37 protein-coding genes, 2 pseudogenes and 1 riboswitch (1 of these 40 cut by a window edge) are annotated in these 44,023 nt (G+C 75.3%); of the genes and pseudogenes, 19 read left to right on the top strand and 20 right to left on the bottom strand.

Annotated features, from left to right (window positions below; all coding sequences use genetic code 11):
* Positions 1-198, top strand: the end of a protein-coding gene (gene msrB / locus GCU56_RS13340; RefSeq protein ID WP_163482217.1) for a peptide-methionine (R)-S-oxide reductase MsrB. 219 nt of this gene lie to the left of the window's left edge; only the last 198 of its 417 coding nucleotides appear in the window; its start codon lies beyond the left edge, outside the window; the stop codon is at positions 196-198.
* Between the two features lie 107 nt (positions 199-305).
* On the opposite strand, the gene hemQ is transcribed toward msrB, so the two are convergent.
* The 3 genes from hemQ to GCU56_RS25215 form a co-directional block, all read right to left on the bottom strand.
* Positions 306-1,022, bottom strand: a complete 717-nt coding sequence (hemQ, locus tag GCU56_RS13345) for a hydrogen peroxide-dependent heme synthase (protein ID WP_163482218.1) — start codon at positions 1,020-1,022, stop codon at positions 306-308.
* A gap of 308 nt (positions 1,023-1,330) precedes the next feature.
* Entirely contained in the window at positions 1,331-1,861 is a 531-nt protein-coding gene (locus GCU56_RS25210; protein ID WP_163482219.1) for a YceI family protein, read from the bottom strand.
* Positions 1,858-2,409 carry a hypothetical protein gene (locus GCU56_RS25215; protein ID WP_163482030.1) on the bottom strand — a complete coding sequence of 184 codons (552 nt, stop codon included), beginning with the start codon at positions 2,407-2,409 and terminating at the stop codon, positions 1,858-1,860. Before GCU56_RS25215 ends, GCU56_RS25210 begins: the two co-directional genes overlap by 4 nt.
* Before the next feature lie 149 nt (positions 2,410-2,558).
* On the opposite strand from GCU56_RS25215, the gene GCU56_RS13360 reads away from it, so the two are divergent.
* The gene (locus GCU56_RS13360; RefSeq protein ID WP_163482220.1) at positions 2,559-5,393 is read left to right on the top strand and encodes an AAA family ATPase; all 2,835 of its coding nucleotides are present in this window, start codon (positions 2,559-2,561) and stop codon (positions 5,391-5,393) included.
* A gap of 12 nt (positions 5,394-5,405) precedes the next feature.
* On the opposite strand, the gene hemG is transcribed toward GCU56_RS13360, so the two are convergent.
* The gene (gene hemG / locus GCU56_RS13365; protein ID WP_163482221.1) at positions 5,406-6,791 is read right to left on the bottom strand and encodes a protoporphyrinogen oxidase; all 1,386 of its coding nucleotides are present in this window, start codon (positions 6,789-6,791) and stop codon (positions 5,406-5,408) included.
* Entirely contained in the window at positions 6,788-7,873 is a 1,086-nt protein-coding gene (gene hemE, locus GCU56_RS13370) for a uroporphyrinogen decarboxylase (RefSeq protein WP_345771821.1), read from the bottom strand. The genes hemG and hemE overlap by 4 nt, the downstream gene beginning before the upstream one ends.
* Before the next feature lie 71 nt (positions 7,874-7,944).
* On the opposite strand from hemE, the gene GCU56_RS13375 reads away from it, so the two are divergent.
* The 6 genes from GCU56_RS13375 to GCU56_RS13400 all read left to right on the top strand — a co-directional run bounded on the left by GCU56_RS13375 (position 7,945) and on the right by GCU56_RS13400 (position 16,338).
* Complete coding sequence (locus GCU56_RS13375) at positions 7,945-8,565, top strand: DUF3000 family protein (protein WP_163482222.1); 621 nt, start codon at positions 7,945-7,947, stop codon at positions 8,563-8,565.
* A gap of 144 nt (positions 8,566-8,709) precedes the next feature.
* Positions 8,710-9,936 carry an HRDC domain-containing protein gene (locus GCU56_RS13380; RefSeq protein WP_440588745.1) on the top strand — a complete coding sequence of 409 codons (1,227 nt, stop codon included), beginning with the start codon at positions 8,710-8,712 and terminating at the stop codon, positions 9,934-9,936.
* Between the two features lie 103 nt (positions 9,937-10,039).
* On the top strand, positions 10,040-11,392 hold the full coding sequence (locus GCU56_RS13385) for a hypothetical protein (protein WP_163482223.1): 1,353 nt from the start codon (positions 10,040-10,042) through the stop codon (positions 11,390-11,392).
* Positions 11,393-11,538: 146 nt separating this feature from the next.
* The gene (locus GCU56_RS13390; RefSeq protein ID WP_163482224.1) at positions 11,539-12,939 is read left to right on the top strand and encodes a hypothetical protein; all 1,401 of its coding nucleotides are present in this window, start codon (positions 11,539-11,541) and stop codon (positions 12,937-12,939) included.
* Between the two features lie 91 nt (positions 12,940-13,030).
* Positions 13,031-14,254, top strand: a complete 1,224-nt coding sequence (locus GCU56_RS13395; RefSeq protein WP_163482225.1) for an acetyl-CoA C-acyltransferase — start codon at positions 13,031-13,033, stop codon at positions 14,252-14,254.
* On the top strand, positions 14,251-16,338 hold the full coding sequence (locus GCU56_RS13400; protein ID WP_163482226.1) for a 3-hydroxyacyl-CoA dehydrogenase NAD-binding domain-containing protein: 2,088 nt from the start codon (positions 14,251-14,253) through the stop codon (positions 16,336-16,338). The genes GCU56_RS13395 and GCU56_RS13400 overlap by 4 nt, the downstream gene beginning before the upstream one ends.
* 170 nt (positions 16,339-16,508) lie before the next feature.
* On the opposite strand, the gene GCU56_RS24000 is transcribed toward GCU56_RS13400, so the two are convergent.
* The 5 genes and pseudogenes from GCU56_RS24000 to GCU56_RS13425 all read right to left on the bottom strand — a co-directional run bounded on the left by GCU56_RS24000 (position 16,509) and on the right by GCU56_RS13425 (position 20,323).
* Complete coding sequence (locus GCU56_RS24000; protein WP_163482227.1) at positions 16,509-17,051, bottom strand: SRPBCC domain-containing protein; 543 nt, start codon at positions 17,049-17,051, stop codon at positions 16,509-16,511.
* Positions 17,052-17,249: 198 nt separating this feature from the next.
* A pseudogene (locus tag GCU56_RS25505) lies at positions 17,250-17,366 on the bottom strand (hypothetical protein); the annotation flags it as partial.
* A 218-nt stretch (positions 17,367-17,584) separates the two neighbouring features.
* The gene (gene dxs, locus GCU56_RS13415; RefSeq protein WP_163482228.1) at positions 17,585-19,501 is read right to left on the bottom strand and encodes a 1-deoxy-D-xylulose-5-phosphate synthase; all 1,917 of its coding nucleotides are present in this window, start codon (positions 19,499-19,501) and stop codon (positions 17,585-17,587) included.
* A gap of 163 nt (positions 19,502-19,664) precedes the next feature.
* A complete protein-coding gene (locus GCU56_RS13420; protein WP_163482229.1) occupies positions 19,665-20,033 on the bottom strand; it encodes a hypothetical protein in 369 nt (122 codons plus the stop codon).
* A gap of 59 nt (positions 20,034-20,092) precedes the next feature.
* Positions 20,093-20,323: a DUF4177 domain-containing protein gene (locus tag GCU56_RS13425; RefSeq protein ID WP_163482230.1), complete on the bottom strand. Its 231-nt coding sequence runs from the start codon at positions 20,321-20,323 to the stop codon at positions 20,093-20,095.
* A 243-nt stretch (positions 20,324-20,566) separates the two neighbouring features.
* Between GCU56_RS13425 and GCU56_RS23470 the strand changes: the two genes are divergently transcribed.
* Positions 20,567-21,487, top strand: a complete 921-nt coding sequence (locus GCU56_RS23470; RefSeq protein WP_204332024.1) for a hypothetical protein — start codon at positions 20,567-20,569, stop codon at positions 21,485-21,487.
* Between the two features lie 19 nt (positions 21,488-21,506).
* Here the strand turns inward: GCU56_RS23470 and GCU56_RS13440 are convergent, their stop codons facing one another.
* Together GCU56_RS13440 and GCU56_RS13445 are read right to left on the bottom strand one after the other, a co-directional pair.
* Complete coding sequence (locus tag GCU56_RS13440) at positions 21,507-22,814, bottom strand: class I SAM-dependent RNA methyltransferase (RefSeq protein ID WP_163482231.1); 1,308 nt, start codon at positions 22,812-22,814, stop codon at positions 21,507-21,509.
* Positions 22,807-24,840, bottom strand: a complete 2,034-nt coding sequence (locus tag GCU56_RS13445; protein ID WP_163482232.1) for an amino acid permease — start codon at positions 24,838-24,840, stop codon at positions 22,807-22,809. The genes GCU56_RS13440 and GCU56_RS13445 overlap by 8 nt, the downstream gene beginning before the upstream one ends.
* Positions 24,841-24,893: 53 nt before the next feature.
* Here GCU56_RS13445 and GCU56_RS13450 point away from each other — a divergent pair, with 53 nt between their 5' ends.
* Entirely contained in the window at positions 24,894-25,670 is a 777-nt protein-coding gene (locus GCU56_RS13450) for a potassium channel family protein (protein WP_345771822.1), read from the top strand.
* Positions 25,670-26,338 carry a potassium channel family protein gene (locus GCU56_RS13455; protein ID WP_163482234.1) on the top strand — a complete coding sequence of 223 codons (669 nt, stop codon included), beginning with the start codon at positions 25,670-25,672 and terminating at the stop codon, positions 26,336-26,338. Before GCU56_RS13450 ends, GCU56_RS13455 begins: the two co-directional genes overlap by 1 nt.
* Positions 26,339-26,351: 13 nt before the next feature.
* On the opposite strand, the gene GCU56_RS13460 is transcribed toward GCU56_RS13455, so the two are convergent.
* The 7 genes from GCU56_RS13460 to GCU56_RS13490 form a co-directional block, all read right to left on the bottom strand.
* Positions 26,352-27,140, bottom strand: a complete 789-nt coding sequence (locus tag GCU56_RS13460) for a DUF3159 domain-containing protein (RefSeq protein WP_345771823.1) — start codon at positions 27,138-27,140, stop codon at positions 26,352-26,354.
* A 71-nt stretch (positions 27,141-27,211) separates the two neighbouring features.
* On the bottom strand, positions 27,212-27,589 hold the full coding sequence (locus GCU56_RS13465; protein WP_163482235.1) for an OB-fold nucleic acid binding domain-containing protein: 378 nt from the start codon (positions 27,587-27,589) through the stop codon (positions 27,212-27,214).
* A complete protein-coding gene (locus GCU56_RS13470) occupies positions 27,586-28,470 on the bottom strand; it encodes an alpha/beta fold hydrolase (protein ID WP_163482236.1) in 885 nt (294 codons plus the stop codon). The genes GCU56_RS13465 and GCU56_RS13470 overlap by 4 nt, the downstream gene beginning before the upstream one ends.
* Positions 28,467-29,189 carry a DUF3710 domain-containing protein gene (locus tag GCU56_RS13475; RefSeq protein ID WP_163482237.1) on the bottom strand — a complete coding sequence of 241 codons (723 nt, stop codon included), beginning with the start codon at positions 29,187-29,189 and terminating at the stop codon, positions 28,467-28,469. The genes GCU56_RS13470 and GCU56_RS13475 overlap by 4 nt, the downstream gene beginning before the upstream one ends.
* A gap of 1 nt (position 29,190) precedes the next feature.
* Entirely contained in the window at positions 29,191-29,691 is a 501-nt protein-coding gene (gene dut, locus GCU56_RS13480) for a dUTP diphosphatase (protein WP_345771824.1), read from the bottom strand.
* A 35-nt stretch (positions 29,692-29,726) separates the two neighbouring features.
* Complete coding sequence (locus GCU56_RS13485; protein WP_345771825.1) at positions 29,727-30,581, bottom strand: hypothetical protein; 855 nt, start codon at positions 30,579-30,581, stop codon at positions 29,727-29,729.
* A 139-nt stretch (positions 30,582-30,720) separates the two neighbouring features.
* Entirely contained in the window at positions 30,721-31,020 is a 300-nt protein-coding gene (locus GCU56_RS13490; RefSeq protein WP_163482239.1) for a DUF4193 domain-containing protein, read from the bottom strand.
* Positions 31,021-31,338: 318 nt separating this feature from the next.
* Here GCU56_RS13490 and GCU56_RS13495 point away from each other — a divergent pair, with 318 nt between their 5' ends.
* Positions 31,339-32,385: a phosphotransferase family protein gene (locus tag GCU56_RS13495; RefSeq protein WP_163482240.1), complete on the top strand. Its 1,047-nt coding sequence runs from the start codon at positions 31,339-31,341 to the stop codon at positions 32,383-32,385.
* A 79-nt stretch (positions 32,386-32,464) separates the two neighbouring features.
* Positions 32,465-33,037, top strand: coding sequence for a LytR C-terminal domain-containing protein (locus tag GCU56_RS13500; protein ID WP_163482241.1), 573 nt, complete (start codon positions 32,465-32,467; stop codon positions 33,035-33,037).
* A gap of 88 nt (positions 33,038-33,125) precedes the next feature.
* Here the strand turns inward: GCU56_RS13500 and GCU56_RS13505 are convergent, their stop codons facing one another.
* Positions 33,126-33,938 (bottom strand): inositol monophosphatase family protein, encoded by an 813-nt coding sequence (locus GCU56_RS13505; RefSeq protein ID WP_163482242.1) that lies wholly within the window; start codon positions 33,936-33,938, stop codon positions 33,126-33,128.
* 106 nt (positions 33,939-34,044) lie between these two features.
* On the opposite strand from GCU56_RS13505, the gene ppgK reads away from it, so the two are divergent.
* The 6 genes and pseudogenes from ppgK to GCU56_RS24010 all read left to right on the top strand — a co-directional run bounded on the left by ppgK (position 34,045) and on the right by GCU56_RS24010 (position 42,993).
* A complete protein-coding gene (ppgK, locus tag GCU56_RS13510; protein WP_163482243.1) occupies positions 34,045-34,788 on the top strand; it encodes a polyphosphate--glucose phosphotransferase in 744 nt (247 codons plus the stop codon).
* Positions 34,789-35,099: 311 nt separating this feature from the next.
* Positions 35,100-36,461 carry an RNA polymerase sigma factor gene (locus GCU56_RS13515; RefSeq protein WP_163482244.1) on the top strand — a complete coding sequence of 454 codons (1,362 nt, stop codon included), beginning with the start codon at positions 35,100-35,102 and terminating at the stop codon, positions 36,459-36,461.
* A gap of 140 nt (positions 36,462-36,601) precedes the next feature.
* Positions 36,602-37,467 (top strand): annotated as a pseudogene (locus GCU56_RS13520) (tyrosine-type recombinase/integrase).
* Positions 37,468-38,250: 783 nt separating this feature from the next.
* Positions 38,251-38,360: riboswitch (SAM riboswitch) on the top strand.
* A 203-nt stretch (positions 38,361-38,563) separates the two neighbouring features.
* Positions 38,564-39,454, top strand: a complete 891-nt coding sequence (gene metF, locus GCU56_RS13525) for a methylenetetrahydrofolate reductase [NAD(P)H] (RefSeq protein ID WP_239522187.1) — start codon at positions 38,564-38,566, stop codon at positions 39,452-39,454.
* The gene (locus GCU56_RS24005; RefSeq protein ID WP_239522188.1) at positions 39,451-41,328 is read left to right on the top strand and encodes a homocysteine S-methyltransferase family protein; all 1,878 of its coding nucleotides are present in this window, start codon (positions 39,451-39,453) and stop codon (positions 41,326-41,328) included. Before metF ends, GCU56_RS24005 begins: the two co-directional genes overlap by 4 nt.
* A 24-nt stretch (positions 41,329-41,352) precedes the next feature.
* Positions 41,353-42,993, top strand: a complete 1,641-nt coding sequence (locus tag GCU56_RS24010) for a vitamin B12 dependent-methionine synthase activation domain-containing protein (protein ID WP_239522189.1) — start codon at positions 41,353-41,355, stop codon at positions 42,991-42,993.
* The last annotated feature ends 1,030 nt before the right edge of the window (positions 42,994-44,023 follow it).

Below are 44,023 nucleotides of genomic sequence, written 5' to 3' on the forward strand. Positions count from 1 at the left end.
TGGCCGTCGTTCTACGAGCCGACGTCCGCCGACAACGTGGTGCTCCGCCAGGACCGCAGCCACGGCATGGTCCGCACCGAGGTGCTCTGCGGCAACTGCCACAGCCACCTGGGGCACCTGTTCGCCGACGCCCCGCAGACCCCCACCGGCGACCGGTACTGCATCAACTCGGTCTCGATCAGGCTGCTCCCCTCGTGACCCCCCGGGTCACAGCGCGGCCAGGTGCCGTACCCGCGCTGGGCTGAGCCGGTCCGCGGTCGGCGTCGGGAGGCCTCCGGCCCCCGCGACGCCGATCGCCGGGCTCCCTAGGCCAGGTCGGCGACCAGCTCGGCGACGGGCTTGCGGACGCCGGTGTAGAACGGGATCTCCTCGCGGACGTGCCGCCGGGCCCGGCTGGCCCGCAGGTCCCGCATCAGGTCGACGATGCGGTGCAGCTCGTCGGCCTCGAAGGCCAGCATCCACTCGTAGTCGCCCAGGCCGAACGAGGCGACGGTGTTGGCGCGCACGTCGGGGTAGGGCCGGGCCTGCATGCCGTGCTCCTTGAGCATGTCCCGGCGCTCCTCGTCCGGCAGCAGGTACCACTCGTAGGACCGGACGAACGGGTACACGCAGACGTAGCGGCGTGGCTCCTCGTCGGCGAGGAACGCCGGGATGTGGCTGCGGTTGAACTCCGCCGGACGGTGCAGCGCCATCTGCGACCAGACGGGGTCGAGGTGCCGGCCCAGTCCGGTGCGGCGGAACCGGGTGTAGGCCTCCTGCAGCGCGTCGGCGGTCTCCGCGTGCCACCACACCATGACGTCGGCGTCGGCCCGCAGGCCCGCGACGTCGTAGGTCCCGCGGATGACGACGTCCTTGCCGGCGAGCTCCGTGAACAGCTCGTCGACCTCGTCGGCGACGCGGTGCCGGCCCTCGGCCTCGAGCGGGCGGGCCAGCCGGAACACCGACCACATCGTGTAGCGGATGGTCGCGTTGAGCTCGTTCGCCCGCTTGCCGATGCTGCGTTCCCCGGTCTGCTCGCTCATGGGGTCATTGTCCCCCGCGTCCCGGCGGTTCCCGCCGTGCGGGTCGCCGAGGGACCGCGACCGGTCAGCGCGCGCGGAGCGGCTCGCGCTCTCGCTCGCGCTCGATCCGCGCGGTGCGTTCGTCGCGGCAGTCGGCACAGGCGGCCATCGACACGTGGTGGCGCAGGCAGCGGACGGGACGGGGGGACCGGACAGGGACGGGATCTGGATGGTGCAGGGAACTCACGTCGCATCCAACAACCGCCGGGTCCGCGGGATGCCCGGGCGTGGCCGGGGACACGGGACGGGCATCCCGGGACGGCGTCGGCTCAGCCGGGACGGCGCCGACTCAACCAGGCGTCGACGGCGATCTCGACCGTGCGGCCGACGAGGAATCCGGGAGCCCGGATCCCGACCGCCGTCCGGTCCAGGACGGCCACCGCGCCGACCCGCAACCACGTGCCGTCCGGACCGGCCACCGGCGCCGCGCTGACCGCGAGCGGTGCCGAGGTGCCGCGGACGCGCAGCACCCCGTGGGCGGTCCAGCCGACACCGTCGGCACCGGTGAACCGGTCGGCCGACCAGGTCATGGCCGGGTGGCGGTCGATGTCCAGGAACCGCGGCTTGCGCAGGTCCGAGTCGCGCCGGGCGATGCCGGTGGCGAGGCTCTCCAGGTCCAGCTCCGCCGCCACCCGCACGGGCGTGCCCTGGTCGTCGACCTCGACCTCGCCCCAGCTGCAGGCCACCGAGCCGTGCACCGGGCGGCCCAGGTTGGACACGGTGAAGGTGATCCGGGTCCGGCTGTCGGAGACCGCCCACGTGCCGGCGGTCACCCGCTGGGTCCGCACCCCGGCGGTCACGACCGCACCTCGGCGGGGACGTCGGCGCGCAGGACCCGCCCCAGCTCCACGCGGTCCGCGCCCGGCAGCAGGGCCGGGTCCTCGCCGGGCAGCAGCGACGTGTGCCTGATCCGGTCCTGCACCTCGGTGAGCGTCTCCAGGCCGGTCGCCAGCCCGACGACGACGATGGCGTCGTCCGCCGACCGGAACACCAGCACACCGATCAGGCCGTCGACGTCCCGGACCGCCGGGTGGATCCGCTCGCGACCGCCCCGCTCCGCGGCCTGCGCGACCGCCGGGTCGCCGGCTCCGTTGACCCAGGTCAGCTGGGCGAACAGCGGGGTCCGGCCGGCGGCGATGCCGTCCATGCGGTCGACCAGCCGGTAGGCACGGCTGCCGGGGACGGCCGGGGGCTCGCCGGACCAGAGCGTGACGACGGTGCCCTCGTCCCCGTCCTGGTGCTCGACGACGATCGCGCCGGCCGGGTCCGCGCCCGCGGCGAGCACGCGTGCGAGGGGATCGGTGTCGGCGCCGGTCGGACGCCGGTAGGGGTGGACGGTGGCGTACACGGGGTGCTCCTCGGGTCGGGGACCGGCTGGTCGGTCCCGGCGCCGAGAACGATCCGGCGGCGGCGCGGCCGGGACATCCGTGGAAGCACGGGATCTCGGCACTGAGAAGCCGGTACGCACGCAGGCCACCCGCGGGGATACTGCCCGCCGTGGGGACCGCCACCCGATCCGCCGGCGACCCCGCGTTCGTCGGCCGCACCGCCGAGCTGGCGCAGCTGACGGCGGGCATCGCCGCGGCCGCGGCCGGCCGGGGCGGTCTGTTCCTGCTCTCCGGGCCGGCGGGCATCGGCAAGACGCGCACCGTCGAGGAGGCGGTGGCCGACGCGCCCGCCGTCGCCTGGGGGCGGTGCGTGGACGACCCCGGCGCCCCGCCGCTGTGGCCGTGGCGCCGGGTGGCCCGGGCGCTGCCGGGGGTGCGGGCGGCCGTCGCCGAGGCCCTGTCGGGCATCGACCTGGCCCGCGAGGGGTCCGCCGACCCGGAGGCCGCGCGCTTCGCGCTGGTCACGACCGCCACCGAGGCGCTGCTGGACGCGGCCGAGCCGGACGGCGTGGTCGTCGTCCTGGAGGACCTGCACTGGGCGGACGAGACCTCGCTGCGGCTGCTCCGCCACCTGGCCGGCGAGCTGCAGCGCTCCCGGCTGCTCGTCGTCGGCACCTACCGCGACCCGGCGGGCGGGGCGGAGGGCCGACCGCTGGACCGGACGCTGCCCGACCTGCTCCGCTGGCCCACCACGCGTGCGCTGGCACTGGCCCCGCTCACCGAGGAGGACGTCCGGGCCTACCTGCCCGATGCGCCGCTGGAGGCGGTCCGCGTCGCCCACCGGCGCAGCGGCGGCAACCCGCTCTACCTGCGGGCGGTCGCCCGGACGCCCGCGTCCGGCGACGGTGACGGCGGCACCGAGCTGCGCCACCTGGTCCGGACGACGCTGACGGCGCTGTCCCCCGCGGTCCTCGACCTGCTCGACACCGCCGCGGTCCTGGGCGAGGAGGTGGACGCCGGCCGGCTGGCCCTGGTGACCGGGCGGCCGCCGGACGAGGTGCGCGACGGGCTGGACGCCGCGGTCCGGGCGGGCGTCCTGACCGCCGTCCCGGACACCCCCGGCAGACGGCGGTTCGCGCACGCGGTGGTGCGCGACGCGATCTACGGCGACCTCTCCCCCAGCACGCGCGAGGAACTGCACCGCCGCAGCGCCGAGGCGCTGGAGCAGGTCGCCGACGACGACGACACCGCGGCCGGGCTGGTCGCCGGGCACTGGCTCCGGGCGGCCACGGAGCGGGCCACGCTGCGGCGGGCGGCGTCCTGGGCTCGCCGCGCGGCGGACGCGGCGACCGGGTCGCTCGCCTTCGACGAGGCGGCCCGGTTCCTCGCGATGGCGCTGGCCGCCACCGACCGCGCCGGCCCCGCCCTCGGGGACCGGGCCGAGCTGCTGCTGGAGCTCGCGACGGCGGAGTTCCGCGCCGGGCGGTTCGGCGAGAGCCTGGAGCACGCCACCGCCGCCTCCGACGCCGCGGCCGAGTGCGGACGCACCGACCTGCTGGCCCCCGCCGCGCTGACCGTCCAGGACGTGGCGGCACCCGGGTTCCCGCCGGCGGTCCTCCGCATGTGCGAGCGGGCGCTGGCGGACCCGTCCGTGGCGGGGCGGCCGGCGCTGCGGGCCCGGCTGCTCGCCCAGGCGGCCTCGGTGCTGGCCGACGCGGGACGGGGAACCGCCTCGACGGTGCACTCGACGCAGGCCCTGACCCTGGCGGAGGAGAGCGGCGACCCGCAGGCCGTCATCGACGCCGTCCGCGCCCGGATGAAGGCGCACCCCACCGCGCTGCCGCGGGCCGAACGGCTCCGCCTGGGCCGGCTGGCGATCGACCACGCGGCGGCGACCGGTCAGCCGCTGGCCGAGCTGTGGGGCGCCAAGTGGCGGATCGACGCGGCGCTCGAGGGCGGCGACACGGCCACCGTCGAGGACGAACTGGCCCGCGTCACCGCGCTGGCGCGGCGCACCCGCCTGCCGCTGGTCCGGTGGCACGACCTGCGGCTGCGGGCGTCGGTCGCCGCGCTGTACGGGCGGTTCGAGGAGGCGCTCGCGCTCAACGAGGAGGCCCGGGTCGTGGGCGCGACCGAGCTGACCCAGGACCTGTCCGCGGCGGGCATGTCGGGCGCGTTCCTGTACCAGTACTCGCTGGTCACGGGGATCGCGCACGACCTGGAGGGCGAGGCGGTCAGCCTCATGGACCTCGCCGACGACGTGCCGATCGTGCAGGCGAGCCGGACGGTCGTCGCCCTGGTCAACGGGCGCCGGGACGAGGCCGCGGCCCGGTACGCGCAGCTGCGCCCCCGGATGGCCGAGCCGGACTTCGTGGAGTCGGCGGGTGTGGCGGAGACGCTGGTGCCGCTGGTCGAGGAGTTCGGCGACGCAGCGGCGGCGGAGGCGCTCGGCGCGATCATCGGCGCGATGCCCATGGACGCCGGGGGCGCGGGCGTCTACTGCTGCGGCTCCCTGGAGGTCCTGCTCGGCCGGCTCGCCGCGGTGCGGGGCCGGTGGGACGAGGCGGTCGGGCACTTCGACGCGGCGCTGGCGGTGGACTCCCGCACCGGCGCCCGCCCGGCCGCCGTCAACGACCGGCTGGGGCTGGCGGGGGCACTCCTCGAGCGGGGCCGGGCCGCCGACCTGCCCCGGGCGCACGAGCTGGCGCGGACGGCGCTGGCCGAGGCCCGGCGCCTCGGCATGCCGGGGCCGGCGGGCCGGGCCGCCGCCCTCGTCGAGCGGGCCGGCCGGGCGGCGCGCGCCGCGGACCCGCTCACCGGCCGGGAGCGGGAGATCGCCACGCTCGTCGCCGCGGCCCTCACCAACCGCCAGATCGCCGACCGGCTGGTGCTCTCGGAGCGGACCATCGAGAGCCACGTGCGCAACATCCTGGCCAAGCTCGGCCTCGCCAACCGCACCGAGATCGCGACCGTGACGGCCGCGCACGGCCGGGCCCGCTCCTGAGCCGGCGCCCGGTCAGTACGGCTGGAGCAGCGCGTCGACGGCGTGGAGGGCGTCGCGGATGCAGGCGGGGACGCCGACCCCGCGGAAGGCGGCTCCGGCGATCGCCAGCCCGGGCACCTCGCTCACCGCGGCCCGGACGGCGTCGACCCGCTCCTGGTGACCCACCAGGTACTGGGGCAGCCCACCACCCCAGCGGACCACCCGGGTCTCCACCGGCTCGGGACGGTCGAGCTCGAGCAGCTCCGCGACGTCGGCGACCACCGCGGCCGCCAGGTCGTCGTCGGGCCGCTGCAGCTGGGACTCGTCCCGGAAGCGGCCCACCGACGAGCGGACCAGCAGGTGCGGTCCGGCGGGCCCGGCGGAGAGGTGCGGCCACTTCGACGACGAGACGGTCACGCCCTTGACCAGCCGGCCGGTCACCGGCGGCACGAGCAGTCCCGAGCCGGCCGGCACGGCCTGCGCGGGGAAGGCCATGGCGACCACCGCCATCGACGCGTAGGGGATGCCCTGCAGCGGGTGCACCGCGCCGGGCGCCACCGCGCCGAGCAACCGGGCGGCCTTGGGCGCGGGCGCGGCCACGAGCACCGCGTCGGCGGACAGGACCTGCGGCGCGGCGGCCGGCCCGATCGACAGCTCGAAGCCGCCGGGCACCCGCCGCAGTCCGTGCGCCGGCGTGCGGAGCCGGACGTCGGCGCCCGACGCCGCCACCAGCGCGGCAGGCAGCGAGCCGATGCCGTCGGCCACGGTCACGAACACCGGCGCGCCGACGTCGAACCGGCTGCCCGCCCCGGCGTCCCGCGCCGCGGCCGCCGCGCCGAGGACCGAGCCGGCGCCGGTCAGCTGCGCGGCCAGCTGAGGCATGGTCGCGCGGAGGGACAGCTCGTCGGCCCGCCCGGCGTAGACCCCGCCGAGCAGCGGCTCGACGAGGCGGTCGACCACCTCGTCGCCGAGCCGGTCGCGCAGCAGGGTGCCGACGGCGACGTCCCCGTCGACGGTCAGCGGCGGCAGACCGGCCTCGGCGGCGACCCGGGCGACACCGGCCGGGGTGAGGAGCCCGTCCAGTCCCTCGGCCGAGGCGGGGACGCCGAGCACCGTCCCCGCCGGCAGCGGGTGCCGGCCGTCGGGCAGCACGACCGCCGCCTGCGTGGTGGCCGGGGCGACCAGCCGGTCGGCCAGCCCGAGCCGCTCGACCAGCTGCACCGCCTCGGGCACGCGGGCGAGCATCGCCTCGGGCCCGGTGTCGTACCAGTGGCCGGCCAGCCGTACCCGGTCCAGCTTGCCGCCCACGCGGTCGCCGGCCTCGAGGACGACGATCTCGTCCTCCGGGCGGCGCCGGCGCCACTCGAACGCCGCGGCCAGACCGGTGATCCCGGCACCGACGACGACCAGCCGGCTCATGGCATCGGGGCGGTGGGGCGGGCCGGGGACGTGGTGAGCTCGTGGACCAGCTCGGCGACGTGGGTCAGCACACCGGGGTCGGTGTCGGGCAGCACGCCGTGGCCCAGGTTGAACACGTGCCCGCGGGCCGCCCGGCCCTGCTCGACCACCCGGCGCACCTCGCGGTCGACGGTCGCCCGGTCGGCCAGCAGGACGGCGGGGTCGAGGTTGCCCTGCAGGGACCGTTGGGGCCCGACCCGGCGGGCCGCCTCGTCCAGCGGCAGCCGCCAGTCCACGCCCACGACGTCGGCCCCGGCGTCCCCGATCAGCGGCAGCAGTTCGCCGGTGCCGACGCCGAAGTGGATGCGCGGGACGTTCCGGTCCCCTAGACCGTCGAAGACCGCGCGGGAGTGCGGCAGCACCCGCTCGGCGTAGTCGGCGGCGGACAGCACGCCGGCCCAGGAGTCGAACAGCTGGACGGCGGAGGCACCGGCGTCCACCTGGGCCCGCAGGAACACCGCCGCGGAGATCGCCAGGCGGTCCAGCAGCCGTCCCCACGCCTCCGGTTCGGCGTACATGAAGGCCTTGGTGCGGGCGTGCTCCTTGGACGGGCCACCCTCGATCAGGTAGGTCGCGAGGGTGAACGGGGCCCCGGCGAACCCGATCAGCGGCGTGGGGCCGAGCTCGGCGACCAGCCGGCGCACCGCCGTCTCCAGGAACGCGAGGCGCTCGGGCTCCAGCGGCGGCAGTGCGTCGACGTCGGCGACCGACCGCACCGGCTCGGCCACCACCGGGCCCACGCCGGGCTTGATCTCGATGTCGACACCGGCCACGACCAGCGGCAGCACGATGTCGGAGAAGAGGATCGCGGCGTCCACCCCGTGCCGGCGCACCGGCTGCAGGGTGATCTCGGTGACCAGGTCGGGGTCCTGGCAGGCGGCCAGCATCGCCGTCCCGGCGCGCAGGGCGCGGTACTCCGGCAGCGAGCGGCCGGCCTGGCGCATGAACCACACCGGCGTCCGGCTGACCGGCAGGCCGCGGGCGGCGCGCACCAGGTCCGAGTCGGCGGGAGAGGGTCCGGGCGTGCCGGCGGCGGAGGTCACGACCGCCGATCCTCCCAGAACGGTGCGGCGCGTCGGCCGCGCGGGGCGGCATCGCGACCTACCCTGCGAGCGTGGAGCCTTCCAGCCTGGCCGGCGCCGGGCGCGGTGCCGGCGACGAACCCCCGGAGGAGTTCCGCGCTGCCCTCGAGGCCCTGGCCGGTGTCCGGGTCCGGCCCGAGATGCTCCTGGAGCACATCCCCGCCCCGCAGCGGCTGGCGCCCTACGCGCACGCGGTGGGCGTCCTGGTCACCGAGCCCGACGGCGACGAGGACGTCGAGATCGCCACCGGGCGGTTCATCGTCCTGCACGACCCGGCCGGGCACGAGGCGTGGGCCGGCACCACCCGGTGCGTCGGCTACCTGTCGGCGGCCACCGACGAGCACATGGTCGACGACGCGATGTTCTCCGAGGTCGCGTGGAGCTGGCTCACCGACGCGCTCAGCGAGTCCGGCGCCACCCACCACGCCGTGGGAGGCACGGTCACCCGCACCGCGTCGACGCGCTTCGGGGACCTGGCCGGACCCGAGCACTCGGTCGACGTGGAGATCCGCGCCTCGTGGACGGCCGAGGACAGCCGGCTCGACCGGCACCTCGACGCCTGGCTGGAGGTGCTCGGCAACGCGGCGGGTCTGCCACCGCCCGGCGTCCGGCTGCTGGGTCCCTCCGGCACCGCCGGAGACGGAACTCTCTAACATCGGTGTCCCGGGGGCCGGAACGCCCCCGCGCCGGCGGCCCCTCCCCGGCTCCACGCGGCCCGTGCCGCGGAGCTGTGCGCTGCCGGAGGCACCTGCTGACGAGACGGGCGAGAAGGTGGACGGCAACTGAGCACCGAGCCCATCCCGGCGCCGGACGAGGAGCAGACCGCTCCCCCGGCGACCCCGCTGCTGGCCCCGCGCGACGGCCTGCCACCGGTCATCGAGACCTCCACCGCGCTCGTCGAGTACGCCGAGGCGCTCCGGTCCGGGACGGGTCCGGTGGCCGTGGACGCCGAGCGGGCGTCGGGCTACCGGTACGGCCAGCGCGCGTACCTGGTCCAGCTGCGCCGGGAGGGGGCGGGCACCGGCCTGGTGGACCCGATCCCGTTGCCGGACCTGTCCGTGCTCCAGGAGGCGATCGCCGACGCCGAGTGGGTGCTGCACGCGGCCAACCAGGACCTCCCGTGCCTCGCGGAGATCGGCCTGGTCCCGGCCCGCGTCTTCGACACCGAGCTGGCCGCGCGGCTGGCCGGCCTCCCGCGGGTGGGCCTCGGCGCGGTCGTCGAGTCACTGCTCGGGTTCTCGCTGCAGAAGGGCCACTCCGCCGCCGACTGGAGCACCCGGCCCCTGCCCGAGGAGTGGCTGGTCTACGCCGCCCTGGACGTCGAGGTGCTGGTCGACCTGCGGGACGCACTGGCGGCCATCCTCGAGGAGCAGGGCAAGACGGAGTGGGCGCGCCAGGAGTTCGAGGCGATCCTCGCCGCGGGCCCACCCGCACCCAAGGCGGACCCGTGGCGGCGCACCTCCGGCGTGCACGGGCTGCGCAACCGCCGGCAGCTGGGCATGCTGCGCGCCCTGTGGCAGGCCCGCGACGACCTGGCCCGCCGCCGGGACGTCGCCCCCGGACGGGTGCTGCCCGACACCGCCATGGTCTCGGCGGTGCAGGCCGACCCCCGGACCGAGGGCGCCCTCCTGGAGCTGCCGGTGTTCCGCGGCCGGGCCAACCGCAAGCTGGTCGCCACCTGGTTCGGCGCGCTGGCCCGGGGCCGCGAGCTGCCGGAGGCCGAGCTCCCCCCGCACAGCAAGCCGAGCGACGGCCCGCCGCCGGTCAACCGCTGGGCCGACCGCGACGCGGCCGCCGCCACCCGGCTGGCGACCGCCCGCGCGGGGCTGGCGGCGCTGGCCGCGGCGCACGCCCTCCCGGTGGAGAACCTGCTCTCCCCCGACCTGGTCCGCCGGCTGATGTGGACCCCGCCCGAGCCGCGGGACGCCGCGACCGTGGCAGCCGCCCTGCGGGACGGGGGCGCACGGGAGTGGCAGGTCGAGCTCACCCGCGACGTCCTCACCGACGCGATCAGCCGCGCCTGACCGGACGGCCGCTGTCCCGTGCAGCGGACCGACCACCGCGCCGCCCCGCGTGCGACGCTCGCCTCCACGTGTCGTCGAGGACGCCGGGCGAGGAGCAGGTGGCATGGGCGAGGACCGCGACCAGGCGCCGGCCCGCTCCGCGGCGACCCGGCCCGGCCCGCGACTGTGCCTGGCCGCCGCCTGCGCGGTCCTCGCGGTGGCCGCCACGCTGGTCCTCCGGTCGGGCCGCGACCCCGTCCCCGCCCCCGCGGCGGCGCCCTCGGCCTCCGTGCCCGCGCCGGTCGACGTCCTGGGGCTGCCGACGCGCGGGTCGCTCGCCGGCGATCCCGCCTTCCTCGACGGCGTCCGGCGGCTGCCCTGGACCGTGCGCGAGTCGACCGTGGGGCCCGGCCTGCCGGACGCCCCGGTCGACTCCCGCCGGGTGGTCTTCGCCGGCGACGTCCCCGGGGGCCGGTGGGCGCTCGTCGTCGGCGCGCACACGCTGGCCGCGGGGGTGCCGGCCGACCCACCCGGCCCGCCGGACGGCGACCTCGCGGCGGCCTGGTTCGCCGGACCTCCGGGGGCACGCCCGGACCAGATGCGGCTGCGCACCGTCCCCCGCCGCGCCCCGCCCGGGCAGCCGGTCGCCATGGTCGATCCGGCGACCGGCGCGCTGGCCGTCGTCGCCGCACCCGGCGACGTCGTCGAGGTGTCCGACCACCCGGACATCTCCGCCGACGGCGACGCCGCCCGCAGCTACCGGCGGGTTCCGGTCGAGGCGGGCGTGGCCGTCGTCGCCCTGCCCCCCAACGACCTCTTGCTCACGGCCGTGGCCTACCGCGTGGTGCGCGACTGGACCCAGGTCGTGCGCACCAAGCCCGACCCCTTCCCGGCCCCGCCGTCCCGGCCGGCCCCCGTCCTGCTCCGCCGAGAGCTGCCGTCCGCCGCGGCCGAGCGGCTGGTCCAGCGGGCGGCGACCGCGGTCCTCGAGCGACTGGGGCTGCCCCCGGCCGACGTGCAGGTGGCCGCCGAGTGGGCCGGGGACGTGCCGGTCCCGCGCGGGGGGACGGGCACCGCCGCGGTCGTCACCGTGACCGTCCCGAGCGGTGCCGTGGTGGTGAACACCGAGTGGGCCGTCCCCGGCCCCGGCGGCGCGGTGTCGCACACCCGGTGCTCGCTGGCGATCGAGCCGGCCGGGATCCCGACCGACCGCCGGGTCCACGCCATGGCGTGCGGGGCGCGGACCGGCGGGCGCACGGCGTCGTGGACCAGCCTCGTCGTGGTCGGGCCACCGATGGTCGCCGTGGTCCGCGCCCACGACGCACGGGGCGCCTTCCTGGCCGAGCACCGGGCGACCGACGGCGTGGTCGTCGCTCCGTTCCCGCGCGGGACCGCGACGGTGGAGGCGGTGACCGACGGCGGGGTCAGCCTGGGCCGGGTGCGGCTGCTCGGCCAGGCCGCCGACTTCGGCAGCTGACCGGGGCCGCGACGATCCGACCCCACGGCGCCGTCCGGTGGCGGGCGGCCGACGGCCCACGGAGCCACCGGCCGTGCCACCATCGTCCTGACGACGCGTCGTCGAGGCAGCAGGCCGTCGGCGCGCCGGGCGGAGGAGCACGCGGCATGACCGGCGAGCGGGACCAGGTGCCACCGGCTCCGGGCGCGGACGGGCGCGGTGCGTCGCGCCGGCTCCTCGCCTGGGCCACCGTGGGCTGCGTGGTCCTCGCGGTCCTCGTCCCGCTCGTCGTCCGTGCGGACCGGGCGCCCGCTCCCGCGCCGGCCGCGACGCCACCCCCGACGGCGGCGTCCACGGCGAGGGGCGTCGGCGTCCCGGCGGCCGCGGACGTGCTGGGGCTGCCGACGCGCGGGTCGCTGGCCGGCGATCCCGCCTTCGTGGCGGGCGTCCGGCAGCTGCCCTGGAACGACGCGGGCGCGCCGCCGGACCGCCTCCAACCCGATCCGGGGACCCGCAGGGTCGTCTTCGCCGGCGACGTCCCCGGCGGCAGGTGGGCGCTCGTGGCCGGCCGCAACCCGCTGCTCGCGGCGGAGTCCCCGGGCGCACCACCGGCACCGGGCGGTCGCGGGCTCGTCGCGGCCTGGTTCGCCGGACCGCCCGGTGCGACGGCTGAGCAGATGCGGCTGCGCGGCGTCCCCCGGGGCGTGGCGGGCGACCGGCCCGCCGCCCTCCTGGACCCGCTCGCGGGCGCCCTCGTCGTGCTGGGCGCCCCCGGCGACGTGGTCGAGGTGTCCGACCACCCGGTCGTCTCCGCCGACGGGAGGGTCTCGCGCAGCTACCGGCCCGTGGCCGCGCCGGACGGGGTGGCCGTGGTCGCGCTCCCACCCGCCGAGCTGCCGTCGGTGTCCGCCGTGGCGTACCAGGTGGTGCGCGACGGGGCGCTGCTGATCCGCACCGAGCCCGACCCGTTCCCGGACCCGGCCGCTCCGCCGCCGCCTCCGGTGCCCATCGACTACCGGCGCGGCCTCCCGTCGGCCACCGGTGCGCAGGTGGCGCAGCGGGTGGCCGCGGGGATCGTCGCCCAGGTCGGGCTGCCACGGACGGCCGTGCAGGTGGCGGCGCCCTGGGTCGGCGACGTGCCGCAGGACGGACCGGGCGCCGGCACCGTCGCGGTCGTGACGGTGACCGTGCCCAGCGGCGCCGTCGTCGTCGGCGCCGAGTGGGCCGCCCCGGCCGATGACGGCGCTGCGGGGCGCCGGTGCGCCTTGGCGATCGCGCCGGCCGGGTTCCCGCTCGACCGGCAGGTGCACGCGCTGTCCTGCGGCGCGCCCAGCAGCACCGGGACGGCCGCTCCGCAGACCGACCTCGTGGTGGTCGCCCCGCCGTCGGTCGCGACGGTCCGCGCCCACAGCGCCGCCGGCATCTTCCTCGCCGAGTTCCCGGCCGCCGACGGCGTGGTCGTCGCCCCGTTCCCCCGGCGGACGGTGACGGTGGAGGCCATCACCGGCGGCGGGGTCAGCCTCGGCCGGGTGCGACTGCTCGGCCAGTCCGCGGACTTCGGCAGCTGACCCGGGCGGGGTTGGAGCAGCGGTTACCGGCGGGTAACTTGAAGCTGCCGCACGCTCCCGCGCGGCGGTACCGAACTGCTTCGGAGGTCCCGTGTCATCCAGAGAGCGGCAGCCGCGCCCGCTGCGGGAGGTCGTCTTCGTCGACGGCGTCCGCACCCCCTTCGGCAAGGCCGGCCCGAAGGGCCTGTACGCGGAGACCCGTGCCGACGACCTGGTCGTGCGCTGCATCCGCGAGCTGCTGCGCCGCAATCCGGCGCTGCCGGCCGACCGGATCGACGAGGTCGCCATCGCGGCCACCACGCAGATCGGCGACCAGGGCCTCACCATCGGCCGCACCGCCGCGTTGCTGGCCGGGCTGCCGAAGTCCGTCCCGGGGTACGCGATCGACCGGATGTGCGCCGGCGCGATGACGGCGGTGACCACCACCGCGTCCGGGATCGCCTTCGGCGCCTACGACGTCGCCATCGCCGGCGGCGTGGAGCACATGGGCCGCCACCCGATGGGCGAGGGCGTCGACCCCAACCCGCGGATCCTGAGCGAGAAGCTGGTCGACCCCTCCGCACTGGTCATGGGCTCCACCGCCGAGAACCTGCACGACCGCTTCCCGCACCTGACCAAGGAGCGCGCCGACGCGTTCGCCCTGGCCAGCCAGCAGAAGTACGCCAAGGCCGTGGCCAACGGCCAGATCGGCCCCGAGCTGGTCACCGTGGCCACCCGCTCGGCCGAGCACGGCTGGGGGGTCGCCACGCTCGACGAGCCCCCGCGGCCGCAGACCACCCTCGAGGGCCTGGCGTCGCTGAAGACGCCGTTCCGCCCGCACGGCCACGTCACGGCCGGCAACGCCGCAGGGCTCAACGACGGTGCCACCGGGTGCCTGCTGGCAGCCGAGGACGTCGCGCTCGAGCTCGGGCTGGGCGTCGGCATGCGGCTGGTGGGCTACGGCTTCGCCGGCGTCGAGCCCGAGGTCATGGGCGTGGGCCCGATCCCCTCCACCGAGAAGGCGCTGGCGCGGACCGGGCTGTCGATCGAGGACGTCGGCCTGTTCGAGCTGAACGAGGCCTTCGCCGTCCAGGTGCTGGCCTTCCTGGACCACTTCGGCATCGCCGACGACGACGAGCGGGTCAACCCCTGGGGCGGCGCGATCGCCGTCGGCCACCCGCTGGCCTCCTCCGGCGTGCGGCTGATGACCCAGCTGTCCCGCCAGTTCGCCGAGCGGCCCGACGTCCGGTACGGCCTGACCGCCATGTGCATCGGGCTGGGCATGGGCGGCACGGTGATCTGGGAGAACCCGACCTGGGAAGGCTTCGCCACGTGACCACAGCAGTGTTCGAGAACGAGGTCGTCACGGCGGCGAAGGTGCGCTTCCTGACCCTGCCCGGGCTCTCCGGCGAGTTCGCCCTGATCACGATCGACAACGGCCACGACCACACCCGGCCGTCGACGTTCGGGCCGGGCGGGCTGGCGTCGCTGGACGCCGCCCTGGACGAGATCGCCGCCCGCTCCCCCGCCCCCGTGGCGATCGGCGTGACCGGCAAGCCGTTCGTCTTCGCCGTCGGCGCCGACCTGTCCGGCGTCCCGGCCATCATCGACGCCGCCATGGCCCGGGAGATCGCCGAGACCGGGCACCGGGTGTTCCGCCGGCTCAAGGACGCGCCGGTCCCGACGTTCGCCTTCGTGAACGGCGTCGCGCTCGGCGGCGGCCTGGAGCTGGCGCTGCACTGCCGGTACCGGACGATCGCGTCGACGGCGACGGTCGCCTTCCCCGAGGTCTTCCTCGGCCTGGTCCCCGGCTGGGGCGGCACCCAGCTGCTGCCGAACCTGATCGGCATCGACCCGGCCGTCACGGTCGTCGTCGAGAACGCGCTGGCGCAGAACAGGATGACGCCCGCGCCGAAGGCCGCGAAGCTGGGCATCGCCGACGCCGTCCTGGAGCCGGCCGACTTCCTGGAGCGGTCGCTCGAGTGGGCCGTCGGCGTCCTCGACGGGTCCGTCACGGTCCCGCGTCCCGACGTCGATCCCGCGGCCTGGGACGAGTCGATCGAGCGGGCCCGCGCGATCGTGGCCGGCCGCACGCGCAACGCGTCGCCGGGCGCCGTCCGGGCCGTGGAACTGCTCGACCTGGCTCGCAACGGCGTCGACGGCGAGGCGTTCACGGCGGGCACCGCGGCCGAGGACGACGCACTGACCGACCTGCTGATGAGCGACCCCCTGCGGGCCTCGCTGTACTCGTTCGACCTGGTCAACAAGCGGGCCAAGCGGCCGGCGGGTGCGCCGGACCGGTCACTGGCCCGCACGGTCACCAAGGTCGGCGTCGTCGGCGCGGGTCTCATGGCCTCGCAGCTGGCGATGCTGTTCGTGCGGCAGCTGACGGTGCCGGTCGTGCTGACCGACGTCGACCAGGCGCGCGTGGACAAGGGCGTGGCCTACGTGCACGGCGAGCTGGACGAGCTGGCCCTGCGCGGCAGGCTGAACCGGGACGAGCTCAACCGGCTCAAGGGCCTGGTCACCGGCTCGCTGTCCAAGGGCGCCTTCGCCGACGCCGACCTCGTCATCGAGGCCGTCTTCGAGGAGATGTCGGTCAAGCAGCAGGTGTTCGCCGAGGTCGAAGCGGTCGTGTCCGAGACGTGCGTGCTGGCGACCAACACCTCGGCTCTGTCGGTCACCGAGATGGCGTCGAAGCTCGAGCACCCGGAGCGGGTCGTCGGCATGCACTTCTTCAACCCGGTCGCGGTCCTGCCGCTGCTCGAGGTGGTGCGCGCCGAGCGGACCGACGACGCCACGCTGGCCACCGCGTTCTCGGTCGGCAGGTCCCTGAAGAAGTCGTGCGTCCTGGTCGCGGACGCCCCCGCGTTCGTGGTCAACCGGCTGCTCACCCGCTTCCTCGGCGAGGTCACCGCCTCGGTGGAGCAGGGCACCCCGGTGGCGGTGGCCGACCGGGCGCTCGATCCGCTCGGCCTGCCGATGACGCCCTTCGAGCTGCTCACTCTCGTCGGCCCCCCGGTGGCGCTGCACGTCGCGGAGCGCATGCACGAGGCCTTCCCCGACCGCTTCTCCGTCGGCGTGGGGCTCAGGAAGATGGTCGAGCTCGGCAAGTCGTCGGTGTACAGCGAGCCGGGCGTCGTCGACCCCGAGCTCGCGGGCATCGACGCCGGCGACTCCCCGCTCACCGAGGAGCAGGTGCGCGAGCGCGCCGTCGAGGCGCTGGCGCAGGAGATCCGGCTGATGCTGGACGAGGGCGTCGTGCAGGCCGTGCAGGACATCGACCTGTGCATGCTGCTGGGCGCCGGGTGGCCGTTCTGGCTGGGCGGCATCTCCGCCCACCTGGACCGAGCAGGCGTCTCCGAGCAGGTCACCGGCGAGCGGTTCCTGCCGAAGGGCGTGGCCTCGCTGCCCGCCTGACCGAGAGCCCGACGGCCCGGCCCCCTCAGCGTCGAGGGAGCCGGGCCGTCGTCGTTCGGTCGCCGACCGATCAGCCGCCTGAGCTCGGCGAGGCGATCCGCGGCCCTCCCCGGTCGTCGAGGTGGAGTTCGGACCTCCCCCGTGGTGATCCCTCCTCGAATGCGCGCGGGTCAACCGGCGAAGCCGGAACCGGTCTCCAGCAGGGACTTGAGATCGCTGAGCACCCAGTCCCAGCCGCCGCCGCCGGGCGCGCCGAGCTCCTCGGAGCCACGGACCAGCGCGTCCAGCGCGGGCATGCCGCCGACCTCGTGGGTGACGGTGAGCCGGCAGACGCCGTCCGGGCCGGGGCCGGCGATGTCGTAGGTGAGCCGACTGAAGCCCTCGGCCGCCGTGGTGGGGTCCATGAGCATCCGCCAGGTCTGCACCAGCTCGTGCGGCGGCTCGGCCACGATCACCTCGCCGTCGACGATGACCTCCGGCGGCGGCGGGTAGCCCATCTCGGCCGATGCCTGCTTCATGCCCTCCGAGGCGAAGGAGCGGTAGGAACCGCCCGGGCTCAGGTCGTACTCAGCTGCGGCGCCGTACCCGTACCGGCCGTTCCACTCCGGGTCGATGATCGCCTGCCAGATCCGCTCCGGCTCGGCCTTGATGAAGATGCGGTGCACCTGGACCGTCGTGGCCCGCTCGGCCGGCACCGTCTCGGTGCTCGTCATGGTCGCTCCTCCAGCTCGTTCGTGAGGTCGATGAGCGCCGTGACCTGGCGCTCCGTGTACTCGTCGATCCACCGGTCGTGGACCAGGCGGATGGGCACCGGGTTCAGGAAGTGCAACCTTCTCCCGGTCGGACCTACGCGAGACGACCAGGTCGGCCGCCTCGAGCACGCGCAGGTGCTTCATCACGCCGTAGCGCGTCATCTCCACCGCCGACTCGAGCTCGGTGAGCGTCTGCCCGTCACGGGCGAACAGCCGGTCGAGCAGGAGCCGGCGGGTCGGGTCGGCGAGCGCCTTGAACACGCGGTCGTCGTCCATGCGGCGAAGACAGGTGACCAAGAAGTCACACGTCGACGGCGACCGGGCCGACGACGTGACGGACGTCCGTCACGCCGTGTGGAGGGTCGCCACCGGGGCGCGCGAACGGCTCAGCGAGGCAGGGCGACGACGCGCGGCCGCAGATCCCGCCGGTGCTCAGCCCGTGCGCGTGCCCGTTCCCACCCCGAGACCGCGGAGGTGCCGCGGACGGAGCTCCGCTACTGCTGCGCGCCGTCCACCGGCGCCGGCACCGAGGCCTCGGCACGCTCGGCCAGCCGCGCGGCCCACTCGGCGATGCGCCGGGCGACGTCCTGCTCGGTGAGACCGACGTCGGCGAGCACCTGCCCCCGGCTGCCGTGGTCGAGGAAGGCCTGCGGCAGTCCCAGCGTGCGGACCGGGACGTCGTGTCCCCCGTCCTGCAGCGCCTGGGTCAGCGTGGTGCCCACACCCCCGGCCCGGCCGCCGTCCTCCACGGTGACCACCAGACGGTGCCCGGCGGCGAGGTCGACCAGCTCGGGGGCGACCGGCAGCACCCAGCGCGGATCGACGACGGTCACCTCGATGCCGTGGTCGGCGGCCCGCTCGGCAGCGGCCAGGCACAGCGGCACCATCGACCCGACGGCGACCAGCAGCACCTCCGCGGACGCGCCGCGGCGCAGCACGTCGACCGGCCCCCGGCGCTCCAGCGCCGGGAGGTCGACCGGCGGTGCCCCCTTCGGGAAGCGCAGCACGGTCGGCCCGTCGGTGACGGCGACCGCCTCGCGCAGCGCCTCACGGAGGGTGGACTCGTCCCGGGGGGCGGCCAGCCGCAGCCCCGGGACGACCGAGAGGATCGACATGTCCCACATGCCGTTGTGCGAGGCGCCGTCGGTGCCGGTCACGCCGGCCCGGTCGAGGACGACCGTCACCGGCTGGCGGTGCAGCGCGACGTCCATGAGCAGCTGGTCGAACGCCCGGTTGAGGAAGGTCGAGTAGACCGCGACCACCGGGTGCAGGCCGCCCATGGCCAGCCCCGCGGCCGAGGTCAGCGCGTGCTGCTCGGCGATGCCGACGTCGAAGGTGCGCTCGGGGAAGCGCTCGGCGAACGGCGCCAGGCCGGTCGGGTGCAGCATCGCCGCCGTGATGGCCACGACGTCCGAGCGCTCCGTGCCGATCCGCACCAGCTCGTCGGAGAAGGCGGCCGTCCAGTCGCGGGCGGCGGCGGCACTGGCCCCGCTGTCGGGGTCGAAGACGCCGGTGGCGTGCCAGGCGTCGATCTGGTCGGTCTCCGCCGGCGGGTAGCCGAAGCCCTTGGTGGTGACGGCGTGCACGATCACCGGCCCGCCGAAGGACCGTGCCCGGCGCAGCGCGGACTCCATCACCTCGGCGTCGTGGCCGTCGACGGGTCCGACGTACTTCATGCCGAGGTCCTCGAACATGCCCTGCGGGGAGAGGACGTCCTTGAGGCCCTTCTTGATCGCGTGCAGCGCGTCGTAGAGGGCCGAGCCGAGGACCGGCGCGCGGTGCAGCGCCTGCCGCACCTGCAGCAGCGCCTGCTCGTACCCCGGCCGCAGCCGCAGCGTCGCCAGCGCGTCGGCGACCCCGCCGATCGTGGGCGAGTAGGACCGGCCGTTGTCGTTGACCACGATGACGACGGGGCGGTCCTGCGCCGCGGCGATGTTGTTCAGCGCCTCCCAGGCCATGCCGCCGGTCAGTGCGCCGTCGCCGATGACGGCGACCACCGGGCGGGAATCGCCGCGGACCGCGAAGGCCTTGGCCAGCCCGTCGGCGTAGGACAGCGAGGTGGAGGCGTGGCTGTTCTCGACCCAGTCGTGCTCGCTCTCCGCCCGGCTCGGGTACCCGGAGAGCCCGCCGCGCTGGCGCAGCCGCTCGAAGCCCTCGACCCGGCCGGTGAGCATCTTGTGCACGTAGCTCTGGTGCCCGGTGTCGAAGACGATCGGCTCGCGCGGGGAGTCGAAGACCCGGTGCAGGGCGATGGTCAGCTCCACCGCGCCGAGGTTCGGGCCCAGGTGCCCACCGGTCCTGGCGATGCTGGTGACCAGCGCGTCGCGGATCTCCGCGGCCAGCACCGGGACCTGGTCGGCGGGCAGTGCCCGGAGGTCGGCGGGGGTGCGGAGGGAGCGCAGGAGCGACACGAGGAGGTGGCGTCCTCTCTTGTCGGCGGCAGGTGCGCAGCGACCCAGGAGGCCGCCGATCAACTGTAGACGCGGTTTCCCCGGTCTTCCGGTCGAGCGGCGGACGTGGATGCAGGCTCACAGCGCCGTCGCCCGCGCCCGGCCCACCGCGGGTGGACGGCGGTCACAACCGCGGCACCCAGCGCTCGCCGCGCAGTGCGCCGGCGACGACCTCGACCCCCCGGGCAGCCGAGACCAGCCGGGTGCCCTCGCGCTCGTAGGCGTTGACCGCGGCCTCCATCGCGTCCGCGGGCAGGTCGTCGGCGAGCTCGACGCGCACGGTGCGCCACCCGGCGCGGGCGGCCTCGAGTCCGGCGGTCACGTGGTCCCGCGCGAACCGCGCCAGCAGCACGGGGTAGCGGCGCAGCACCTCGTGCGCGCGGTAGTCCGGCGGGACGAGGTCGAACAACCACGCGACGGCGGTCTGCTCCCAGTCCGGCGCCCCGGGGGGGCGCACCGCGTCGGGCCAGCCCGGCGGCAGGGTCGCGTCCACCCGACCAGTGTGCCGTACCGGTCGAACACGCGTTCGATCGACGCGCGCCCGGGTCGTCGTCAGGCCGACGACGGCCGCTTGAGCCAGAACTGCTCGAAGCCCCACGTCCCGGCGCCGCTCGAGTGGTAGCTGACCAGCTCCCACCCCTCGGCGCCCAGCCGGTTGAGCACCGAGCTGGTGTCGCCGGCCTGCCGCTCCGACGCCCCGCCGGGGAGCTTGACGCTCACCCCTGCGCGCTGCGACTCCGCGTCGTTGGCCGTGATGACCGAGGCGTACTCCCAGGTGGTCACGGGATGCACGGTAGCCGGTCCACCGCGGGCCGACGCGCCGGCCGTCACATCTCGACCCGGACCCTTCCGTCACCGGACGTCTCCGGCTACGGTGACTCCGCGCGCTGAGCCGACTCCACTCCGTGTCTGCCCTCTGGTCCCCCGGGCCGCGCCGTCTTCCCGCCCTGCCGCTTCCCGAGGGGACCCTGCATGAGCCGCGCGTCCACATCCCGCTCCCGCCGCCCGGTACGGGGTCACTCGCGGGTGGCGACCGCCGTCCTCGGGGTGCTGTCGGTGGCCGGCATGGCCGCCGGCCTGGGCGCCGTCGCGCTCGACGGCCGGTCCGCGGCCGCGTCGGCGACCGAGGTGGCGACCGCGGCCGACGAGGTGGCCGGCGCGACCCCGTCGCGGGCCGCCGGCATCGGGGACGCCTCGCGCCTCGCCGCGACCGCTGCTCCGACGCCGAGCGCGACCGCCTCGGCCACGCCGCCGCCGTCGGAGGAGCCGGCGCCCTCCCCGGCCGCACCGCCGGCGACGACCGAGGCCCCGGTGGTGGCCGCGGCTCCGCGCAGCACCACCGCGCCGCCGCCGGCCCCCGCGCCGGGGCCGGCCCCCGCACCGGCTCCCGCCCCCGCTCCCGCTCCCGCCCCGAAGCCCCCGGCGCCGGCACCGCCGCCCGCGGCGCCCGTTGCGGCGGCCGCGCCCGCGCCGTCCGCGGGCGAGCGGCAGATCCAGGCCTACCTCACCGGCTACTCCTGGTTCGACAACACCCCCGCGGGCAGCCCGGGGATCTCGCACCCGCAGGTGCACCGGCAGGCGGCGGGGACCGGTACGTACGCCGACCCCATCACCGTCGCGGTCGGGCACTCCAAGGCCGGTGGCCAGCACACCCTCGACTGGCCGGCGGGCACGCGCTTCTACGTGCCCGCGCTGAGCCGGTACCTGATCGTCGAGGACACCTGTGGCGACGGGGCCGCTCCGCAGAACGGGGCCTGCCACACCGGCTACCCCTCGTCGGCGTCCACCTGGCTGGACGTCTGGGTGGACGGCCGCGACGGCGGCGAGAGCGCGGCCGACGCCTGCATGGGCCGGCTGACCGGCGTGCGCCCGGTGCTCGTCGACCCGGGGCCCGGGCACCCGGTGACGGCCGGCCCCATCGCGTCCGGCGGGGGCTGCGCGGCCTGATCCGCGCACCCCGGCCGGGTCAGGCGGGGACCAGCAGCGCGACGCACTCCACGTGGTGGGTCATGGGGAAGGCGTCGAAGCCCCGGAGCGCCTCCAGCCGGTAGCCGGCGGACCCGAAGGCGGCGACGTCCCGGGCGAGGGACGCCGGGTCGCAGGCCACGTAGACGACGGCCCGGGGGCCCGCGCCGGCCAGGACCCGGCTGACGGCGGGCCCGGCCCCGGCCCGCGGCGGGTCGAGGACGACGACGTCGGGGGCCGCCCCCAACTCGGCCAGCAGTCCGGTCAGCCCGTCGGCGTCCACCTCGCCCTGCCAGACCTCGGCCTGGGGCAGCCCGGCCAGGTTCGCCTCGGCCGCCGCACAGGCGCCGGGGTCGGCCTCGACGCAGACCACCCGGCCGTCCGTGCCGACCGACGGCGCCAGCGCGCCACCGAAGAGCCCGGCACCGGCGTAGAGGTCGAGCACGCTCTCGCCCGGCCGTACCGCCGCGAACGCCTCGACCGCGCCGACGAGCGCGTCGGCCGCCGCCGGGTGCACCTGCCAGAACCCGGTCCCCTCGACCTCCCAGTCCCGGCCGCCGGCCCGCCGCTCGGCGCGCACCGCCGGCTCCTGCGGGACGTCGCCGCCCGGACGCAGCACCCGGGTGGACGTCGGGTGCCCGCGGCGGTCGAGCCGCGTCGTGGTGACCGCGCCGGTCGCGTCCACCGAGACGTCGACCGCCCCGGCCCCCGGCCAGCGCCGCCCGAGCACCGCGGTCGCGGCGGTCTCCAGGGTGATCGGGCAGTCGTCGAGGACCTCCAGGTCGTGCGAGCGGTGCCGGCGCAGGCCGGCCGCGCCGGACCGGTCGACGGCGAACCGCGCCCGCGACCGCCAGCGCAGCGGCCCGCCGGGCAGCTCCGCCACCTCGACGTCCACGTCGAGTCCCGCGAGCCGGGACAGCTGCTCGTGGACCACCGCGGCCTTGAGCCGGCGCTGCGCGGCCGGGTCGACGTGCTGCCAGTCGCAGCCGCCGCAGCGACCCGGCCCGCTGTACGGGCAGGGTCGCTGCACGCGATCGGGCGAGGCGTCCAGGACGCGGACGGCGTCGGCACGGCAGAATCCCGGCTGGCGGTCCTCGGTCACCCGCACGACCACCCGCTCACCGGGCAGGGCGTGCCGGACGAACACCACGCGGCCCTCGTGACGGGCGACGCAGTGCCCGCCGTGCGCGACCGGGCCGACGGTCACCTCGAACTCCGACCCGGTCCACCCACCCCCGCGGTCCGGCCGCCCGCCAGGGCCCCGCGGCGAGCCTGCGCGGCGCGGGGGGAAGGGCGGTCCGTCAGCCATACGGCGCCGCCTCCGGGTCGGTCAGGCCCCGCCGCAGGTCACCGGGGGCGGGCCCGCTGCCGCGGCCGTCCTCGTCCCGCCCGAACGAGCTCTCCAGCTGCCAGGGGACGGTGGTGATCATGACGCCGGGCTGGAACTGCAGCCGGGCGCGCAGCCGCAGCGCGCTCTGGTTGTGCAGGACGTTCTCCCACCAGTGGCCGACGACGTACTGCGGCACGAACACCACCACCAGCTCGCGGGGGCTGTCCCGGCGGACGCCCTTGACGAAGTCGACGACCGGGCGGGTGATCTCCCGGTACGGGGACTCCAGCACGGTCAGCGGCACCGGGATGTCGTAGCGCTCCCAGGCCGCCTGCAGGTCGCGGGTCTCGGCGTCGTCGACGTTGACCGTGAGCGCGGTGAGCACGTCGGGCCGGGTCGCCCGGGCGAAGGCCAGCGCCCGGAGCGTCGGCTTGTGCACCTTCGACACGAGCACGATCGCGTGCACCTTGCTGGGCAGTGTCCGCGAGTCCGTGTCGGGCACGAGCTGCCGGGAGACGTTCGAGTAGTGCCGGTTGATGGCCCGCATCAGCAGGAAGAGCACCGGCATCACCAGGATGACCAGGTACGCGCCGCGGGTGAACTTGGTGATCACGATGATCAGCAGGACGACGGTGGTCAGCGAGCCCCCGACGGCGTTGATGGCCTGCGAGCGGCGGATCCGGCGCCGGGCGGCCGCGTCGTCGGTGCCGCGCAGCTCCCGGTTCCAGTGCCGGACCATGCCCCACTGGCCGATCGAGAAGCTGGTGAAGACGCCCACGATGTACATCTGGATGAGCCGGTTGACGTCGGCGTCGAAGGCGACGATCAGCAGCGCCGCGAAGCCGGCCAGCAGCAGGATGCCGTTGCTGTAGACCAGCTTGTCGCCGCGGGTGTGCAGCTGGCGCGGCATGAACCGGTCCTGGGCCAGCACCGAGCCCAGCAGCGGGAAGCCGTTGAAGGCGGTGTTGGCGGCCAGCACGAGCACCAGCGCCGTCGCCCCCTGGATCACGAAGAACCCGGGCGAGGTGTCGCCGCCGAAGGTCGCGGCCGCGAGCTGGGCGATGACCGTCCGCTGCGGTTCGGTCTCGCAGTCGGTGAATCCCTCGAGGTCGCAGGGGTTCTCGACGTACTTCACCTCCGCGGCGAGCGCGAGTCCGGTGACCCCGGCGAACATCGTGGCGGCGATGCCACCCATGAGCGCCAGCGTGGTGGCGGCGTTGCGGCTCTTCGGCGGCCGGAACGCCGGGACGCCGTTGGCGATCGCCTCGACGCCGGTGAGCGCGGTGCAGCCGGAGGCGAAGGCCCGCAGCACGAAGAACAGCAGCGCCAGCCCGGTCAGGCTGCCGAAGCCGGCCTCCGGGGTGATCGAGTAGCCGGCGGTCTCGGCCACCACCGGTGAGTCGGTGAACAGGTCCCGCACCAGGCCGGTGACGATCATCACCAGGATCCCGCTGATGAACAGGTAGGTCGGTACCGCGAAGGTGCGGCCGGACTCCCGCAGCCCGCGCAGGTTGGCCGCGGCGAGCAGGGCGACCAGCCCGACGGCGAGGAGCACGCGGTGCTGGTCGAGCGCCGGGAACGCCGAGATGATGTTGTCGGTGCCGGCCGCGACCGACACGGCCACGGTGAGCACGTAGTCCACGAGCAGGGCACTGGCCACGGTGAGCCCGGCGAACCGGCCGTGGTTCTTGAACGCCACCTCGTAGTCTCCGCCACCGGAGGGGTAGGCGCGGACCACCTGCCGGTAGGACAGCACGACGGTCCCGAGCAGCAGGACGACGGCGATCGCCAGCCAGGGCGCCAGGTAGAGGAACGCCGTCCCGGCCAGCGTCAGGACGATGAGGATCTCCTGGGTGGCGTAGGCCACGGAGGAGAGCGGGTCGCTGGCGAAGATGGGGAGGGCGAGCCGCTTCGGCAGCAGCGACTCGCCGGCGCGGTCACTGCGGACGGGACGCCCGAGGACCAGCCGTTTCGGGAGTTGTCCGAGGTCGGACAGGCTGGGCACGGCGGCGATGGTACGGACGCGCGGACCCGCCGCGCCCCCGTCAGGAGGGTGAGTTGCGGCGCTCCGGACGCCGGGCCGCGGCGCCCACGGGTGTAGCTTCGCGGCCGGACAGCGCGGGCGGACGACGCCGGCGCGCCGGAGCCCGAACGGGGAGTCGTCCAGTGCACGTGGTCGTGATGGGCTGCGGCCGCGTGGGGTCGGCGATCGCCCGCCGGCTCGAGGAGATCGGCCACAGCGTGGCGGTCATCGACCAGGACCCGGAGGCCTTCCGCCGGCTCGGCCCGGAGTTCTCCGGGCGCCAGGTCACCGGGCTGGGCTTCGACCGGCAGACCCTGCTCGACGCGGGCGTCGACTCCGCCGGGGCCTTCGCCGCGGTCAGCAGCGGCGACAACTCGAACATCATCGCCGCGCGGGTGGCCCGGGAGACGTTCGGCGTCCAGCACGTCGTCGCCCGCATCTACGACTCCAAGCGCGCCGAGGTCTACGAGCGGATGGGCATCCCCAGCGTGGCGACCGTCCCCTGGACGGTGAACCGCCTGCTGCGCGAGCTGCTCTCGGTCAAGGTCAGCGAGCTGTGGCGCGAGCCCACCGGCCAGGTGCTGCTCATGCGGGTGACGGTGACCGAGGGCTGGGTGGGTCGCCGGCTCACCGACCTGGAGGCCGCCACCGGCGCCCGCGCCGCCTGGCTGGTCCGGTACGGGGAGGCGGTCCTGCCGACCGCCGCGACCGTGCTGCAGGACGGCGACCAGCTGATCGTGGCCGCCACCGACGCGCTCACGTCCCGCGTCCACGACGTCGTCGCGCAGGGTCCCCAGGGAGGCGAGCACTGATGCGGGTGGCCATCGTGGGAGCGGGCGCCGTCGGCCGTTCCATCGCCGGGGAGCTGCTGTCCAACGGGCACGCGGTGATGCTGATCGAGAAGGACGGCCGCAAGGTGCGGACCCGCTCCGTGCCCGGCGCCGAGTGGGTGCAGGCCGACGCCTGTGAGGTCTCCTCCCTGGAGGAGGCGCAGCTGGCCTCCTGTGACGTCGTGGTGGCCGCCACCGGCGACGACAAGGCCAACCTCGTCGTCTCGCTGCTGGCCAAGACGGAGTTCGCGGTCAACCGGGTGGTCGCCCGGGTGAAGGACCCCCGCAACGAGTGGCTCTACACCGAGGCCTGGGGTGTCGACGTCGCCGTCTCCACCCCGCGGGTCCTCGCGGCGCTGGTCGAGGAGGCGGTGACGGTCGGCGACGTCGTCCGGCTGATGAGCTTCCGGAAGGGCGCGGCCAACCTGGTCGAGATCACGCTGGCGGAGGACACCCCCTGGGTCGGCAAGGCCCTGCGCGACGTGCCGCTCCCCCGGGAGACCGTCCTCACCGCCGTCCTGCGCGGCGAGCGGGTCATCACCCCGACCCCCGACGAGCCGCTCGAGGCCGGCGACGAGCTGCTGTTCGTCACCCACGCGGACGTGGAGGAGCAGCTGCAGCAGGTGCTCTCCCCCGACCACGCGGGCTGAGGGAGGCCCCTCCTCACCCGGCCGGCCGCTGCTCCGGCCCGTCGGCGGCCGGCCCGCGGTGGCGGTGCAGTCGCGCGACCACCCACAGGGTGAGCACGATCTCCGCCGCGGTGACCGGCAGGCCCAGCACCAGGGACGCGGTGCCGAGCAGCTCGACCTCGTCGGCGCGGTAGAGCACCCACTGCACGACGACGCGGACGAGGAACGTCGCGCCCCACAGCACGGTCAGCCAGGAGTAGGCCCGCAGCATCCGCGGGTCGTCGCGCCAGTGCCGCTCCGGTTCGGGATCCGGCGGGCGGGCGCCGGTGTCGGGGTCCGGCGGCGGGCGGTGGTGCAGCTGCGCGTTCACCCGGCCGATCCGGGAGCGCAGGCCGGGCACCGAGTGCGACGCCATGGACCCGAGGTGACTGGGGGCGAGGAACTCCGCGATGACGCCGACCAGCGGCCAGCGGACGGCGATCGAGCCGAGCAGCACCACGCCGAGGGCGGCGTTGCGGATGAGGCCGGGGACGAAGAAGTCGCGGGCCTGACCGGAGGCGGCGGCGATGCCGACGGCGATGGCCACCCCGAACAGGCCGCTGAACGCCTGCTGCACGCTCTCCCGGCGCACCAGCCGCAGGGCGAAGACCAGGACGGCCGCGCCGAGCGCGGCCCAGATGCCGGTGCTCAGCCCACCGATCGAGTTGGCCACGATGAACGCCACCGTGGGCAGTGACGCGTCGACCATGCCGCGCCAGCCGCCGAGCTGCTCGAGGACCAGGTGCCGGTCGAACACGACGGTGCCGGCCGCGGGGTCCTCCACGGACGGGGGCGGGACGGCGGATCCGTCCGGTCCTCCGGGTGCGGGGCGGCCCTCCCCCTCGGGCCCAGCCGTCACCCGGCGCTCAGTTCGTACCGGGGGTTGTAGATGACCTGCCGGCCGTCGAACGAGGCGAACCGGCCGTGCGCGGTGAGCGTGCGGCCGGGCTCGATGCCGGGGATGCGCCGGCGGCCGAGCCAGACGAGGGTCACCGACCCCGAGCCGTCGAAGAGCTCGGCCTCCAGGGTCGGCACGGTCTCCCGGGGCGTGTAGACGACGGACTTCAGCCGGCCGGTGACCGTGACCACCGCCCCCTTGCGGCAGGCGCTCACCGGCTCGCAGCCGGCGCTCGCGGCTCCGGCCCGGAGCTCCTCGGCGTCGATGGTCTGGTCGTCGGCGGTCAGTCGCTGCAGGGTCCGCGAGAACCAACCGCCGGAGCGGGTCTCCGTCACGTCTCCTCCTCGCTGGCGCTCGTCCGAGCCGTGCCGGGGGCGCTCTGTCCCCGCACCACCTCGCCAGCTCGTCCACGTGCCAGCGTAGATCGGTCGGGCGGGGTGGCGGCGCGCTCCCTCAGCCAGTCGCGCACCAGCGCCCACGACGCGCCGGCCGGGTCGATGAGCCCCATGTGGTCGCCGGGCACCATGCGCACGTCGACCCGCCCGCCCACGGCCGCGGCGGCCTCGGCGTACCGGCGGCTCTGCTCCTCGGGTACCGAGTCGTCGGCGGTGCCGTGGACGCACAGGAGGTCGACCCCTGCCGGCACCAGACGCACCGGATCGGCGGCGGCGTACCGCTCCGGGACCTCCGCCGGCTCGCCGCCGAGGAGGTCGCGCACCGCGCCGTCCCCCATGCCCTGGGCGGCGGCGAGCTCGAGGTCGAGCACGCCGGCCTGCAGGACCGCGGCCGCCACCGGCACCCGCGGCCGGGCGCCGGGGGCGCCGTCGGGCAGGCGGGTGCGCCCGGCGGCCCAGGCGGCCAGCTGCCCGCCGGCGGAGTGGCCGACGACGGTGATCCCGGCCAGGTCGAGCCGCGACGCTCCGTCGCCCGCCGTCCGCGCGAGGTCGGGCAGGGCGTCGAGGGCCGCCGCGACGTCCTCGAGCGTGGTCGGCCAGCCGCCGCCCGCGCCGACCCGGCGGTACTCGACGGCGACCGCGGCGAACCCCGCCGCGGCCAGGTCGGCGGCCAGCGGGCGGGCCAGCTCGATGCCGTAGGCCGCGCGCCAGAAGCCGCCGTGCAGCACCACCACGACCGGGGTCGGGCCGGTCCCGGCCGGCAGGGTCAGCTCGAGGAACTGGTCGGGGTGCGGTCCGTAGGCGGTGGTCGCGGTGCTCACGTGCCGGTACCGGGCGGGGGTCCGGCCTGCCGGCGGGCCGCCTGCTGGGCGGCCTGCTGCGCCGCGACCTGCGCCGCCGCCTGCGGGGGCAGCGTCAGCGGCAGCTGCTCGCGGACCGGCATCGGGGCGCTGCCCCGGACGACGACGATCTGCCGGAACACCTCCTCGAGCTGCCCGGCCGCAGCCGCATCGGCCGCCGCGGGACCGCTGATCATGCCGCGGAGGAACCAGCGCGGGCCGTCGATGCCCAGGAACCGGGCCGGCCGGCGCACCGGCGCAGGCGCCGGCTGACCGGGCTGTGCCGGTGCCGCGGCGAGCACCGTGCCGGCCAGCTCCGGGCCGAAGGGGCCCTCCACCTCGGTGAGCGACCCGCCCTGGCCCGAGGCGCTGCGGGCCAGGTCGGCGCGGACGTCGTCCCAGATGCCCGTGGCGCGCGGCGCGGCGAAGGCCGACACCTGCAGCATCGAGTCGCCGGCCCGCAGGGTCGCGCCCACCACCTTCTGCTGGGCGTTGACGTCCACCCGGAGCTCCGTGCCGGCGAGGGCGGGCAGGCGCAGCGAGCCGAGGTCGATGCGGGGCAGACCGTCCTCGGGGGCGTCGGCCTCGTCCCACGGGCCGGAGGTCTCGCTGACCTCCCGCTCGCGGATCTGCGGTTCCGGGGGCACTCCGCGCTCGCGGAGGCTGCGGTCGATCCGGTTGCGTCGCCGTCCGAACGGCATGTCAGCCGACTCCCTTCGGGGATGCGCTCGCGTGCCCGCCGGTCGAGCCGTGCCCCCCGGCCCCGCGCCGGCTCTCGGGCAGCTGCTGCACCGGCACGAACCGGGCCCGCACCACCGGCTGCACGACCAGCTGGGCGACCCGGTCACCACGGCGCAGGGTGAGTGGTGTCGAGGGGTCCAGGTTCACCAGGTTGACCTTGATCTCGCCGCGGTAGCCCGCGTCGATGGTGCCCGGCGCGTTGACCAGGCTCAGCCCCAGCCGGTGAGCCAGCCCCGATCGTGGATGCACGAACCCGGCATACCCCTCCGGGATGGCCACGGCCACACCGGTGCCGACGAGCGCCCGCTGCAGGGGAGCCAGCACGACGTCCTCGGCGACGGCGAGGTCCGCGCCGGCGTCCCCGGGGAGGGCGTAGGCGGGGACGGCGTCCTCCGGCGTGGTCAGGCGCACGGGGACGTCGACCTCGGGCAGGGGCGACGCGGGGCGGGACGGGTCGGGCACGCGGCGACCCTAACCGCGTGGGCGGCTGGGTCGCGTCAGGCCCGGGAGCGGCGCAGGTCGGCGAGGACCGAGCGGGCCAGCGACTCGGTGGCCTTGCGGTTGCCGCGGCCGCCGAGGGCCGCGCCGACGAGGAACGGCGCGGCGGACGGGATGTTGCGCGCCAGGCGTCGGGTCATCCGGACACGCAGGGTCCGGAGCCCGGCGCTGCCCAGGATGACGCCGAGCCCTGCGGTGGCCGAGCCGTCCACCGCCCGCTGCGCCGACCAGCTGGACAGGTAGGCCAGTGCCCGGGCCCGGGCGTCACCGGGAGCCCGCCGGCCGTACAGCTCGTGCAGCTCGCCGAGCAGCACGACCTCGACCCCGGCGGTCAGCACCGTCTCGGCGCCGAGCTCCAGCGGCAGGGCGAGCAGCGACGGCGGGGCGAACCAGTGGGCCGCCGACAGTCCGCCGGTGGCCGCGCCGATGCCCGCGGTGAGCCGGCCCGCCCGGGCGACGAGGGCGTCGGTGACCTCCTCGTCGGTCGCCCCGGGGTACGCCGCACGCAACCGCGCGGCGTCCCGGATGGGCAGCAGCGGCGCCGCGGCGGCGAGCAGGTCGCCCAGCAGCGCGGCGGGCGCCCGGCTCCCGTCGGCGGCGGGGTCCCCGGCCGGTGGGCTGCCGGGAGTGGCGCCATCGGCGCTCCGCCCGGCGCGTGACCCGGCCGCAGCCGTGGCCACCGCGGCGACCACGTCGCGCAGCGTCGCCGCGGCCGATCGGCGTCCCTCGCCGTCGGCTCCGGCGGGCGCTGCGTCGGCCTGCCCGCCCAGCAGGCCGGACACCGCGTCGGCGAGCAGCCGGCCGGCCCGGCCGAGGGGGTTCTCCTCGGCCGGTGTGGCCCGGGGGACCGTCACCGGGCGCGGCGGCGGTACGTCCCGCGGCGCCCCGGTCCGAGGCCCGTGCTCCGTCATCCCATCCCCGTCCCCAGCTCCGGCCGGCCCCCTGCAGGGCCCCGCCGCGGGTGTGCGAGCGGCGGGGGGCAGGGGGTGTCCTTCAGGCGCAGTCCCGGCAGAACAGCTGGTCGCCGCGGGTGGACGCCAGGCGGCTGCGGTGCTGCACCAGGAAGCAGCGCGAGCAGGTGAACTCGTCCTCCTGCTTGGGCAGCACGCGGACGGTCAGCTCCTCGTTGGACAGGTCCGCGCCGGGGAGCTCGAGGTTCTCGTTGAAGTCGGTCTCGTCGACGTCGACCGACGAGGACTGGGCCTCGGCACGGCGCGCCTTGAGCTCCTCGAGCGAGTCCTCGCCGAGCTCGTCGGCCTCGTTGCGACGCGGGGCGTCGTAGTCGGTGGCCATGGATGTGCCCCTCCTCCGGGGTTGTCGCGGGCGTCGACGCCCGCATCTTCTGACGGCGGAACCGGAGTGCCGCCGTGCTGGCCGGTCGCCGGGGCGACCGGTGGTCTGGTCCGGTGGCCCGCGTCTCGGGCACCGGCCGGTGCTGTGCCTCCACGCCGTCCGACCCACCGGCGGACGGCGGGGCTGCGGCGCCGGACGCGACCGGCGGACCCCCCAACGTCGCGCGGTCCCCGTTTGTGCCCGGCGCGCGACAGCAGGAACGGTCGGCGCCGGATCGGGTCGGACGGGGCGCGGAGCGCCGAAGGTTACCCTGCGGCGATGTCGACTCCCGTGGGTGCTGATCCGGCCGTCGTCGGCCCCTATCTGGCCTCGGTGTTCGAGGACGACCGCTGGCGTTCGGTGCGGATCGAGCTGATCGCCGCCGGCATGTCGAACCTCACCTACGTGGTCACCCCGGAGGGCGGCGTGCCCGGTGACGAGGTGATCCTCCGGCGGCCGCCGACGGGCGCCGTGCTGGCCACCGCGCACGACATGGGCCGGGAGCACCGGGTCATCAGCGCCCTGGGTCCGACGCCGGTCCCGGTGCCGCGGACCCTGCACCTGTGCACCGACCCCGACGTGCTCGGCGCGCCGTTCTACGTGATGGAGCGGGTGGTCGGCCTGCACGTGGTCGACCGACTCCCCGCGGGCTATGCCGACGAGCCCGGGCAGCGGCGGCAGATCGGTGAGGGGCTGGTCGACGTCCTCGCCGACCTGCACTCGGTCGACTCCGCGGCCGTGGGCTTGGGCGACTTCGGCCGGCCCGAGGGCTTCATGGCCCGGCAGGTGCGTCGGTGGACCAAGCAGTGGGACGCCACCCGCGATCGCGACCGCCCCGGCCTGGACGCCCTCGCCGCCCGGCTGGCCGAGACCGTTCCGGTCACCCAGCGCGACGCGGTCACCCACGGCGACTACCGGCTCGACAACTGCCTGCTCGACCCCGACGCCCCCGGCCGGATCCGGGCGGTGCTCGACTGGGAGATGTCGACCCTCGGCGACCCGCTGGCCGACCTGGGCATGCTGTTCGTCTACTGGCCCGAGGCCGGCGAGGACCGCGGTGTCGCCCTCAGCCCGGTGACGACCCTGCCCGGGTTCCCCACCCGCCGGGAGCTCGCCGAGCGCTACGCCACCCGCAGCGGCCTGGACCTCGCCGACCTGCCCTGGTACGTCGGTTTCGCCTACTTCAAGTTCGCCGCGATCGTCGCCGGGATCGTGGCCCGGTCCGCGGCCGGCGCCATGGCCGGCAAGGACACCTCCGGCTACGCCGAGCGCATCGATCCCTGCGTGCGACTCGGACGCGCCGCACTGGACGACGGTGCGATCTAGCCCGGGGACGCCGCCCTAGACTCCGGCCGACCGCCACCCTCGCAGGGAGGCGGCCGACGAGTGTCGACGAGGAGAGACCGTGAGCGCGCCGCCCACCGACCGTCCCGCGGTGCGTCCCCGCAGCGGCCGGCGGCCGATCCCGCCGCTGATCTTCCTGCTCGTCCTGGCGCTGGCCGCCCTCGCCGTCTGGTGGAACGTCCTGCAGGACGAGGAGGACCGCGACGCCGCCCAGGCCGCCGCCTGCACCACCGCGTCGGCCGCCCCGCCGTCCCTGGACCCGACCACCCTGTCCGTGCGGGTCTTCAACGCGACCGACACCGGCGGCCTCGCCCAGGCGGTGGCCGCGGACCTGCAGGGGCGCGGCTTCGTCGTCGACGAGATCGCCAACGACCCCTCCGACCGTGACGTCACCGGCGTCGGCGAGATCCGGCACGGTCCCCGCGGCAACGACGCCGCCGCCTTCCTCGGCCTGGTCCTGCGCGGCGCCGGCGACTTCCTCGACACCCGCGCCACCGCCCAGATCGACCTGGTCATCGGCCCGGACTTCGCGTTCCGCGTCGAGGGCGACACCATCGTCCCCGAGAGCCTGGCCTCCCCCGAGGACGTGGCCGCCGCCCTCGGCACCGTCTCCAGCGCAGCCGCCGCCTGCTGAGGAGAGGACCCCGTCCGCCCCGCCCCTCGGGGGCTCGGGACCCTGCACGGGCCATCCGCCGCGCCCGGCCGCCGGGACGCCTCCGGTCCTATCCGGGGTGGAGGCGGTCGAGGAGGGCGATGAAGGGGTCGGCCACCGACGGGGCGACGGCGATGCCGAGGGGCTCGGCGAACGGGCGTCCCGGCAGGCCGGTGACCACCACCCCCGCCTCGGCGGCCACCAGGGCGCCGGCCGCGAAGTCCCACGGGTTGAGGTGGGCCTCGTAGTAGGCGTCCACCCGGCCGGCGGCGACCGTGCACAGGTCGAGCGCCGCCGAGCCGTGCCGGCGGATGTCGCGCACGTGCGGGAGCAGCTGGGCGACCACCGCCCCCTGGGCGAGCCGCTGCTCCCTCCGGTAGCCGAAGCCCGTGGCGACCAGCGTCTGCTCGAGGGACGCCGGACGGCTGCCGGTCAACCGGACGGGATCGGCCTCGCCCACGGTCAGGTGCGCACCGCCACCGGTCGTGGCCGACCAGAGCTCGCCGGTCGCGGCGTTGAGAACGACGCCCGCCCGCACCCGCCCCTCGACCTCGGCCGCGATGGAGACCGCGTAGGCGGGCAGCCCGTAGACGAAGTTGGTGGTGCCGTCGATCGGGTCGACGATCCAGCGGACACCGCTGGAGCCGGCCCGGTCGCTGCCCTCCTCCCCCAGCAGCCCGTCGTCGGGCCGCGCGCCCAGCAGCCGGGCCACGACCAGCTCCTCGCACGCCTTGTCCACGGCGGTGACCATGTCCACCGGGCTGGACTTGACGTCCACCTGGTCGGCGGCCGAATCCCGGCCGCGGGCGACGAGGTCGGCCGCCTCCCGGGCGGTCCCGACGGCGAGCTCGAGGAGGGCGGCGGGATCCGGGGCGCTGGTCATCCCCCGATCCTGCCCGAGGGCCGTGCTGGCACGGCCCCCGAGCCGGGACCCGCCCCGAGCCTGCGGAGGGTGGGGGGCACGGGGGTCCTTCTTCTACCCTGTCCGCGTGCTGGGCTTCGGGGTGGACATCGGTGGCAGCGGGATCAAGGGGTGCCTGGTCGACCTGGACAAGGGCGAGCTCGAGGGTGAGCGACTGCGGATCGAGACGCCGCAGCCGGCCGTCCCCGACCCGGTCTACGACGTGGTCGCCCGGATCGTCGACCACTTCGGCTGGGCGGGCCGGATCGGGGTGACGTTCCCCGGCGTCCTCAAGCAGGGGGTGGCGCACACCGCCGCGAACGTGGACAAGAGCTGGCTGGGCACCGACGTGGCCGCCGGCCTGGCCGCGCTGATCCCGGGCGGCGTGCAGACGCTCAACGACGCCGACGCCGCCGGCCTCGCCGAGATGCGCTACGGCGCGGGGCGGGACAGGAAGGGCGTGGTGCTCATGCTCACGTTCGGCACCGGCATCGGCAGCGCGCTGTTCACCGACGGCGTCCTGGTCCCCAACACCGAGTTCGGGCACATCCAGGTCGACGGCGAGGACGGCGAGCGGCGCGCGTCCGCGGCGGCCCGGGAGCGGGAGGACCTCGGCTACCCCGAGTGGGCCAAGCGGGTGGACCGCTACCTCGACGTCCTGGAGGCCGGCGTCTGGCCCGACCTGATCATCGTGGGCGGCGGGGTGAGCAAGAAGGCGCACAAGTGGGTGCCGCTGCTGTCCACCCGCACTCCCGTCGTCCCGGCCGAACTGCTCAACGACGCGGGGATCGTCGGGGCCGCGCTCGCCGCCGCGGAGCACATCGGCCAGTGACCGCCCGGACGGGGTGCCGGGGGCCGGCGCGGGTCACCACGGAGGGTGAGAAACCACCTGGATGGGGTGCCGGAGCCCCTGCGGACGGGCAGTCCCGACGCGGAGCGGTGGAATAGCCCTCCGGCGTCGTTACAATGGACGAGCCCCGCCCCGTCGCTCCCCAGCCGGAAGGCATCCCCCGTCCGCGCCCCGGCCAAACTCCGGGCCGGCCAGTCGGGACCTCCCCGCTCCGGACGCCGGCCTACGAGGCCGCTGCCCGGGGACCAGACGGCCCCTCGGGGAACGAACCCAGCATGGGAAGGAACCCCTGAGTGCCCGCCGATCAGCCAGCACCGGAAGCAGCCGCAGCGAGCACCTCGAGTCGCTCCACGACGGTCGCCGCCGGTACCCGGGCCACCCGGACCAGCGCACCGGTGGACGCCACGGCCACCCCGGCCAAGGCACCCGCCCGCAAGAAGGCGCCGGCGAAGGCAGCCGGCGCCCGCACCAAGCCGACCATCTCCCCCTCCCCGGGCGCCGGTGAGGGCACCGTCCTGACCGCCGTCGCCACCGACGACTCCGCGGTCGCCGTCATCGACGCCGGCGGTGAGGGACTCAAGCTGGACGAGACCGTCGTCGCCGGACCCGACGGCCCCGCCGTCGAGGCCGTCGCCGCCGAGGAGGAGGCCGCCACCGAGGGCGGCGACTTCGAGTGGGACGACGAGGAGGAGTCCGAGGCGCTCCGCCAGGCCCGCAAGGACGCCGAGCTCACCGCCTCGGCCGACTCCGTCCGCGCCTACCTCAAGCAGATCGGCAAGGTCGCGCTGCTCAACGCCGAGGAGGAGGTCGACCTCGCCAAGCGGATCGAGGCCGGGCTCTACGGCGCCGAGCGGCTGCGCCAGGCCGAGGAGGAGGGCCAGAAGCTCTCCCCGCAGATGCGCCGCGACCTCAACTGGATCGTCCGCGACGGCGAGCGCGCCAAGAACCACCTGCTGGAGGCCAACCTCCGCCTCGTGGTCTCCCTCGCCAAGCGCTACACCGGCCGCGGCATGGCGTTCCTGGACCTCATCCAGGAGGGCAACCTCGGCCTGATCCGCGCCGTCGAGAAGTTCGACTACACCAAGGGCTACAAGTTCTCGACCTACGCCACCTGGTGGATCCGCCAGGCCATCACCCGCGCCATGGCCGACCAGGCCCGCACCATCCGCATCCCGGTGCACATGGTCGAGGTCATCAACAAGCTCGGCCGCATCCAGCGCGAGCTGCTCCAGGACCTGGGCCGCGAGCCCACCCCGGAGGAGCTGGCCAAGGAGATGGACATCACCCCGGACAAGGTGCTGGAGATCCAGCAGTACGCCCGGGAGCCGATCAGCCTCGACCAGACCATCGGTGACGAGGGCGACAGCCAGCTCGGTGACTTCATCGAGGACTCCGAGGCGGTCGTCGCCGTCGACGCCGTGAGCTTCACGCTCATGCAGGACCAGCTCACCAGCGTGCTGCAGACGCTGTCCGAGCGGGAGGCCGGCGTCGTCCGGCTGCGGTTCGGCCTCACCGACGGGCAGCCGCGCACGCTGGACGAGATCGGGCAGGTCTACGGAGTCACCCGTGAACGGATCCGCCAGATCGAGTCCAAGACGATGTCCAAGCTGCGCCACCCCAGCCGCTCCCAGGTGCTGCGCGACTACCTGGACTGAGCAGGGACTGCCCCCTGACCTGTTCGCGCAGGTCAGGGGGCAGTATTCTGACCCGACCGGGGTGCGGACGACGAGCACAGCGCTCCTAGTCCAGATATCGGGCTAGGCTCGGCGCCGTGGCCGTGGATCTCGCCGTCCTGGTGCCGTCCTGGGAGCTGCACCTGCGCGCCGAGCGCAAGAGCCCCCAGACAGTGAAGTCCTACGGCGACGGCGTGCGCCGCTTCCTCGCCTGGGCGGCCACCCAAGGCCGCCCGGCGGTGCTGGACCGGGCCAGCGTCAACGCCTTCGTCGCGGACCTCCTCGACGCCGGGGCCGAGCCCGCCACCGCGCGCGCCCGGCAGCTCGCCCTGCGCCGCTTCTCGGCCTGGCTGCTGGAGGAGGGCGAGGCCGACGCCGACCACCTGCTGGGGCTCAAGGCGCCGAAGCTGGACGCCAAGGTCGTCGAGCCGCTGACCACCGAGCAGATCACCGCGCTGGTCGCCGCCTGCGCGGGCATGGAGCTGCGCGACCGCCGGGACGAGGCACTCGTGCGGCTGATGATCGAGACCGGTGTCCGGGCCGGCGAGGTGGTCGCGTTGGGCACCGGGGACGTCGACCTGTCCACCGGCACGGCCACCGTGCGCCGCGGCAAGGGTGGGCGGGGCCGGGTGGTCCCGTTCGGCCCGCAGACCTCCCGGGCGCTGGACCGCTACCTGCGCACCCGCCGCTCGCACCGCCTGGCCGGCACCCCGGCGCTGTGGCTCGGCGACCGGGGCAAGGAGTTCAGCTACGACGCGCTGCACAAGACCCTCGGCGAGCGCGCCGTGCGGCCGGCATCGAGGCCTTCCGGCCGCACCGGCTGCGGCACACCGCGGCGCACCGCTGGCTCGCCGCGGGCGGCTCCGAGGGGGGCCTGATGGCGGTGGCCGGCTGGACCCGCCCGGACATGCTGCTGCGCTACACCCGCGCCCAGGCGTCCGCCCGCGCCGCAGCCGAGGCCCGCGCGCTAGGGCTTGGCGACTTCTGACAGCAGCAGGCAACGGTTACCCCGTCAGCGTGCGGTCCACAGGGACGACGTCGACCGGCATGCGTCGGCGGCCATCCCGTCCTCTGGTGTGGTCGGCGCCGCGCCACCGGAACGGGACAGCATCGTCATCCCGTGACGTCCGATCAGGACACGCCTCCAGTGACACCTGTGGTCGCCCGTGCGGCGCCCCAGCCGCCCCCTGCGGCCTTCGCGGGCTCAGCCGGACAGCCCGGGGGGCACCATTGGACATCCGGGATCCCTGCAGGCCCGTGGCAGTCACGCCAGCGGGGTCGGAGGCCGGGCTGCTGCGGCGGCCACCGCATTAGGCACGCTGTTCCGCTGGCCGTGCGTCGCGTGGGCTGACGCCATGCCAGCTCCGCACAGCGAGACCTCCAGGAATTTGAGCGGCAGACCGAGACGTCAGCGATCGACCCGGCCGCGCAAGCAGGCTTTAGAGGCGCCGCGCTCACCTTCTCCAGTTCTTCTCCAGAAGGCCTGGTGGGCTCGGCCTCTCCATCGGCCAATTCCGCGGTCGATGAGTCGGCGGTGACCACAGGCTCCATCGTGACCAAGCTCACGGCGTCGCGGCGGCAGCTAGTACGACGGCGCGTCGGTCGAGCATCGGCGTCCCAGCGCCGGCAGCGATCGTCGTCTTCCCCACTGACCTGCCGGTTCTTCGAGACGATCACACCTTCGGAAGACCAGTACGGGATCCACCTGACGGAAGGGCCATTGACGGAGGCTCCTTGACCTGTCTCAGCAGGCGCCGTTAGGTTTCGGTCAGGTCTTGAGTGCCAGCGATGAGCCCCGGCTAGCTGGCCGGCAACCCTCCACTGCGGCGGGGTGCCCCGGGTGACGACCTGGCCCTGCCATCGGCAGGGCAAGCGCAGTGACGCCTCGCCATGCCGGGCCGTCCTGCGTTCCGCAGCGACGTCGAGGAGATGCCATGTCCACGAGCCGTGATCGCAACCTGCCCTCATCCGCCCTGGCTCCGCACCACCCGGAGGGGCTCCACTCCGTTCCGGCCACTCCCCCGGACCCCGACCGGGGGCTCCGAGGGCCCGCGGCCGGCCGAGCCCAGAGCATCGGGAACCTGTTGGCGAAGGGTCCGACGCTGTCCTTCGAGTTCTTCCCGCCCAAGGGCCCGGACGGCGAGGCCCAGCTGTGGACGGCGCTGCGCGAGCTGGAACAGCTGGCACCGTCGTTCGTGTCGGTGACCTACGGGGCCGGCGGCTCCACCCGGGACGGGACGCTGGCGGTGGCCGAGCGGATCGCCGGCGAGACCACGCTGACGCCGCTGGTGCACCTGACCGCCGTCGAGCACAGCACCACCGAGCTGCGCCAGGTGATCGGCCGGCTGGCCGACGCCGGCGTGCGCAACGTGCTGGCCCTGCGCGGCGACCCGCCGGGCGCCGATCCGCAGGCGGAGTGGGTGGCGCACCCCGAAGGCGTGCGCTACGCCGCCGAACTGGTCGAGCTCATCCACTCGGTCGGCGACTTCTCGGTCGGCGTCGCCGCGTTCCCCGAGAAGCATCCGCGCTCGGCGGACCTCCGCAGCGACGTCGACCGGTTCGTGGCCAAGTGCCGGTCCGGCGCCGACTTCGCCGTCACCCAGATCTTCTTCCGCGCCGAGGACTACCTGCGGCTGCGCGACGAGGTGGCCGCCCGCGGCTGCGACGTGCCGATCATCGCCGGGGTGATGCCGGTGACCAACGCCCGGCAGATCGCCCGGATCGTGCAGCTGTCCGGCCAGGCGTTCCCGACCGAGCTCGCGGCGCGGTTCGCCGCGCTCGACGGCGATCGGCCGGCCGACCAGGCCGCGGTACGCGCCTTCGGCGTCGAGATGGCCACCGAGCTGTCCCAGACGCTGCTGGACGAGGGCGCGCCGGGCCTGCACCTGATCACCATGAACCGCGCGGCGGCGACCCGTGAGGTGTGCGCGAACCTGCTCGCCGGGCCGGGCGCGGCCACCGAGGACGTCGCATGAGCGGCCGGGACCTGCTGGGCGCCCTCGCCGAGCGCGTCGTGGTGGCCGACGGCGCGATGGGCACGATGCTGCAGACCGCCGGACTGGACCTGGACGACTTCGCCGGGCTCGAGGGCTGCAACGAGATCCTCAACGTCACCCGCCCCGACGTCATCCGTTCGATCCACGACGCCTACCTCGCGGCCGGCGCCGACGCCGTGGAGACCAACACCTTCGGCGCGAACTGGGCCAACCTCGCCGAGTACGGCATCGCCGACCGGATCGAGGAGCTCGCCGCCGCCGGAGCCCGCCTGGCCCGGGACGTCGCCGACGGCTGGTCCACCCCCGACCGGCCGCGCTGGGTGCTCGGCGCCGTCGGGCCGGGCACCAAGCTGCCCACCCTCGGCCACGTCGACTACCGCACGCTGCGCGACGCCTACCAGCGGCAGACCGCCGGCATGCTCGCCGGCGGCATCGACGCCGTCCTGGTGGAGACCGCCCAGGACCTGCTGCAGGCCAAGGCCGCGATCCTCGGCGCCCGGCGGGCGATGGCCGCGGCCGGCCGGGCCGTTCCGGTGATCGCGCACGTCACCGTGGAGACCACCGGCACGATGCTGCTCGGCAGTGAGATCGGCGCCGCGGTCACCGCGCTGGAGCCGCTGGGCGTGGACCTGCTCGGGCTCAACTGCGCGACCGGCCCGGCGGAGATGAGCGAGCACCTGCGGCACGTGTCCCGGCACTTCCGGGGCGCGGTGTCGGTCATGCCCAACGCCGGGCTGCCGCAGCTGGGTCCCGACGGTGCGGTCTATCCGCTGGGGCCGGCGGACCTGGCGGCGGCGCTGCGCGGGTTCGTCACCGACTACGGCACCCGGCTGGTCGGTGGCTGCTGCGGCACCACCCCCGAGCACGTCCGGGTGCTGGTGGCCGCGCTCGACGGCGTCGAGCCGGCCCGCCGCGACCCGCGTCGGGAGCCCGGCGTCGCCTCGCTCTACCAGTCGGTGGCCTTCCGGCAGGACGCCGGCGTGCTGATGGTCGGCGAGCGGACCAACGCCAACGGCTCCAAGGCCTTCCGCGACGCCCTGCTCGCCGACCGGCTCGACGACTGCATGGAGATCGCCCGCGGCCAGATCCGCGACGGCGCACACCTGCTCGACCTCAACGTCGACTACGTCGCCCGCGACGGCGCCGGCGACATGCGGGTCCTGGCCGGCCGGCTGGCCACCACCTCGACCCTGCCGATCATGCTCGACTCCACCGAGCCCGCGGTCATCGAGGCCGGGCTGGAGATGCTCGGCGGGAGGTGCGTGGTCAACTCGGTGAACTTCGAGGACGGCGAGGGCCCCACCTCCCGGTTCGCCCGGATGATGCCGCTGATCCAGGAGCATGGCGCGGCCGCGGTCGCGCTCACCATCGACGAGGAGGGACAGGCCCGCACCGAAGAGTCCAAGGTGCGGGTCGCCGAGCGGCTGATCACCACCCTCACCGAGGGCTGGGGCATGGCCGTGGCCGACATCATCGTCGACCCGCTCACCTTCCCGATCGGCACCGGTCAGGAGGAGACCCGCCGCGACGGCCTGGAGACGATCGCGGCGCTGCGGGAGATCAAGCGCCGCTGGCCGGACGTGCAGACCACCCTCGGGGTCTCCAACGTCTCCTTCGGGCTGTCCCCCGCCGGCCGGCAGGTGCTCAACTCGGTGTTCCTGCACGAGTGCGTCGAGGCCGGCCTGGACTCGGCGATCGTGCACGCCTCGAAGATCCTGCCCTCGTCGAAGATCCCCGACGAGCAACGGCAGGCCGCCCTCGACCTGGTCTACGACCGCCGCCGGGAGGGCTTCGACCCGCTGCAGCGGTTCCTTGAGGTGTTCTCCGGGGTCAGCACCGCCTCGTCCAAGTAGACCCGCGCCGCCGAGCTCGCCGCCATGCCCTTGGAGGAGCGGCTGGCCGCCCGCATCGTCGACGGCGAGCGCACCGGCCTGGCCGAGGACCTCGACGAGGCGCTGCGCGGCAAGCCGGCCCTGGCGATCATCAACGAGGACCTGCTCGCCGGGATGAAGACCGTCGGCGACCTCTTCGGCGCCGGGCTGATGCAGCTGCCGTTCGTGCTGCAGTCCGCCGAGGTCATGAAGGCCGCCGTCGCCCACCTCGAGCCGCACATGGAGAAGACCGACTCCCTCGGCAAGGGCACCATCGTCATGGCCACGGTCAAGGGCGATGTCCACGACATCGGCAAGAACCTGGTCGACATCATCCTGACCAACAACGGCTACACCGTGGTCAACCTCGGCATCAAGCAGCCGATCGCCACCATCCTCGACGCCGCCGAGCAGCACGGCGCCGACGTCATCGGCATGTCCGGGCTGCTGGTCAAGTCGACGGTGATCATGCGGGAGAACCTGGAGGAGATGAACGCCCGCGGCCTGGCCGACCGCTTCCCCGTGGTGCTCGGCGGCGCCGCTCTGACCCGCGGCTACGTCGAGGGCGACCTCACCGACCTCTTCCACGGCGACGTCCACTACGCCCGCGACGCCTTCGAGGGCCTCCGGCTGATGGAGGCCCTCGTCGCCGCCCGCCGCGGCGAGGGCAGCGTGCCCGCGGCGGCCACCCCGGGCAGCGCCGACGCGGAGCGGCGGGCCGAGCGGAAGGCCCGGCGGGAACGGTCGCTGCGCATCGCCGAGCAGCGCCGCGCCACCGAGCAACCCACCGAGGACCTGCCTGCCCGGTCCGCGACAGCCACCGACAACCCGGTGCCCACCCCACCGTTCTGGGGCAACCGGGTGGTCAAGGGCATCGCCACCGCCGAGTACGCCTCCCTGCTCGACGAGCGGGCCACCTTCCTGGGCCAGTGGGGGCTGCGCGCGGCCCGCGGCGGCGAGGGACCCTCCTACGAGGAGCTGGTGGAGACCGAGGGCCGGCCCCGGCTGCGCTACTGGCTGGACCGGCTGCAGACCGACGGGGTCCTGGAGGCCGCCGTGGCCTATGGCTACTTCCCCGCCGTCGCCGACGGGGACGACCTCGTCGTCTTAGGCGATGACGGCGCCGGGGAACGGGAGCGGTTCACCTTTCCCCGCCAGCGCCGCGACGTCCGGCTGTGTCTCGCCGACTACTTCCGCCCCCGGGACACCGGCGAGACCGACGTCGTCGCCCTCATGGTCGTCACCCTCGGCCGGCGGATCACCGGCTACGCCAACGAGCTGTTCGCCGCCGACGCCTACCGCGATTACCTGGAGGTGCACGGGCTCGGGGTCCAGCTGACTGAGGCGCTCACCGAGTACTGGCACCGGCGTGTCCGCGGCGAGCTCGTCCTGCCCGACGGCACGCCGGTGGGCGCGGCCGACGGGCCCGACGCGAAGGCCTTCTTCGACCTGCAGTTCCGCGGCTGCCGCTACGGGTTCGGCTATCCCGCCTGCCCCGACCTCACCCAACAAGAGCAGCTCGTTCGCCTGCTCGCGACCGAGCGGATGGGCGTCACCCTGTCCGAGGAGCACCAGCTCGACCCCGAACAATCCACCTCCGCACTCATCAGTCACCACCCGGAGGCCAGCTACTTCAACGCCCGCTGAGCACCTCCCCCGAGTGCCCCGCCCAGGGCCGCTGCTGGGTGGTGGTGTGGCTGGCCACACCACCACCCGATCCCCGACCCCGGCTACATCCGATGGCCATCGGGCGGCCTTGGGCACCCAGCAGCGACGCACGGAAAGCACGCACCGCATCCGACTGCGTCCCTCCCCGCATGGCGATCCGGCTGGACGACCTGATGGCGTCTTTCCGGCGTCACCGACAGGCACCCGCACCGCTTCCGGCACACCTTCGCCCATCGCTGGCTGGCCGGAGGAGGACAGGAGCGCGACCTGATGACGCTCGCCGGCTGACGCTCGGACGACATGCTGTCCCGCTACGCCGCCTCCACCCCGGTCGAGCGCCCACGACGCACACCGCCGGCTGGGGCTGGGAGATCGACTGCGAGCCGGCGGAGGACGCGAAGCGCCAGAACGTGCGATCAGCTCATCAGGTGCGCTTGAGGCTCGTACCGGGGGCTAGGCCGTCAGGTGGGCGAGGCCTGGCGAGCTCCATCGCGCGAAACCGTGCTCGGGCGGCGACCGCAGGCGAGACCGCAGCCAGTCAGCGGGCCAGCCGGGTTCGACTGCAGATTCACGGCACCACTGGAGAAGTACTGGAGGATCGTCCGGCGAGCCAACTCGCCTGACGACCTGCTCGGTCAGGACCAGAGTGGTGGTAGTGCGGCTCTGAACCGCCCCGGGATGGATGGAGGCGGGGCTGATGCACCACTCCGACCGCGGGGTGCAGACCTCTCGATCCGCTACAGCGTTGAGAAGAACCGGAGAACGGCACGAGCTGGCCTGGCCATGCTCACAGCCGGTCCTTCCACGGGAGGCCGGCTCGTGCAGCGCGCGGCTCCCGGTAGCGCAGCGCTCCAGGTCGTCAGGGCTCCTCGCGCCCTACCGCGGCTCGCCGAGGCGGGGGTGACACGGCGTCACCGTCAGTGGCCTTCTGTCTGCGGCGGCAGGGCGGCGACGAGCGGGTGGTCCCTGCCGACCTTGCCCGTCTTCGCGGCGCCGCCCGGGCTGCCCA

This window comes from Geodermatophilus sabuli (assembly GCF_010686765.1).
Classification (GTDB): Bacteria; Actinomycetota; Actinomycetes; order Mycobacteriales; family Geodermatophilaceae; genus Geodermatophilus; species Geodermatophilus sabuli_A.

What these genes read in the sequence shown, in the direction of transcription:
- hemQ (WP_163482218.1), bottom strand. Translation starts at nt 1,022, where the DNA reads ATGAGCGAGCAGACCGGGGAACGCAGCATCGGCAAGCGGGCGAACGAG.
- hemG (WP_163482221.1), bottom strand. Translation starts at nt 6,791, where the DNA reads ATGAGCCGGCTGGTCGTCGTCGGTGCCGGGATCACCGGTCTGGCCGCG.
- GCU56_RS13385 (WP_163482223.1), top strand. Translation starts at nt 10,040, where the DNA reads ATGGGCGAGGACCGCGACCAGGCGCCGGCCCGCTCCGCGGCGACCCGG.
- GCU56_RS13390 (WP_163482224.1), top strand. Translation starts at nt 11,539, where the DNA reads ATGACCGGCGAGCGGGACCAGGTGCCACCGGCTCCGGGCGCGGACGGG.
- GCU56_RS24000 (WP_163482227.1), bottom strand. Translation starts at nt 17,051, where the DNA reads ATGACGAGCACCGAGACGGTGCCGGCCGAGCGGGCCACGACGGTCCAG.
- GCU56_RS13440 (WP_163482231.1), bottom strand. Translation starts at nt 22,814, where the DNA reads ATGGCTGACGGACCGCCCTTCCCCCCGCGCCGCGCAGGCTCGCCGCGG.
- GCU56_RS13455 (WP_163482234.1), top strand. Translation starts at nt 25,670, where the DNA reads ATGCGGGTGGCCATCGTGGGAGCGGGCGCCGTCGGCCGTTCCATCGCC.
- GCU56_RS13475 (WP_163482237.1), bottom strand. Translation starts at nt 29,189, where the DNA reads ATGCCGTTCGGACGGCGACGCAACCGGATCGACCGCAGCCTCCGCGAG.
- GCU56_RS13490 (WP_163482239.1), bottom strand. Translation starts at nt 31,020, where the DNA reads ATGGCCACCGACTACGACGCCCCGCGTCGCAACGAGGCCGACGAGCTC.
- GCU56_RS13495 (WP_163482240.1), top strand. Translation starts at nt 31,339, where the DNA reads ATGTCGACTCCCGTGGGTGCTGATCCGGCCGTCGTCGGCCCCTATCTG.
- GCU56_RS13505 (WP_163482242.1), bottom strand. Translation starts at nt 33,938, where the DNA reads ATGACCAGCGCCCCGGATCCCGCCGCCCTCCTCGAGCTCGCCGTCGGG.
- GCU56_RS24005 (WP_239522188.1), top strand. Translation starts at nt 39,451, where the DNA reads ATGAGCGGCCGGGACCTGCTGGGCGCCCTCGCCGAGCGCGTCGTGGTG.
- GCU56_RS24010 (WP_239522189.1), top strand. Translation starts at nt 41,353, where the DNA reads ATGCCCTTGGAGGAGCGGCTGGCCGCCCGCATCGTCGACGGCGAGCGC.